Below are 54,986 nucleotides of genomic sequence, written 5' to 3'. Positions count from 1 at the left end.
TGGCCGCCTCGATACCCGGCGCGCGAGTCGTCGAGGTGCCCGACGGTGCCCACGCCTCGAACCTCGACAATCCCGCGTTCTTCACGGAGGCGGTACGGGCGTTCCTCGCCGAACGCGAGGACCGGAGGGACGCCTCGACTTCGTCCGGGGACGACAGCGACGCGACGACCGTCGGGTGAGGCGGTCGAGGGCCGCGCGGAACCCGCAGGCTCTTTGCTCCGCGCCGCCTCGCTCCGACAATCGATGAGCTCGGCAACCGAGACGGACGCGTTCGAGCGGGTCTGCGAGGCGCTCGTCGAGCGCATCCTCGCGGGCGAGGTGGACCGCGAGGACCTAGAGAGCGCGAAACTCGACGTCTGTTCGGAGTTCTCCGCGCCGAAGGTCCCCAAGAACTCCGAGTTGCTCGACTACGCGGCCGAACAGGACCCCGAACTCCGCGAGGAACTCGAACCCGTCCTCCGGCGCAAGCCCGTCCGCACCGCCTCGGGCGTCTCGCCCGTCGCCATCATGACCTCGCCGCACATGTGCCCCCACGGGAAGTGCCTCTACTGTCCCGGCGGGCCGGCGAGCGAGTTCGACTCCTCGCAGTCCTACACCGGCCACGAACCCGCCGCCGCGCGCGGCGTCCAGAACGACTACGACCCGTACGGGCAGGTGACGCTCCGCCTCGAACAGCTCAGGAAGATCGGCCATCCCGTCGACAAGGTGGAACTCATCCTGATGGGCGGGACGATGACCGCCCGGAGCCACGACTACCAGGAGGAGTTCGTCAAGCGGGCGCTGCAGGCGCTCAACGACTACGACGTGACGAAGGAACCCGAACCCGCCGAGGACGAGTCGTTCGCCCAGTCGCCCGAGGAGTACGAGTTCCGCTATCTGGAGGACGTCGTCGCGACCAACGAGACGGCCGACGTTCGCAACATCGGCACCACCTTCGAGACCAAGCCCGACTGGTGTGACCCGGAGCAGATCGACCGGATGCTCGACCTCGGGGGGACGAAGGTGGAACTCGGCGTCCAGACGACCTACGAGCGCATCAACCGCGAGATGCACCGCGGCCACGGGATTCAGGCGAGCGTGGACGCGAACCGCCGCCTGCGCGACGCCGGGTTCAAGGTGGGCTTCCACATGATGCCCGGCCAGCCGGGGATGGACCGCGAGATGTGCCTGCAAGACTTCCGCGAACTGTTCGAGAACGGCGACTGGCGGCCCGACTACCTGAAGATATACCCCACGCTCGTCGTCCGCGGGACCCGCACCTACGACATGTGGCGGCGCGACGAGTACGACCCGCTGGGAAACGAAGAGGCCGCCGAACTCGTCGCGGAGGTGAAGTCGATGATTCCGAAGTACACGCGCCTCCAGCGAGTCCAGCGCGACATCCCCGCCGACTTCATCGACGCGGGCGTCTGGAAGTCGAACCTCAGGCAACTGGCCCGCGAGCGCATGGAGGAACACGGCTGGACGTGTGACTGCATCCGCTGTCGCGAGGTGGGGATGAACGAGGAGACGCCGGACCGCGTCGAACTCGATGTGCTAGAGTACGAGGCCTGCGGGGGGACCGAGCAGTTCATCAGCTACGAGGACCCCGAGAAGGACCTCCTCGTCGGGTTCTGCCGCCTGCGATTCCCCGGCGACCCGGTGCGCCGCGAACTGGAGAACGGCGCGGTGGTGCGCGAACTCCACGTCTACGGGAACGAGGTCGGCGTCGGCCTCGCTTCCGACGACGACTTTCAGCACAGGGGCTACGGGACGAAACTGCTCCGCGAGGCCGAACGACGCGCCCGCGACGCCGGCTACGGGAAGCTCTCGGTCATCTCGGGCATCGGCGTCCGCGAGTACTACCGCGAGAAACTGGGCTACCACCAGGACGGCCCGTACGTCTCGACGTACCTCTGAGCCGGCTACTCCGTCGTCGCGGCGGTCTCCTCCTCTTCACGCGCCAGCGCCGGCGACCGGTCGCGCGCGAGGCCCATCCCCGCGTAGCCGAGCGCGAGCGCCACGCCCACGCTGGCGACGAGGACGAGGAGTTCGGCCGTCGTCGTCCCGTCGTCGGTGGCGTCCGCGACGGACCAGACGACCATCGTGACCGCCAGCAGGACGTCTGCGAGGCCGACCAGCCGGTACCACGGGACGGTGCGGTCGCCGACGACCAGCGTCTCGCCCGTCCCGGCGACGATGAACAGTCCCCCCGCGAGGGTCAACAGGAGGTAGCCGAGCACGTAGGGGGCCGTCAGGAGCGTCCCGCCGAACACCGCGACGAGGACCTGTGCGACGACCACGATGGCGAACCCGAACGGGAGGGCCCAGCGCCGGTTCACGGTGGAACCGACGCACCCGCGCGGGTAAAGTCTCGCGGCCGAGCGCCGATGTCGACCCGGAGTCCGTGGAGGACTTATCCGGGCGCTCCCCCTACACCCGACGATGGAACGACTCGGTGTGGACACCACACGCCTCGAACTGGGCTGGCGCGAACCCGTCGTCGTGAACGCGTACGTCCACGAGACGGACCGGGACGGCGCGCGCGGGACGGGCGATGTGACGCTCGTGGACACGGGCCTCCGCTTCAATCGCCGCTCGCTCCCCGCGGAACTGCGCGCGGCGGGCTACGAGACGGGTGACGTCGACCGCGTGCTCCTCACGCACTACGACCTCGACCACGTCGGCGGCGTCTGCCGGTTCGACTGCCCGGTGTACCTCGGCGCGCGCGACGTGGCACTCGTCCGCGGGTCGTGGGACCCGCCGCTCGTCCACCACAAGGGCCTGTTCCACCGGGCCGTCCGCCGACTGGTCGACCTCTCGGACGCCGACCTGCGGCCCGTCGAGGGCGGCGACCGCATCGCGGGGTTCACCGCCCACCACACGCCCGGGCACAACCCCGGCCACACCGCCTACGTCCACGACGACGGGACGGCGTTCGTCGGTGACCTCCTCTGGGAGACGGACGGCGAACTCACGACGCCCTTCTGGGGGGACTCCTACGACATGCGCGAACTGCGTCGGAGCGTCCGCCGGTTCGCCGACAGCGCGGGCGAGGTGTCGGCCATCTGTCCCGGCCACGGCGTCCCGTTCGTCCGCAACGCCGACGCCCGCCTCCGTAGCCTCGCGGACCGCCTCTAACCCCGGTCTTTTGCCGCGCCCGCCCGTGATGTGAGTATGCGCGACATCGCCATCGTCGGTGCCGGCGCGGCCGGTGCGGCGGCCGCCTACGCCCTCCGCGAGTCCGGCGACCGGGTGACCGTCTTCGAGAAGTCACGCGGCGTCACTGGCCGGGCGGCCACCCGCCGGCGGGACGACTGCCGGTACGACCACGGCGCAAACTACGTCAAGAGCGACGACGGCCGCGTGAACGACCTCCTCACGTCCGTCCTCGACACGGAGGGCCTCGTCGACGTCGAGGAACCCGTCTACGCCTTCGAGGCCGACGGGACCATCTCCGAGGGCCGGGACGCCGACGAGCACAAGTGGACCTACACGGAGGGTCTCACCCAACTGGGCAAACGGCTGTTCGCCACCGCGGACGCCACCGTCGAACACGCTACGCGCGTCTGCGACGTCACTCACGAGAGCGAGGAGGGGCGCGACCGCTGGACGCTCGCGGACGCCGACGGCGAAGGACTGGGGACGTTCGACGCCCTCTTGCTCACTCCCCCAGCCCCACAGACCGCCGAACTCCTCTCGGCGATGTCGTGGGACGACGACCGCCGGGCGAGGGTCCACGACGCCGTGGCGTCCGTCGAGTACGTCTCCATCGTCACCGCCGTCCTGCACTACCCCTTCCCCACCGAGTACCCGTGGTACGCCGCCGTCAACACCGACAAGGACCACCCGGTCGGGTGGCTCTCGCGCGAGGAGTGCAAGGACGGCCACGTCCCCGAGGGGGAGTCGCTGCTCATCGCGCAGATGGGCCAGGAGTGGTCCGCGGAGCGAATCGACGACGACTCCGACGAGGTGGTCGCGGAGGCCGTCGGACACGTAGCCGAACTGCTCGGTGAGGGCCGGTTCGCCGACCCGGACTGGACAGACTATCAGGGCTGGCGCTACGCACAGCCGAAAGCGGGCGTCGAGGGCGGCGCGCACCTCGCGTGCGAGGACGCGAGCCTCTACTTCGCGGGTGACTGGGTGGCCGGCGAGGGCCGGGTCCACGCCGCCCTGCGGAACGGACTGGAGGTGGGCGAGCGAATCGCGGACGGCGACGGCGAGTAGTCGGTCTACTCCACTATCGCCGCGTACTCGTGGAGGGTCTCGCTCGCGCCGTCGAGGACCGAGGAGCCGTGGTACACGAGTCCGACCTCGAAGTCGTACTCGCGGAAGGCGGCGAGGTTCTCCTCCGCGAGGTTGAGGTCGTCGGTGTACTTCGCGGGCGGGAGGTGGAAGTAGCCCTGCGGGAGGCCGCGCTGGTCGGCCCCGCTGACGGCGTCCGCGAGGACGGCCACCCCGCGCTCCTCGTTGACCCAGGCGTGCTGGTGGCCGCGGTGGCCGGGGACGTGGACGGCCTCGAACCCGGCGACCGTCTCGCCCGCGCCGTAGAAGGTGGGGGTGGTCTCCACGTCGGGGTCGGACCCCTCCGGAACGAGGAGGTCGGCGTCGAAGGCGTCGCAGACCGCGTCCGCGCCGCCGACGTGGTCGAAGTCCGCGTGAGTCACGGCGACCTGTTCGGGGGTGACGCCGGTCGACTCGATACCCTCGACGAGGGTGTCGGCCGTGTCCGGGAGGCCCGCGTCGAACAGGGTGGGCGAGTCGGCGTCGACGAGAAAGGCGCGGATGCGCCCCTCCGCACGCCGGACACAGGTGATGTCGTAGACGCCCGCTGCGAGTTCCGTTACGTCGGAGGTCATACCATCGCAGTCGGGAGCCCTGCGGGTAACTGTTCGGTCGATAATGGTGAGAATGCGTTAGTGCTGCCCCGAAGGGGCGAGTGACCTGGTTACAGGCGCTGGAGGTTCTTGGCGCGCGGGCCCTTGTCGGCCTGCACGATATCGAACTCCACTTCCTGCCCCTCTTCGAGGTCCGGGCCGCCGACGTCTTCCATGTGGAAGAAGACGTCCTCGTCCGCCTCGTCCGTCGTGATGAAACCGTAGCCGCCGGTGTCGTTGAAGAAGTCGACCTTACCTTTCGCCATGATTAGAGCCTCTGCAGGTTCTTGGCGCGCGGGCCCTTGTCAGCCTGCTCGATGTCGAATTCGACTTCCTGCCCCTCTTCGAGGTCCGGACCGCCGACGTCCTCCATGTGGAAGAAGACGTCCTCGTCCGCATCGTCCGTCGAGATGAAACCGTAGCCGCCGGTGTCGTTGAAGAAATCAACCTTACCTTTCGCCATTACCTTCGGTTATCCGGGCTACCCATTGATAACCCTTGCGTGATAGACCGGCTGGGGCGCGTGCACACAGGAACCACAGTCACGCGAGGAACAACGACACGCCTTTTCGTTCCCTCCGAGGAATCGGGGGTATGGACAAGAAGCGCGAGCTCACGAGCGTCGACTGTGCGGCCCTCGTCCGTGAACTCGGTGCGTACGAGGGGGCGAAAGTCGACAAGGCCTACCTCTACGGCGAGGACCTCCTGCGCCTGAAGCTCCGCGACTTCGAGCGCGGGCGTCTGGAACTCCTCGTGGAGGTGGGCGACCCGAAGCGGGCGCACCTCTCGGCCCCCGAGCGCGTCCCCGACGCGCCGGGTCGACCGCCGAACTTCGCGATGATGCTCAGGAATCGCCTCTCGGGGGCGGACTTCGCGGGCGTCGACCAGTTCGAGTTCGACCGCATCCTCACCTTCCACTTCGAACGCGAGGACGGCGACACTCACATCGTCGCGGAACTGTTCGGCGACGGGAACGTCGCGGTCTGCGACGACAACTACGAGGTGCTCGGCTGTCTGGAGACGGTTCGCCTGAAGTCTCGGACCGTCGCGCCGGGCGCGCTGTACGACTACCCCTCCTCGCGGTTCAACCCGATGAGCGTCGACCGCGAGGGGTTCGACGCGCGGATGGACGGGTCGGACACCGACATCGTGCGCACCCTCGCCACCCAGTTGAACTTCGGCGGCCTCTGGGCGGAGGAACTCTGCACCCGCGCGGGCGTCGAGAAGACGAAGGACATCACGGAGGCCGAGGAGTCGGACTACGAGGCGCTGTACCGCGAACTCGACCGTCTGCGGACGGTCCTGCGCTCGGGGGAGTTCGACCCGCGGGTGTACTACGACGACGACGAGGGCGGTGAGGGTGAGGACGCGGAGGAGGAGGGCCGGCGCGTGGACGTCACCCCCATCCCGCTGGAGGAACACGAGGCGCTCCACAGCGAGCAGTTCTCGAACTTCAACGACGCGCTGGACGACTACTTCTTCCACTTCGAGGAGGAGAGCGACACCGGCGGGTCCAGCGGCGCGGACGACGGCCGCCCCGACTTCGAGGAGGAGATCGCGAAGTACGAACGTATCATCGCCCAGCAGGAGGGTGCCATCGAGAGCTTCGAGGAGGACGCACGGGACGAACGCGAGAAGGCGGAACTGCTGTACTCGCGCTACGACCTCGTCGACGACGTCATCTCCGCGGTCCGGAACGCGCGTGCCGAGGACACCCCGTGGGACGACATCGCCGCGCGCTTCGAGGAGGGGGCCGACCGGGGCATCGAGGCCGCAGAGGCCGTCGTCGACGTCGACGGGGCGAAGGGGACCGTCACGCTCGACGTCGAGGGCACCCGCGTCACCGTCGACCCGTCGATGGGCGTCGAGAAGAACGCCGACCGCCTCTACACCGAGGCCAAGCGCATCGAGGAGAAGAAGGAGGGCGCACTGGAGGCCATCGAGGACACCCGCGAGCAACTGGCCGACGTGAAGGCGCGAAAGGAGGAGTGGTCGGCCGACGACGCGCCCGAGGAACCCGACGAGGAGGGGGAGGACGTCGACTGGCTGACCCGCGGGTCCGTGCCGGTCAGGCGCGACGAACAGTGGTACGAGCGCTTCCGCTGGTTCCACACGAGCGACGGCTTCCTCGTCATCGGGGGACGCAACGCCGACCAGAACGAGGAGATCGTCAAGAAGTACATGGAGAAGGGCGACCGCTTCTTCCACACGCAGGCCCACGGCGCGCCCGCCACCGTCCTGAAGGCGACCGGACCGAGCGAGGCGTCGAAGGAGGTCGACTTCCCCGAGTCCTCCCTCGAAGAGGCCGCCCAGTTCGCCATCTCGTACTCCTCGGTGTGGAAGGACGGCCACTTCTCGGGGGACGTCTACATGGTCGAACCGAACCAGGTGAGCAAGACGCCCGAGAGCGGCGAGTACGTCGAGAAGGGGTCGTTCGTCGTCCGGGGCGACCGCACCTACTTCCGGGACACCCCGGTCGGGTGTGCGGTGGGTATCGCCGTCGAACCGCAGTCGCAGGTCCTCGGCGGGCCGCCGAGCGCCGTCGAATCGCGGACGGTCACCTCCATCGCGGTCGAACCGGGCCAGTACGCCCAGAACGACATCGCGAAGATACTGTACCGGGAGTTCCGCTCGCGGTTCACCGATCAGACGTACGTCCGGAAGGTCGCCAGCCCCGACAAGATACAGGAGTTCCTCCCGGCGGGCGGCAGTCGGATGGTCGACGAGTAGGAAGTCGCCCCGACCGGATTCCGTTCGTCTCGACGACGAGGCTCGGTACGGTATGGGGGAGGATGACCAGTGAGACGCTGTCCGGACTGACAGACGGGGAGGAGTGCCCCCTGCTGGCGGCGGTCTCGAAGGGGGACGGTCCCACGGAGGGTCACGACGACCGACTTCGTGGCGGCCAGGGGGTGTCGGACCGGGTGGCGCTCCGGCCCCCATCGCGCTCTCGGTCGTCCGGGCGGTCCTCGAGGACGCCGATACCTAATCGTTATTGGAGGTGATTGAAGACCGCTTGATGAGTATCCCTCCGCTGACGATGTTCGATTCGCTATCGCACTGCGGCCGGGGCGCGTAGCCGTGGACCGCGACACGAACGTGACGACGGAGGAGGCGTTCCACCGACGACTCCGGAAGCTGGTGAACGACGCCCGCGCCAACGGCGTCCACGTCGAGGGCGGGTGGCCGATAGTGAGCGACGACCGGGCCGACCCGAGCTGGGACCTCGAGATCGTCGCGGTCGACCGGGACGACTGAGTCGCTCGTTGCGACTCGCCGGCTGTTTCAGTCGAACTGGTCGATGACGGGGATGCCGACCGTCTCGAAGTCAGTCATCGAGGCGAGTTTGTCCGACACGTCGTCGAGCGCGACCGTCTCGCTGACGACCGCACTCGGGTTGAGTTTGCCCGTGGCGACCATGCGGAATATCTCGTCGTAGCGCGTCGGGGGCATGCCGAGCGACCCGATGAACTCGATTTCCTGCATCACCATCGCGTCCGTCGGGAGGGGAATCATCCCCTGTTCGTCCTGCGTCGTCAGTCCGATCTGGACGTGCTGACCGCGGTTGCCGAGGCTCAACACGGAGTTCTGGCAGGTCGTCTCGATGCCGAGGGCGTCCACGCTCACGTCGGCCGCGCCGCCCGCCAGCGCCTTCACGTCCTCGGGGACGTTCTCGGCGTCGCCGGCGTTGACCACCTCGACCGCGCCGAGTTCCTTCGCCTTGTCGAGTTTGTCGTCCATGAGGTCGACGGCGACGACGTTCGCGCCGAGAGCGTCGGCGATGTGGACCGCCGAGAGGCCGACACCGCCACAGCCGTGGACCGCCACCCAGTCGCCCGCGCTCACGTCTGCGCGGTGGGCCAGCGCGTGGAACGAGGTCATGAACCGACAGCCGAGACCGGCCATGTCCACCGAGGAGACGCCGTCCGGGAGGTGAACGAGGTTGTGGTCGGCGGCGGGGACGTGGAGTTGCTCGGCGAACGCGCCGGGGACGGGTTCGACGAACCCGAGTGGCATCACGTTCTCGCAGGTGTTGGAGTGGCCGCGGCGACACTCCATGCAAGTGCCGTCGCCGAGGTTGAACGGGACGGCGACGTGGTCGCCCTCCGAGATGTGGCTCACCTGCTCGCCGACTTCTACCACTCGGCCGGCCGGTTCGTGGCCCAGAATCTGCCCCTCGGGCGTCTTGAGGTCCAGCCAGTCCCAGTCGCCCTGCCAGCCGTGCCAGTCCGACCGGCAGATACCGCAGGCCTCTACCTCCACGATGGCACCGGTGGGCGAGAGGTCCGGTTCGTCGACCTCCTCGATTTCGAGCGGTTCGCCGTGCTTCTTGAGAACTGCTGCGCGCATTACGTGTGTCCATCGCAAACCATTCCCATAAGTGTAATTACGAGGAACGGGACTGTCGAGCGATGCGTCCGTCGCGGCCCGAAGAGGCAGGCACTTACGACGCGCCGAGGAACGCCCGGTATGCGAATCGCCGACCGTCACCGCGTCGAGGGAGGACGCGAGAAGATCACGGTCGTCCCCGAGTCGGTCGACGACCTCTGGCACCTGAACTACATCCTCGAACCCGGCGACAGAGTGGGGGGAGACACCTCCCGCCGGGTGCGCCGCGACGACGAGCAACTGCGCGACTCCGGCGGCGAACGCGAGCACATGTACGTCACGCTGGCCGTCGAGGAGACGGAGTTCGCCCGCTTCGCCAACCGCCTGCGGGTGTCGGGAACCATCGAGGACTGCTCGCGCGAGGACCAACTCGGCTTCCACCACACGCTCAACGTCGAGCAACAGGAGGAGCTGGAGGTGACGAAACACTGGAAACCCGACCAGCTAGAGCGACTGGAGGAGGCCGTCGAGGCCCGCGACAGCACCGACGTCGTCATCGTCACCGTCGAGGAGGCCGCCGCGCACGTCCACGACGTGGCCCAGTACGGCGCCGAAGAGCGCGTGGCCCTGACCGGCCCGACGGGGAAAGGCGAGTACGCCCGCTCCCGGTCGGAACTGTTCGCGGAACTCACCGACGTGCTTCGTCGGCTGGAGGTGGACGCCATCATCCTCGCCGGGCCGGGGTTCACGAAGCAGGACGCCTACAAGTACATCGAGGAGGAGGCCCCCGAGGTGGCGGAACTGATAACGATGGTCGACACCAGCGCCGTCGGCGACCGGGGCGTCCACGAGGTGCTCAAGCGCGGTGCCGTCGAGGACGTGCAGGCCGAGACCAGAATCGCCCGCGAGGCGGAACTCATCGACCGCCTGATGCAGGAGATAGCGAGCGGCGAGAAGGCGGCTTACGGCGTCGAGGCGGTCGAGGAAGCCGCCGAGTTCGGGGCCGTCGAGACGCTCCTCGTCGTGGACGAGCGCCTCCGACAGGAACGCGGCGGCGACGGCGAGTGGACCGTGGACGCCAACGAGTTGCTGGAGACGGTCGACCAGAAGGGCGGCGACATCGTCGTCTTCTCCCACGAGTTCGACCCCGGCGAGCAACTGGAGCAACTGGGCGGCGTCGCCGCCATCCTGCGCTACCGCCTCCAGTAACGCTCTCAGAGAGGCGTCGGGCGGTCGCTCTCCCCGTCCCGCTCCGAGAGGACCGTCACGGGCCCCTCGAAGCGCTCGCAGACCGCAGAGAGCGTATCGCGGGTCAGCGCTCGTCCCGGGGCGGGTCGGTCCGCGAGGAAGACGTGGTCGCAGCCGTGTTCGCGGGCAGTCGCGAGAACGTGGTCGGGTTCCCGGCCCACCGCGCCGACCACCGTCACGGGCACGTCGACTCCGCCGAGCGCCCGCCTCGCGGCCCGCCGGGCGACGTGTCGGCGCTCCATCTCCGCCTCCGAGAGCGCGAACCGTCGCAGTTCGGGGACGGCCGCCCGCGCCCGCTGGCGTTCGACGAACGCGTCGTTCGGCAGGACGGCGAGGACGACGAGGTGGCCGCCCGTCACCGCGGCGTGGGCCCCCGCCGCCCGGACGACCCCCGGGTCGTGGACCGTCCCGGCGACGCTAACCAGCACCCCCGACGCCTCGATGTAGTCGTCCGCCCCGCCCGAGCGGTCGGTCCGGTCGGAGGGGTTCGTACGGTCGGCGTCGCCCGGCGTCGCCCGCGTCGGTGAGGACATACCTGTCGTCCGCCGGGGACGGGCAAGAACGCCAGCCAACACCGAAGTGGAAGTGGTCGTGGGGCGCTCCTGTCCCCCGGGGCCGTGGCCGTCGCCGCCGCTCCGGACACTTTCACTCCGCCCCGTGGCGTCGCCCCGCCGCCGGCTACAGCGAGTCGAACGCGGCCACGACGGCGTCCGCGACGACGTCCCGGTGGTCGGTCCGGACCGACCAGCCCTGCTCCAACTGGACGCCGCCGTCGCCGCCCTCGGTCAGCCAGTTGACCACGTTGTCCGGGTCGGTCCCGTCGTAGGCCGGGTCCGCGACGAGACAGACAGGGAACGCGCCGTCGGCGTGCTCACGAACGGTGTCGCGGACGTGTTCGAGTACGTCGCGCGGTGCGCCGCCCCCGACGCCGACGCCGTCGTTCGACCAGCCGTGGAACGCCACCGCGTGGCGATAGGCGTCCTCGGCGACGTCCGCGAGTGCGGGCAGCGAGTCCGGATGGAGGTCCGTGGAGGTGATGTGCCAGCGCCGGTAGGCACCGCCGCCGGGCGACCACCCCGAACAGCGCCAGAGGCCGCCGCCGAGGGCGTCGGCGACCCGTTCGGCCTGGTCGCCCGTCCCGTACTCGATGTAGCCGCCGTGCGGGGCGACGGCGAGCAGGTCGGTCCCCGACCGCGACGCCTCGACGAACCCACCCTCCTCGCGGGCGGTGGTCTCGTCCACCGCGGGGTCGACGACCTGCGTGTCGAGTTCGGCAGTGAAGTCATCCTCGGGCGCCTCCAGACGTTCCGCCCCGTCGTCGGCGACGACGGCCTCGTCGCCGTCGGTCCGGTCGACGGTGAACAGCGCGCAGGTGCCGCCGTACCAGAGGCGTACCTGCTGGCCCGTCACGAGTCCGTATCGATCGAGGACGCTCCCGGGGAGCGAACACCGCTCGTCGTCCCAGCGTCCCGCCGAAACGCGGACGACGACGTCGCCGCGAGTCGTGGTCACGTCACCGGTCCCAGCAGTGGCGACGGACGAGGCCGCCACGGCGCCACCGGCCGCCGCGAGGAACGTCCGTCTGGTCGTTCTGTCGTTCACGCCGCCACCGAAAAATCCCCACTACATGAAATACACGCCGACGTGTATAGCGTTCGGCGTCCGCGCGGCAACAGGTGTAGCCCCGTCGGGAAGGCCTACCCCCGCTCATCCCGCTTCCTCGTCGGTGCCCCCCGTGTCGACGGTCAGGCCGTCGCGGGCGAAGCGCACCTCGTCGTCGTCGTCGGCCCCGACCGACTCGAGCATGGACTCGTGTTCGCCGTCGGTGTGCGGGTAGAGGTGCGTGAGGTACACCGTCCCGATATCGTGGCCGGCGAGGACCTCGCCCAACTGGGTCGGGGTGGGGTGGTTCGAGACGTCCACGCTGTCCGGGAACGAACAGTCGTGGGCCAGCACGCTCGCGCCCTCCGCGAGGTCGGCGATGGCGTCGATGGCCTCCGAGTCCCCCGAGAAGACGAAGTCACCCCCGTCGGGGTCGGCGAAGCGGTAGGCCAGACAGTACAGCGAGTGGACCGTCTCGACGGCCTCCACGTCGTACCCGCCGACGGAGAACGCCCCGGGACCGACCTCCTCGAACGTGAGGTCCACGCGCCCCTGCAGGTAGTCGTGGACGTCCAGCAGTCCCTCCACGAGTTCGCGGGTGCCCTCGGGCCCCGCGACGGTGAGGTCCGTCGTCCCCGCCAGCCACTTGGCCTTCAGGAGCGGCAGGAGGTCCGCGACGTGGTCGAGGTGGTGGTGGGTGAGCAGGACGGTCGAGACGCCCTCGTAGCCCACGTCGGTCCGCGCGAGAGCGTGCAGGACGCCGCTCCCGCAGTCCACGAGCAGGGGATCGCGCCCGTCCGCTTCGAGGAGGAGGCCAGTCTGGAACCGTTCGCCGGTGGGCATCGCGCTGCCGGTGCCGAGGAAGGTGACGCGCATACCGAGGTGTCGTGGGCGGTGGGGAAGGGCGTTCCGTCGTCCCGGACCACTTCCGCTCCGGTAGCCAAACCCACTTCCCCCTGCCCCGCCAACCCGGCACAACTGATGGGTGGGGACGCGCAGACCGGGAGGGACCTCCTCGGGTCGCTCGACTACGACTTCGCCGAGGACGTGGAGATCGACGACGGCGAGGTCCTCGATCTCCTCGAACCCGCGGTCCGGGAGTGGTGGGTCCGCGAGTTCGGCGAGTACGTCCCCGGCAACGGCGGCTTCTTCACCCCGCCGCAGAAGGGGGCCATCCCGCGCATCCACGACCGGGAGAACGCGCTCATCTGCGCGCCGACGGGGTCGGGCAAGACGCTCGCCTCCTTCACGGCCATCATCGACGAACTGTACCGCCGGGAACGGGAGGGCCGGAAGGCGCGCGAGGGCGAGTCCGGGGACGACACGGACGCGGAGAACGACGGCGGCCTCGACAACTCCGTCTACTGCCTCTACGTCTCACCCCTCAAGTCGCTCGCAAACGACATCCACCGCAATCTGGAGGTGCCCCTCGACGGCATCTCCGAACTCGCGGACGAACCCATCGACATCCGCCACGCCATCCGTCACGGCGACACCAGCAGCGCGGACCGCCAGAAGATGCTGAAGGAGACGCCCCATATCCTCAACACCACCCCGGAGACGCTGGCCATCCTGCTCAACTCCCCGAAGTTCAAGGAGAAACTCCGCACCGTGGAGTACGTCGTCGTCGACGAGATACACTCGCTGGCGGAGAACAAACGTGGGACGCACCTCTCGGTGTCGCTCGAACGTCTCGAAGAACTCTGCGAGACCTCGCCCACCCGAATCGGCTGTTCAGCGACGGTCGAACCGCTCTCGACGATGGCGGAGTTCCTCGTCGGGCAGGCCGACACCGGGGAGCCGCGGGAGTACGAGCTAGTGGACACCCGGTTCGTCCGCGAGTTCGACGTTCAGCTCACGTGCCCGACGGACGACCTCATCAACACGCCCCGCGAGGTGGTCACCGACCGCTTCTACGCGCAGGTCCACGACCTGATACAGTCGCACACGAACACGCTCGTCTTCACGAACACACGGTCGGGTGCAGAGCGAGTCCTCCACAATCTCCGGGAGCGATACGACGACTACACCGAGGAGAACACCGGGTGTCACCACGGGTCGCTCTCGAAGGAGCGCCGCCACGCCGTCGAGGAGCAACTGAAGGCCGGGACGCTCGACGTGGTGACCACCTCCACGAGCCTCGAACTCGGCATCGACATGCCGTACATCGACCTCGTGGTACAGGTCGGCTCCCCGAAGTCCGTCGCGTCGCTCCTCCAGCGAGTCGGGCGGGCGGGCCACCAACTCGGGCAGACCGTCACCGGCCGGGTCGTCGCCCTCGACAGAGACGAACTCGTCGAGTGTGCGGTGATGCTGAAGAAGGCCGAGGAGGGGTTCGTCGACCGGGTGTTCGTCCCCGAGAACGCACAGGACGTGGCCGCCCAGCAGGTGTACGGGATGGCGATAAATCGGGTCCGCCCCGAGTCGGAGGTCCGGCGGATACTCCAGCGGGCGTACCCGTATCGCGCCTACGGCGACGACGAGTGGGAGTCGCTGATGCGCTATCTCACCGCCGACTACGAGGGGATGGAAGACCGCAACGTCTACGCGAAGGTGTGGCGCGACGAGAACGACCCGCCGGACGGCGAGTACCACTACCCCGACTTCCCGGTCGACGAACCCCTCCTCGGCAAGCGCGGGCGACTCGCCCGCGTCATCTACATGACCAACATCGGTACCATCCCCGACTCGTTCACCTGCGACGTGAAGACCCGCGGGTCCGGGGAGTGGGTCGGCCAACTCGACGAGTCGTACCTCGACACGCTGGAGAAGGGCGACGTGTTCGTCCTCGGCGGGTCGAACTACGCCTACCAGTACCGCCGCGGGTCGAAGGTGTACGTGGACCCGACGGGCGCGCGCCCCACCGTCCCGTCGTGGTTCTCCGAGCGCCTCCCGCTCTCGTACGACCTCGGGCGGGAGATTCTCGCCTTCCAGCGCGAACTCCTCGACACACTCGACGACGGTGGCACCCCCGCAGTTCGGAACTGGCTCCGGGGGTTCCCGCTGGACGAGAACAGCGTCCGGGCGCTGACACGCCTCTACGACCAGCAGGTACGCTACGCGGGGGCAGAGAGCGTCTCGACCGACGGGCGACTCGCCATCGAGGTGGAACTCGACCAGACCGAGTACCGGCGGCACTACTACGTCCACTCGAACTACGGGCGGCGGTTCAACGACGGCTTCTCCCGACTGCTCGCCTATCGCTGTGCACAGGCCGCCAACGCCAACGTGCAGGTAGCCGTCGCCGACCACGGCTTCACCCTCTCGATGCCCCTCAACCGGAAGGTGGACGTCGAGGGGCTGATTCGCGACGTCGACCCCGCCGAAGCCCGCGCGGACCTCCGGGCCAGTCTGACGGGGTCGGACCTCCTCAAGCGCTACTTCCGCATCAACGCGACCCGCTCGCTGATGATACTGAAACGGTACAAGGGCTACGAGAAGACCGCCGCCCAGCAACAGGTCTCCAGCGAGATGCTCCTGAGTTTCGCCGACGACCTGCCCGAGTTCGCGGTCGTGGAGGAGACGTACCGCGAGATACTGGAGGACAAACTGAACGTGTCGGCCATCGAGTCGGCCCTCGAATCGATTCGGGCGGGCGACCTCGCTATCGCCGTCCGGCAGGTGGACTCGCCCACCCCGCGGGCCTTCGGCCTCGCCACGCTGATGGCCTCGGACGTGGTCCTCGCGGAGGACGAGGACGCGGTCCTCAGGGAGTTCCACGAACGGGTCCTGCGCGAAATCAGCGAGGAGGAGCGCGTGCCCGCGACCGGCACGGATTGACGCCGCCCACGGGTTTTATCGCCTCCCGCGCGCCGACTGTTCACCCGTGCCGTCGTCCGAACCCGTCGACGTGGCAGACATCTCTCCCCTCGCGTGGCGACTGCTCCGCGTCGCCGCCGGTTACGAACAGCGCGGAGTCGAACGCGAACTCGACGGCCTCCTGCAGGCGCACGTCTCCATGCTGGAGAACGGGACACGTGGCCTCTCGGCGGAGCGTCGTCGGGCACTCTACGACCTCTACGTCGACGAACTCGACGACGAACAGGTCCGGACGCTCGTGGGGAATTTCTGAATCGCTCATAGAGATACAATAACGTTCCTGACGACGGTTCGAAAGGATTAATCCAGAGATACCCGACTGTGAGCGTGTATCAATGATACCGTTCCGACCGTCGGGTCCGCGCGGTAGAATCGTCGTGTTCCTCCTCGCGCTGGTCGGTGCCGGCGTCATCGCCGGCCTACCGACGCCCGAGGGGTTGAGCCTCCGCGGGCAGTACGCGCTCGCGACCATGTACTTCGCGGGCCTCCTCTGGATTACGGGGGCACTCCCGCTCGCGGTGACGGCGCTGTCGATTCCCGTCCTGCTCACCGCGTTCGGGGTGTACGCGGACTTGGACGAGGCGCTCGCCGGGTTCGCCGACCACCTCATCTTCCTGTTCATCGCCGGGTTCATGCTGGCGAACGCGCTCCAGAAGTACGACATCGACCGCCGCATCGCGCTGTGGCTCATGTCGAAGATGGGGTCCTCGCCACGGCGACTCGTCGCCGCAGTGATGCTCGCCACTGCCTTCCTCTCGATGTGGGTGTCGAACACGGCGACTGCGGCCATGATGACGCCCATCGCGCTGGGCGTCCTCGCACAGGTCGTCGGCCGCGAGGGACTGGAGGCCGCCGGCGGCGAGTCGACCTCCGACGTCCCCGGAACCGACACCGCCGCCGACGGCGGCACCGCCGAGTCGGGCACTACCGCGGGCGTCGCGGCGGACCAGTCCTTCACGAACATCCAGGTGTCGATGCTCCTCGGGACGGCCTACGCCGCCAGCGTCGGCGGGGTCGGCACTCTCATCGGCACGCCGCCGAACGCCATCCTCGCCTCCCAGTTGAACGAGATACTGGGCTACGAGATCGGCTTCGCGCAGTGGCTCGCCATCGGTATCCCCATTGTCGTCGTCACCCTCCCCATCGTCTGGTACCTGCTCACGTTCGTCCTCTACCCACCACAGATCGACGACGTGAGCGGCGCACAGGAGAAAGCCCAGCAGTACCTTCAACGGGAGGGTGAGCTCGACAAACGGGGTAAGCGCGTGGCGTACATCTTCGCCGCCACCGCCGGCCTCTGGGTACTCGGCGGGCTCGACACCTTCCTCGGTCCGTTCCTCCCGGCGGTCTGGAACACCACCCTGTTCGGCGGTGACGGCATGACCGTCTTCGGCGTCGAGGGCCACCAGGGGATGCTCTACTACGTCATGGTCGGTCTCATCTCCATCCCGGCGCTCGTCCTCGCGGACACGATGGAGTGGGACGACCTCGTCGACATCGACTGGGGCGTCATCCTGCTGTTCGGCGGAGGTATCGCGTTGGCCGGCGCGCTGGCGGACACGGGCGCGACGAAGTGGATCGCTGACTCCGTGTTCGGGTCGCTGACCGGGGCACCCATCCTCGTCGTCGTCGCCGTCGTCGTCCTACTCGTCATCTTCCTCACGGAGATGACCTCGAACACCGCGACCTCGGCCATCATCGTCCCCATCCTCATCGGTATCGGGAGCGTCTTCGCCACGACGCTCGGTCTCACGGACGTCGCGGCGGCCATCTTCCTCGCGACCAGCGGGGCCATCGCCGCCTCCTTCGCGTTCGCGCTCCCGGTCGCCACGCCGCCCAACGCCATCGTCTTCGGCAGCGGCTACCTCAAGCAGTCACAGATGATGCGGGCGGGCGTCGTCCTCAACGTCGTGATGACCCTCGTCCTGACGGGCCTCATCTGGCTGCTGTTCCAGTTCGTCTGGCCAACGATTCTCTGGTGACGCGGTCGGCTACTCGTCGCCGTCCGCACCGCCCCCCGTCTCCTCTCAGTCCCTCTCCCCTCCGTCCTCGACGTCCCACTCCCCGCCTACCCGGTCGTAGCCCATCATCTGCTCTCCCGCGTGTTCAGTGAACACCACCTTCAGGTTCGCCTCGGGGACGTCCCATCGCTCGCGGGCGGCCTCCATCGTCGCCAGCGCGAACGCCCGCTTGCGCTCGAACGATCGCCCTCGTCGAATCTCGGCGTCGAGGAAGAGGAGTCGCCCGTCCTCGGCCCGCCCGAGGTGGAGGTCCGAGGGGTCGCGTTCGCGTATCGTCACGGCGACGTGGCCCGCCGTCGTCGCCATCTCCTCGGTGTAGAGGTCCGTCACCTCGGCGGCGAACGCCTCCTTGTCCGTCGGGTCCAGCGGTCCCGTCACGTCGAACTGCAACAGTGGCATGCCCCGAGAGGAGGGCGCGAGGGGCTTATCGGCGGGGGTCCCGGCGAGGGCGTCGGGTGCCGGGGCCGGACGTCTGACTACTCCCCCGGTGCGACCAGCAGGGTGTGGAGGGCGTCCGGGACGACGAGGACGCGGCTGCCCGGTTCGACGCTCTCCTCGACGGACTCGCGGGCGGACATCAGACAGTCCTCGACCACCTCGGGGTGTTCGCTGTTCGTCACGAACACGTCGTGGTCCCGGAGCGCTCGCGCCACCACGAAGGCCCGCTGTGCGCCCGGTTCGTACCCCCTGCGCATCTCGTCGTACAGTTCGTCGGCGCTCGCCGCCTCGCTGAGACGCTCGTGGAAGCGCCGCTCGCCCGTCCCCTCCCCCGCGCCCTCCTGCAATCGGGCGGGGACCACGACGCGACCGCCCGGACGGAGCGGGTTCTTCGCGCCGAGAACCACGTAGGTCGCGGCCCGGGTCGCCTGATAGAGGTTCGCGTCCTTCGGCGCGCCGAGGCCCGCGACGACGGCGTCGTACTCGCCCTCGACGGGGACAGCGAGGGCCTCGCGGGCCGTCGCAGCGAGGTCACGGACCACCGACCGCGGGTCGCCCGCCGACACGCCGAGGATACCCGCCGGCCCGTGCGTGACGTTCAGGCAGAACGCCACCCCGGCGAGGTCACCCGCCCGGTCGACGGCGTCGCGGAAGGGGTTGTCCGCGACGTGCCCGAGGCGGACGCCGGGGTTCGAGAGCATCTCCGGGCCGTGCGTGTAGCGGATGAGCGACTCGCCGCCCGCGCCGATGGCGACGGTCTTCGCGCCGCCGGAGAAGCCCGCGTACTGGTGGGGTTCGACCATCCCCGTCGAGAACACGCGGTCGGCGGCCGCGACGGTCCGGTTGAGTTCGACCGGACAGTCGTCCACCTCGCCCGCGACGACGGTGTCGGTCGCGTCGTGGTTCTCCGCGAGGGGGGCGAACTCGCCGAGCATCTCGTCGAGTTCGCCGTCCGTCATCGGGCGGTGGAGGCCGAGACCGACGACGACGGAGACCTGTTCGCGGGCCACCCCCACCCGCTCCAGTTCGCCGACGAGGACGTCGAGGAGGGTCTCCTCGGGCACCGCGCGAGTGACGTCGGTGACGACGACGCAGACGGTGTCGTCGGGGTCGACGAGGTGCGAGAGGGCTGGACCGTGCGGGTCGGCGAGGGCGGCCTCGGCGGCCTCGCGGACGTTCACCGCCTTCCCGCCCGGCGGGTCGGCGACGGTCACTTCGCAGTCGTCGAGGGTCACGTCGACGCGGCCGGTCCCGAGCGGGAGGCGGATGGGGGTCGTCACGGTCACGCGAAGAAGTCGCGTTCGAGGGAGTAGTCGAACACCCACCCGAGCCCGTAGCCGTATATCCAGTGGGCGAGGAGGGTGAAGCCGGCGTAGAGGGCGATCTGGGTCGTCGCCGGGTTCGGTGGGAGGACGTCGACGAACGCGATGACGAACCCGGTCCACATGACCGTCCCGAACGAGACGCCGCGCTTCGGGAGCGAGGTGCCCGGCAGGAACCGCTCGATGGCGGCGAAGATGAGCGGCCACGTCGTCATCCCACCGGCGAGGAAGACGAGGTAGCCGAGGTAGGGCATGAGCGACTCGTCGAAGAGGACGTCGAGGCCGCCGAGTTCCGCGATGGAGGCGAACGTCGTGAGATCGAAGACCCCGAGCAACTGTCCGATACCGAGGACGACGGTCATCGACACCGTTCCCACGAATCCGGCCACGGCCCCGATGATACCGTCGTGGAACACCGCGACGAGGTCGTCCTCGGGGTTCGGCGGCGTAATCGCGCCCCGTTGTTCCCCTTCGATTGGCATACCTCATCGACGGGGGGACGCCTCAAAAAGCCACACGTGACTCGCCTACCGCGCCCACTCCAGCATCCGCGCGTAGAACGGGTCGCTCGACAGCGCGCGCTCGTCACCGACGAGACAGAGCGCCTTCTTCGCGCGGGTCAGCGCCACGTTCACCCGGCGGGTGTCCTCGAAGATGGGACTGGAGAGGTCGCCCGTCGCCACGAACGAGATGACGATGACCTCCTTGTCGGACCCCTGGAACCGGTCGACGGTGTCGACGGCGACGCCCTCGGGAACCCGTTTGGATATCTCCGCCACCTGCGCCCGGAACGGCGCGATGACGCCCACGTCGTCGGGCGGGACGCCCGCTACGAGGTACGACTCGACGGCCTCGCAGACCCGGTCGGCTTCCGTGGGGTTCGTGTTCCCGCGGGCGACCCCTCCGGGGTCGACGAACGACACCGAATCGCGGAGTTCCGGCGGGAGGGCGTCCGACTCGACGCCCGGCAGGTCGTCGAGTCGCTGGGCGGCCACCTCCCCGGTCGCGGGGCGCAGTCTGCCGTCGTAGAACTCCCGCGAGGCGAAGTACTGGATGCGCTGGCTCATCCGGTACTGGCGGTCGAGGAGCACCGACGCCTCGGGGTAGCGCTCGATGAGACGCTCGAACAGCGAGGTCTGCAGGTCGTTCTCCGCGCGCACGACGGGCGGCAACTGCTGGTGGTCGCCGACGAGGACGAACCGGTCGGCGAGGTTGACCGCCGCGAGCGTCGCCGGTTCGGTCAGTTGCCCCGCCTCGTCCACCACGCAGACGTCGAAGTCGCACTCGCGCATGATGCGCGAGCCACACGAGGCGGTCGTGGCCGCGACGACCGGCGTCTCTCGCAGTTCACGCACGCGCTCGGTCGGGTCGCCCCGGCGTTCGAGGCGGTAGCTCTGCATGTCCTCGCGGACGCCTGACTCGGTGCCGACCCGGAGGAAGTCCTCGAAGCCCTGGTCGCGGAGGGCGCCGAGGGCGTTGTCCACCGCGCGGTTCGTGAACGCCGAGAGGAGGACGCGCTCGCCCCGGTCGACCAGTGCGCGGACCGTCCGGGCGAGCGTGTAGGTCTTCCCGGTGCCGGGCGGTCCCTGCACCAGCGCGCAGTCCTCGGCGGAGACGGCCAGTCGGACGGCCTCGTCCTGTGCCTCGTTGTTGTCGATGAACGTCTCCCCGCAGTCGGCGAACGCGGGGTCGCGCCGCCCGAACAGCACGTCCTTCCGGCGCTCGCTCCCCTTCAGGATGCCGTCGTGGAGGGCGTTCAGCAGGCGGTCGACGGTGAACTCGGAGGGGTAGACGTCGAGGCGGCACAGGTCGACCGGTTCGTCCGTCGTCACCACCACCTCCTCGCCCAACCGCTCGACGCGGGCGAGTTCCGCCGTTCCCCGCGTCGGGTGCCCATCGCTCGCGAGGACCACGTCACCCTCGCGTATCTTCGAGACGGCGCCCGTCCCGCGCGCCCGGAGTTCCCAGCGGCCGCTCTCGCGCTGGCGTCGACCGAGGGGTTCGAGGTCTATCAGCGCGCGGTCGTCGTCCGCGCGTTCCTCGGCGCTCTGCTCCCACAGTTTGGCGTACTCGCGGTGGACCTCACGGCGTTCCTCCTCGATTGCCCGGTAGAACTGGTCGAAGTACGCGCGCTCCTTCTCGGGGACGGCCTTCCCGATCTGTCCGGCCTTCGACTCCTGGTCGAGGCGGCCGGAGACGACCATGCAGGTGTCCTGCTCGAAGCAGTACTCGCACTTCGCGTTCGCCTCGTAGCCCGTGGGGACGTCGCTGTCGTACTCCATCGCGGCGATGGCGTTTCGCTGGCGGACGACGTACTGGAGGAATCCGCGCCCGATGGAGAAGTCCTTCGCCGGCGTGAGGTCGCCCGTCTCCTCGTTGCGGTCCAGCACGCTGTTCTTCGTGTAGAGGAGGGTGCCCGTTGTGGGGAACTCCCCACGAGTGCCACCGTCCGCGACGGTCCCCCGGTTCTCGGCGTCGTACTCGCCCAGGAGGAGGGCGTAACAGGCCGCCTGCACCTTGTCCTGGAACCGGGGTTCCTTCTTCAGGTTCTTGCCCGTCTTGAGTTCCACGGGCGTCCCCCGCCGGATGGCGTCGGCCCGGCCCTTGATGCCGAAGCGCTCACCGATGAGCGTCCGCTCCGAACGCCACTCGCTCTCGGTGGGACTGAAGTCGCCGTCCCGTCCGTCGGCTCCGGTCCCGGTGAGTGCCCCCTGTGCCAGCCACCCCTCGATGGCCCGCGCGTTCTCGCGGACGTCGCCGGCCACCTCGTCGGGGTCCCGACCCAGCAGGCCCAATTCGAGGCCGGCGTCCGCCACGTGGTCCTCGATTGCCTCGTCCAAATCTCGGCCACGGAGCAGGTCGCCGAACACCTCGTGGACGAGCGTCCCCTTCACGACGGGGTAGTTGAGCGGGATGCCCGAGAGCTTGTTCAGGTAGTACATCCGCGGGCACTGTACCCACGAACGGATGTCGGTCACGTCCACGAGGAAGCCCGGTTCGACGACCACGAACGACTCCTTGCCCGTCGAGAACTGCACCTCCCCGTCCCACTCGCGTTCGTCGGGGTCGGTCACGAGCAGTTCCATCCCCGGTTCGAGGACGGCCGCCGTCTCGGTCCACTTGCCCCACAGCGTCACCGTCACGGGGTCGGCGCGTCCCGCTTCGGGACGCATCGTCACCTCCGTCAGGTCGCGTTCGCCGTAGCTCGTACTGACGGTCTTCGACTCACCCACCTCGACGACGGGGCCGCGGAGTGTCACTACCGGGATGCACGCCCGTGGAGAGATGAGGGTGTCGGTCACCCGGCTTCCCGGTCAGGGCTGGAGGTCCATCGACTCGGCCTGCTGAGCTGCCAGTTCGGCGATCTCCTCGACGGAGGACGCCGACTGGGTGGCGAGGACCCGCGTCATCATCGCGAGCTGGACGACGGCCACCTCCCGAAGCTCGGACTCGTCGACGGCGTTGCCGAAGTAGTACTCCTTCTCCCCGTCCTCGCGGACCACGCCGAGGTACATCGACCGGAGGTCGTCGCCGTCGATGGCGTCGGCCGCCCGTGCCCGGAGTTCGTCGAGGTCGGCAGTGTCGTGTTCGTTGGACATCTCGTCCGTGGACGTTCTCGCCGCATCCTCAAAACGGTGTGGCGAGGGGGGGCATGGGGCCGCTCGGGCAGCCCGAACGCCTACGGACGCCGACCCCGTCGGGCCGGGTATGGACCGACAGCGCACCGGGTCGGCGATCCGCCGAAGGACCGTCGCGGGTGGAATCGGACTGCTGGTGGCCGTCGGCGGGGCCGCGTTCTGGTGGTGGCGCGAGCACGCCCCCCTCTCACGGCGCTACCGCCGGGCGAACGGCGACGGGAACGGGGACGGCGACCGCCGGGAGTCGCATCCGGGCCCGGAGCGCGAACCCGGAACTGACCCGGTATGAGCTGATACATCGGGACGCGACGGCCCCCCAGCGAGGGAAGGCCACAGCGTTTTCGGGGGGCCGTCTGTACCCCTTGTACGCATCGGCCCGTTGGACGTCGATGCCACCCATCTAATGAACGATTCTGGCATTTCCGGGAGGGGCACGTCCGTCGTCCGCGTCACGGTCAGTCACAGCCACCACCAGAGCGACGAAGGGGGGCCGCCGGACGAGGGGAGATCGGAACGGGGACGGCGGCTCCTCGGGGCCGCCCGCGACGCCGACGGCGACGCGGCCGTCCTCGAAGTCGGGTCGACGGGCGTCCGCGCCCTCGAACCCCTCGTGCTCGTCACCGACGGGGGCCGGACCGCCTACCACCCCCGCCCGTCGTTCGAGCGCGTGCAGGCGCTCGCCGCTGGCGCCGGGTCGGGCGACGTCGGGGCCGACGAGGCCGCGTGGGTCGTCGAGCACGACCCGGACATCGACTCGCTTCCGACGCCGTCCGAGGGCCCGCTCGCCGTCGGGCACCGCCGGGTCCTCGGAGGGTGCGGGTGGGTCGACCCGGAGGGCGGTGCCCGACCGGACGCCGCGAGACTGGCCCGCGAGGACCCCGAGGACGCGCTCGACTCGCTCCGGGACATCGGCGTCCTCGGACGCGGCCGGGGGGACGCGACGCGGGACGCCCCCGTCGCCGGGACCGTCGAGACCGTCCGCGAGGCCTCGGGCGACCCGGTCGTGGTGGTGAACGCCAACGAGAGCGACCACCGGAACGAGGGCGACCGGACGCTCCTCGGCGGCGCGCCGGGGACGGTCCTCGACGGCGCGCTGGCCGTCGCCGAACTGGTCGGGGCGGGGCCGGGCGACGTCGTCGTCTACACGAACGAGGCCGACGAACTCGCGCGCCGCCGGACGCGCCGCGCGGGACGCGCGCTCGTCAACGACGCGGGGGACGGGGCGGGGAGCGGCGACGCCGACACCCCGCAGGTCGTCTCCGGTCCCGACGAGTACATTGCCGGCGAGTTCACCATGGCCCTGGAGGCGCTGGAGGGCAACGACCGCCTCGAAGCACGGCTCCGCCCGCCAGGACCGGCGCGCCACGGGCTCTACGGGCGACCGACGGTCGTCCACACGCCCCGGACGTTCGCCCAGATACGCGAGGCGCTCGCCGACCCCGGCGCGTTCGACGCCGGCGACGCCGACCCGGGGACGCGCGTGCTCACCGTCTCCGGCGACGTCGAGACGCCGGCGACGGTCGAACTCCCCACCGGGGGCTCGCTGGCCGCGGTCCGGGACGCCGTCGACACCGAGGGCGGCTTCAAGATGGCCTGCGTCGGCGGTCAGTTCGGCGGGTTCACCCCGACGCTCGACCACGGTGCGAGCGCGCTCGCCCTCTCGAACGCGGGACTCGGCACCGAGGGGACGGTCGAACTGCTGAACGACGACCGCTGTGTGGTGGCGGACGTGGGCGAGCGCGTCCGCTTCGCCAGCGAGGAGAACTGCGGTCGCTGCTTCTCCTGCCGTGAGGGGTCGAAACAGCTCCTCGACCTGCTGCGCGACGTCTACGACGGTACCTACGACGACGACATGATCCGAGAACTCACGCGGACGGTGGGCGAATCGAGCATCTGTGACTTCGGGCAGTCGGCCGCCCGCAGCGTCGGGACGGCTGTCGAGCGCTTCGAGACGGAGTTCGAGGCCCACGCGAACGGGCGCTGTCCCAGCGGTTCCTGTGAGGTGTCCCACTCATGAGCATGCACGACGGGCCCGGCCCGACCGAGCACGGCCCCGCCGACCCAACCCCCGGCGTCCCGGACATCGACGACCCGCAGTCGGAGACGCCGCTCACCGACGAGTTCGAGACGGGGACGGCGAACGACCCCGAGGTCGGCACGGCGGACGACGGGCCGACGACCGTCACCGTCGACGGCGAACCGGTCACCGTCCCGCCCGGGTCGACGCTCATCGACGCCATCGAGGCCGTCGAGACCGACGCCGACGTCCCGGCGCTCTGTTACTACGACCGCGACTCCGAGCAGGCCGAGAAGATCGGCCCGCGCGGGACCTGCCGGACGTGCATGGTCGAGACGGACGACCACGGGATGGTACCGTCCTGTAGCTTCCCGGCGGAGGACGGCCTCTCGGTCAGCACGGACGACCCCGAGGCCGAGGAGGCCCGCGACGTCAACCTCGACCTCGTCCTCTCGAACCACAACCTGCGGTGTACCACCTGCGGACAGAACGGCCGCTGTGAGCTCCAGGACACGTCCATCGAACACGGCGTGAACGAACCGCGCTACGGCGTGTTCAGCGACCGCGAGGAGTACGCTCCCCTGGACGACTCCTCGGTCATCCAGATCGACCGCAACAAGTGCATCCTCTGTAACCGCTGTGTCGAGGCCTGTAACGACGTCCAGAACGCCGGCGTCCTCCGGATGTCCGGCAAGGGCGACGACATCCACATCGACTTCCAGAAGCCCGAGGCCGACACGATGGCCGAGTCGACGTGTATCTCCTGTGGGCACTGCGTCACCGTCTGTCCGACCGGCAGCCTCGTCGAGGAGGGGCTCACGGACGCGACGACCATCCCGCTGCCCGGGTTCACCCAGAAGGTCTCCATCGGGACGGTCCACGAGAAGGTCCCCGCCGAGACGGCCGACACGGCGGAGGCGCCGAACCGCGACCTCCCGGAGGCCGGCGACGAGAGCGGAGCGGCGCGGACGGACGGAGACGAGCCGTCCGGCGTCGCGGCGTTCATGGCCGACGCGAAGCAGCAGGTGACGGACCTCTCGGAGCAGGCCACGCGGCGCGCCGCCGAGACCGTCGAACACACCGCGGAGGCCGTCGCCGAGGAGACGCTCACCATCGGACAGCTGTTCGACGCCGCCGAGGCCATCAGCGCCTACCGGAAGCGCGAGCTCACGGTCGCGGACACGACCTGTACGTACTGCGGGGTCGGCTGTCGCTTCGACCTCTACGGGAAGGGCGAGGAGGTCCTCGCCACCCGGCCGGCCGACCCGGAGCAGACCCCCGCCAACGACTTCTCGACGTGCGTGAAGGGGAAGTTCGGCTACGAGTTCGTCAACTCCGACGAGCGACTGGAGACGCCGCTGGTCAGGGAGGACGGCGAGTTCCGCGAGGCGTCGTGGGACGAGGCCCTCGACCGCATCGCCGACCGCCTGACGGACCTCCGCGACGAACACGGGTCGGACTCGCTCGCGGTGACCTCCTCCTCGAAGGCGACCAACGAGGAGAACTACCTCGCCCAGAAGTTCGCCCGGCAGGTACTGGAGACCCCGCACGTCGACAACTGCACGCGGCTCTGTCACTCCTCGACGGTCGCCGCGCTCAAACAGACGGTGGGGTACGGCGCGATGACCAACCGCATCAACGAGGACATCGGCGAGACCGACGCCTACCTCATCACGGGGTCGAACACGACCGAGAGCCACCCCGTGCTCGCGACCCGCATCACGCAGAACGTCCGTTCGGGTGCGGACCTCGTCGTCTTCGACCCGCGGGAGACGACCATCGCACAGCACGCCGACCAGTACACGCGGACCAAGCCCGGCGCGGACATCGCGTGGCTCAACGGGATGATGCGACACATCATCGAGAACGACCTCCAGGACGAGGCCTTCGTCGACGAGCGGACGAAGGGCTTCGAGGACCTGGAGGAGGCGGTCGAGCCGTACACGCCCGAGGTCGTCGAGGAGCTGACCGACGTCTCGCCGGAGGAACTGCGGAACGCCGCCGAGACCATCGCGAACGCCGAGACGTGCGTCTACGGCTGGGCGATGGGTCTCACCCAGCACTCCCACGGGACGAAGAACGCGCTCGCCATCGCCAACCTGGCGCTGCTCTGTGGACACGTCGGCAAGCCCCGCTCCGGACTGTCGCCGTTCCGTGGGCAGAACAACGTCCAGGGGGGCGGCGGCGACATGGGCCCCATCCCGAACAACCTGCCAGGCTACCAGCCAGTCGACGACGAGGACGTCCTCGACAAGTTCGAGGACGCGTGGGGCGTCCGGCCGCCGGGGACGGTCGGCCTCCGGATCACCGAGATGTTCAGCGCCATCCCTGGCGTCGAGAAGAACGACGCCGAGAAGGACGACCACGAGGAGGACTCCTACGGCGGTGCCGACGCCGCCGAGGGCGAGGAGCGCGAACGCGGGACCGGCGACCCGCACGCCGAGGAGGGGTACTCCCCCGACAACACCGACGTCCACGGGATGTACATCGTCGGCGAGAACCCCGTGGTCTCGGAGCCGGACGTCCAGCACGCCGACGAGGCGCTCGACGCCCTCGACTTCCTCGTCGTCCAGGACCTCTTCATGACCGAGACGGCGAAGTACGCCGACGTGGTGCTGCCGGCGGCCTCGGCCGCCGAGAAGTACGGCACCGTCACGAACACGGAACGGCGGGTCCAGCTCGTCCGGCCGGCCGTCGAGTCGCCCGGAATCGCCCGGACGGACATGGACATCCTGCAAGACCTCGTCGGCCGGCTGGACACCGGCGTCGAGTGGGAGTACGACTCGCCGACCGACGTGATGGACGAGATAAACGACCTCGTGCCCATCTACGGCGGCGTCACCCACGAGCGACTGGAGGCGAAGGAGGACGGCCTCCAGTGGCCCTGCCCCGACGAGGACCACCCCGGCACGCCGTATCTCTACGACGAGGAGTTCAACTTCGACGACGGACTGGCGCGGTTCGTCCCGTCGTCGATGCCCGACGAACAGGAGCCCACGCCGAACGAGGAGTACCCGTTCACGCTCTCGACGGGCCGCGTGCTCTATCACTGGCACACGGGGTCGATGACCCGCCGGGTCGAGACGTCGATGCGGCACGTCGGCGAGAGCTTCGTCACGGTCCACCCGGACGCCGCCGAGGAACTCGGCATCGCCGACGGCGAGTACGTGGAGATCGAGTCCGAACAGGGCGACATCGTCGTGAAGGCGAACGTCGAGGCGACGTCGGGCCCCGACGTGCTGTTCGTCCCGATGCACTTCGTCCACGGCGCGGTCAACAAGCTGACCGAGGAGAAGTTCGACCCCACGAGCAAGATACCCCAGTACAAGGTGACGAACGTCCGCCTGCGGCCGCTCGGCCCCGACCCCGACCGGGAGCCGACGTCGCTCGACGAACTGGCCGGCGACGACTCCCAACCGCTGGCCGGCGACGACTGACCCGGGCGCGTCCGGAACCCACCCAACACGCGACCGGGCGAACGTTCAAGTACGGAGGGGGGACCATCGCCCTCATCCGCTGACGACTGCCGCAGGGCGGACTGCGGGGTACAGGCTGTGCCCCGGACCACGCCGCGTGACACGACGCCCTGTACCCGCCCCGGAGTGTGTCGCCTGCCCGCCCTACTCGAAGTCCGGGTCGCGCTTCTCGACGAAGGCCTCCATCCCCTCGCGCTGGTCGTGAGTCCCGAACAGTCCCGACCAGAGGCGTCGCTCGTAGGCCAGTCCCGCCGACTGGGACATCTCGTGGACCTGGTTGAGCGCCTCCTTCGCCGAGCGCAGGGCGAACGCGGGCTTCTCGGCGAGTTCCTGTGCCATCGCCGCCACCTCGTCGTCCAGTTCCGCTTGCGCGTAGACGTTGCCGACGAGGCCGAGACGCTGGGCGTCCTCGGCGTCGACGCGTTCCCCGAAGAACACCATCCGACGAGCGATGGCGTCGCCGACGATGCGCGAGAGTCGCTGGGTGCCGCCCCACCCGGGGACGATGCCGAGGTCGATCTCCGTCTGGCCGAGGACGGCGTTCTGACTCGCCACCCGCAGGTCCGAGGCGAGTGCGAGTTCACAGCCGCCGCCGAAGGCGTAGCCGTTCACGGCGGCGATGACTGGCCCGGGGAACGCCTCGACGGCGTCGGTGACACGGTGACCGAGTTCGGCGTACTCCTGTGCCTCGTCGACGGAGAGTTCCGACATGTAGGCGATGTCCGCGCCGCCGACGAACGCCTTCTCGCCCGCGCCCGTGAGGACGAGGACGCGCGCGTCGCTGGCCTCCTCGATGGTCGCGAGCAACGTCTCCAGCACCTCGGTGTTGAGCGCGTTCATCGCCTCGGGCCGGTTCACGGTGATGGTGGCCACGTCGCCCTCACGGTCCAGCAGTACCGTTTCTGAGTCGGACATGGACGGAGCCACGGACAGCGGCGGGTTAACTCTGCCCCCGTCGTGACCCCGAGAGGGCGACCCGATTCCGCCGACCGGTCGGTCGTCGATACGTTCATGCGAACCCGTACCGAACGACCGGTATGCGCGTCCGGGACTGGCAGGACATCCTCGGCGAGGTGGTGGAGTCGGGTGCGGACCCACAGGACTGGCGGGCGGTCGCCGGCGACAGACGCAACGGCGTCGGGGAGGACCTCTACCTCGGTCACCCCTCAGTGGGCGTCTTTCAGGTCAAGACCTACGCGAAGAACCCCTTCGAGGTGCGCGGCGTCGGTGCCGAGGTGGCCCGCCGCGTCGACGACGACATCGACCCCCTCCTCCCGCGTGAGGCGGGCGGGCGCTTCGGCGTCCAGCGAGCCATCGAGGACGAGGACGACGCCAAGCGGGCGGCGACCCGCCTCACGTCCGTCGTCGAGACACACCGCGATGCCCCCACCACGCCCGACGCCTTCTTCGAGGACGTGATGAGTGCCCTCGACAGCCCCGCGTACGGGCCGATGGAGTACGACGCCTACGACCGACCCGACTCGCTCGACGACCTCGCGGACACCTTCGAGGAGGCGGAACGACTGCTCGACGCCGATCTCGACGACCTCATCGACGAGGACGAGGTCGGTCGCGGGTTCGCCTGAGTCACCCACCCCGGCGAGGACTCCAGCACCGGTAAGTCCCGTCAGGTGTTCGTTCCCCCATGGACATCGAGGACACCGTCCGGGCGTACTACGACACGCTACGTCGGGGTGGGTCGCTCCCCCCGTTCTTCCTCGAATCGCCTGACGTGGTGAAGTACGGCCTCTCCGAGCGACTGGCCGGCTACGACGCCGTCGTCGAGGGACTCCGCGAACAGACACGGACCACCGAGGGGTGGACCGTCGAGAGTCGGAACCTCGTGGTCGGTGAGCGTGACGACCACGGATGGTTCTCCGACCAGGTGTCCCTGGCGTGGACCGACCTTGACCGGAACGTCCGCTTCGAGTTCGACACCCGCTGGAGCGGGACGCTCGTGCGCGTCGTGGCGACCGACGAGACGGACGGCCCGTCCCCGTGGCGCTTCGCGGGGATGCACGTCAGCACCGCACAGGAGGGCCTCTGAATGGTCGGGCCGATGTCGAGCGAGGAGCGCGACTCGCTCACCATCCGTCTCAAGGTGGGGTTCGTCCTCCTCATCGGGTTCTCGGCGGGCCTGATCACGCTGGTGGGCGACCCGACGCTCCTCGAAATCGCGCTGGTCACGCTCGTCGGGTTCGGCGTGGGGGCGGTGCTGGTCTGGTTCGTCTTCCCCGGTACGGGCGAGGTGAAACGCGACCGGGGCCGGCGGTAGGCCGGTTCTGGTCTCGCGGGTCGTCTCGGGTGGCGCGGGCCGCCCCTCGGTACGTCTTTGTGTGTCGACCTCCGAGTGCCACGTGATGACACGAGCAAGCGTCGTGGGCGCGAGCATGACCACGTTCGGCGTCCACGAGACCACCCTCACCGAGTTGTTCGCGGAAGCGGCACTCGGCGCGTTTGACGACGCCGGCGTCGGACCCGACGACGTCGACGCCCTCTACTTCGGAAACGCGATGGGCGGTCAGACGGAGAACGACACGCACCTCGCGCCGAAGGCCGCCTCGCAGGTCGGCCTCGCGGGCGTCCCCTGCCAGCGCTACGAGGACGCCTGTGCCACCTCCTCGAACGCCTTCAAGAACGCTGTCGAGGCCGTCGAGGCGGGCGTCCACGACACCGTCCTCGTGGGCGGCGTCGAGCGCTGTACCCCCGAGACCGGCCTCGGGACGGGGGAGATGACCCGCATCTTCGCCTCCGCCTCCGACCGCTACTACGAACAGCCGACGGGTCTCACCTTCCCCGGCGTCTTCGCCCTCCTTACGAAGCGCCATATGCACGAACACGGGACGACGGCCGAGCAACTCGCCCACGTCGCCGTGAAGAACCACGCCAACGGGCAGTTGAACCCCAACGCCCACTTCGGCAAGGAGACCACCGTCGCGGACGTCCTGGAGTCGCCGGTCATCGCCGACCCGTTCCACCTCATGGACTGCTGTCCGTTCTCTGACGGCGCGAGCGCCGTCCTCGTCACCAGCGACGACCGGGCGGACTCCTTCGACGACCCCGTCGACGTACAGGGGGTGGGACACGCCACCGACATCGTCCCGCTCTCGGCCAAGGCGGTCCCGCACGCCACGCAGGCCGCCCGCGACGCCGCGTCGCAGGCCTACGAGCAGGCCGGGGCGAGCGCCGACGAGATGGACTTCGCGGAGGTCCACGACTGCTTCACCGGCGCGGAGGTCATGGCCAGCGAGGCCATCGGTTTCTTCGAGGACGGCGAGGGCGGCCCGGCCGCCGAGGAGGGGCGGACGAGAATCGACGGCGACCGACCCATCAACCCCTCCGGTGGCCTGAAGGCGAAGGGTCACCCAATCGGCGCGACCGGGACCGGGCAGATCGTCGAACTCACCGAACAGTTGCGCGGGAACGTCGGCGAGCGACAGGTCGAGGGTGCGGAACGCGCCGTCGCCCACAACCTCGGCGGCGACGCCGCCACCACCGTCGTCTCGGTCATGGGGGTGCGCCGATGAGCCTCACCCACGAGGCGTGGGCTGACGCCCTGCGCGACGGCGACCTGCTCGGCGTCGCCTGTGCGGACTGCGGGGCGACGTACGGCACGCCCTTCGCGGTCTGTAACGACTGCGGCGGTCGTGACGTGGAGACCACCGACCTCCCCACCGAGGGCGAGGTGTACACCGAGACGACGATACAGGTCCCGCCCGTCGACTTCGAGGGGCCGTATCAGGTCGGGATGGTGCAGGTGGGGAGTGCCCGCGTGACGGCCCGACTGGAGGGCGACGGCGAGGCCGTGGAAATCGGCGACCGCGTCGTCCTCGACGGCGTCGTGGAGTCGGGCGGCGAGCCGGCGCCCGTCTTCCGGACCGCGACGGACGGCGAGTAGCGAACGCCGGCGGTCCGATTCTGTCCCCGTCTGCTCAGAACAGGAGCGCCAGCAGTTCGTCGGCCTTCGCCAGCGCGGGCCCGGTCGTCTTCGAGAGGATGTTCAGCGCGATGACGAACAGCAGTGCGGTGACGAGGTAGTCGAACCGCTCGCCGTCGATGCCCAGCCTGCGGAGGTACGTCCCCGCCAGCAAGCCGACGATGGTGACGACGGCGATGGCACACCCGAGCCAGAGTCGGTAGGGCGTCAGCAGGCCGACCCACGCCATCTGGACGATGCGGACGGTGAAGATGGCCCCGAGGACCATCGAGAGGCCGCCGACGTACCGCTCGCGGTCGCGTTCGAACGTGTGGAGGTACGCCGGGAGGAGCGGGCCGAGATTCGTCGCCGCCAGCAGGAACCCCTCCAGCAGGCCGACGCTCCCCAGTGCGACGGGGTTGTGCGCCTCCTCGACGACGACGAACCGCCGAGCCACCTGAAAGAGGACGTAGCCGAGGAGGAGCAACGCGATGAGGAAGGGGACGAGCGGCCCTTTCTGGAACTCGGCGAGGAAGAACACGCCGACGACCGCACCGACGACGGAGAGGGCGATGAGCGCCCACTCCCGGCGGACGTACTCCAGTCCCGTGTTCGTCTCGCCCACCTGGAAGACGTTTATCATCCACGGCGGAATCGCGAGGACGACGACGGCGACGGTACCGTTCGGGATGAGCGAGGCGAACACTGGCGTGGCCACGAGGGCGTAGCCGAACCCGGCGGCACCCTTGACGACGCCGGCGGCGATGGCGACGACGAGGAACAGGGCGATGGTCGTCGTCCCGACGTCCGCCGACAGGCCCGCCGTGATGTTCTCGGTGCCCGGAAAGAGGAGGACGGCCCCCGCGACGACGGCCAGTGTCGCCGTCGCCATCAACACCTCCCGATACTGGAGCGAGAGCAGGTTTCGAAGGAACCCCCGCAGGTCGACCGTCGCGTCGCGTGTAGCCATCGTGTCCCCGAGCGTACGGTACAACGCCTGAAAGGGCCGTCACCACCGGTAACCATCGCCCGGTACTGTGACGGCCCTCACACTCCCGAGACGCTCGAACCCGGGGACGTGAGGGCGACGGACCCGGACGTGCGCCGCTGGCCCCGTCGCCGACCTCGGCAATAATTGCCGAATCAGGCGACTCGGCGGAGCCACATCGTCGGGTTGTCGAGTTCGTCGTCGGTCGGGAGGTTCTCCGGACGCTCCCAGACCAGCGCGGCGGTCTTCAGGTCGCGCGCGGCGGCGACGCCCTCGAAGAAGGTCTTGCCGCGCTCGTACTGGCGGCGCTTGCGCCCGAGGCCGAGCAGGCGGCGGAACAGCATCGAGATGGGGCCGGCGTTCTGCCGTCGCTGGTCGAGTTTCCGCCGGAGGTCGGCGTACTCGTCGTCGAAGGTGCGGTCCATCAGCAGCTCCGCGTACCCCTCGACGGCGGTCATAGTCGTGTCTATCTCCTGGAAGTCCGCGCGGTTGAAGCGGGCCGACGAGAGGTCCGCGAGCGTCCGTTCGATGAGCGACTCGAGGTGGTCGGAGAGCCACGGCGCGGCCCCGAACTCGGCGGCGTGGGTCACCTCGTGGAAGGCGATCCAGCGCCGGAAGCGGTCGCGGTCCACGTCGAGCTGGTCGGCGACGCGCTCGATGTTCGGGTGGACGAAGTAGAGGCGGTGGTCGTCGGACTGCGAGAGCAGGAGGGGGTCGTACTGCCCGAGGACGTTGTTCGCGAGGAAGGCGATGGAGAAGGCCATCGACCCGGTGTTGAGCGACCGGGCGATACCCGGGATGACGGACTGGCCGGTGTCGAGCTGGTCGAGGACGCGCCGGAACGTGCCGATGTTGGCGTCGATCCAGTGGTGGCGATGCTGGACCTCGACGGTGTCCGGGAGATCGAAGTCGACGCCGCCGACCGACCGCACCCGGTCGCGGGCGGCCTTCACGTCGTCGGCGTAGCCTGTCCGCTCGGCGTCGGTGAGGTCGAGGTCGCCGCGGGCGGTGACGGCCTTGGCGGCCTCGGCGACGGCCAGCCAGTCGACCGGTCCGTCGCCCGAGGCGTCGGTGACCGCACGCGCCGCGCGATAGAAGCTCATACGAGTGTCAGGCGTGAGCCGTCCAAAGGCCTTCCGGCTACCGTTCCCGTTCCGCCGTCGCGCCCGTGTCGGCCGCCTCTACCTCGATGTCCGTGGCGTCCTTGGACTCGGACCCGCGGCGCTTGACGATGGCCGTCACGAGGATGAGAAAGAGGAGGCCGACGACGGCGGCGACGGCGCCCTTCCGCGAGGAATCGTCGGTCGACTCGCGGTCGAACTCGTACTCCTCGTCCCCGTCCTCGTTCTCGGCGTCGATGTCGAACTCCTCGTCGAACCCGAAGCGGCCCTCGGCCTCGAACTCCCCGGCCTCGCGGTCCTCGTCCTTGTCGTCGCCTCCGCCGAGCTTTCGCTTGAGGACGAACGCGACCCCGCCGAGGGCGGCGAGGCCGACGACGACGAGGCCGCCGAGGAGCTTCCAGTTCCTGCCGCCCTCGTCGTCGTCTTCGTGGTAGGCCTCGCCCTCGTGGTAGTGGCCGAAGGGGGCGACGAACTTCGTCCCCGAGAGGTCGACTTCGAACAGGGTGATGTCTGGCATGGACGACCAATCGCTCGGCGTGCATTTAGCGGTTTGGCTGCGGTCGGTGGACGGCGACGCGACAGCGCCTTGCCCCCGCCGGCCTTCCTCGCGCCGTGGAGCGACTCCTCCTCGTGCGCCACGGCGAGTCGCCGTGGAACCGGACCGGGCGCGTCAGCGGGTGGGCACCCATCGGGCTGACCGACCGGGGGCGCGAGCAGGCGACCCGGGTGGGCCGGCACATCGCGGCGCGCTACGACGTCGACCGTCTCTACGCCTCCGACCTCCGGCGGGCGACGCTCACCGCGCGGGCCATCGCCGACTGTCTCGGCACCGCCCACGACGACATCCGCCCGGAACCGGGGTGGCGCGAACGCGACTTCGGGGTGTACCAGGGCCTCACGGACGAGGAGGTGGCCGAGGCCGACCCGGACCTCGCCGCGCGCTACCGGCGCGGTGAGGTTCCGGAGTCCGAACGGCCGCCGTCGGGCGAGAGCACCGCCGAGTTCCGCGACCGGGTCCTGCAGGGGTGGCGAGCGCTGACCGACGACCCCGCCGGAACCGTCGTCCTCGTGACCCGCACCGCGCCAATCGTCGTCCTCCTCTCGACGGTCCGGGGCATCGGCCCGCAGGACGGGTTCGACGACCACGCCCCGGCGAACTGCTCGCTCACGGAGGTGACGTGGGACGGGACGGCCCGAGAGGCGACGGTGGTCCGCGAGAACGAGACGGGCGTCCTGTAGACCGACGGCCGTCCCGCCTGCGGTACGCTGGCCGGACGCCGGATCACCCGTTGAGCGGGCGAGCCGTGGTTCCGAGCGGTGTCCCGGTGGTATTAAGACGACGGGAAGAGGCGACAACGTATGGCCGGCCGACCGCTCGACGTTCTGGAGGAATCGCTCGGTAAGGAGGTCACGGTGAACCTCAAGGGTGGCGAGGTGTTCTCGGGGTCGCTCTCCGGGTACGACCAGCACATGAACCTCGTCATCGAGGAAGGGGAAGACGTAACGATTATCCGCGGCGATAACGTCGTCTCGATAACCCCATGACTGGCGCAGGAACCCCATCTCAAGGCAAGAAGAACAAGACGACCCACGTGAAGTGCCGCCGCTGTGGCGAGAAATCCTACCACATCAAGAAGAAGGCGTGTGCGTCCTGTGGCTTCGGCAAGACGGCCAAGCGTCGCGAGTACGCCTGGCAGTCGAAGACCGGCGACCACTGAATCGTCCCTCGCGCTCTCTCTCCGTTCTCCACACTCCGTAGCGGTGCGTCCGCGTCGGGTCGCCGTTCTGCCGACAGTCGCCGGCGTCGTCCACACTCTCCGAGATATACACGAACGTGAATACTTCGGGACGGGCGTGGGAGACTATCGACAGGATGGTGGAGTTTTTACGCTAGGCACTCCCAGCCTCTCGCATGACTGACGGGCGGTTCGACGGCCCGACGGAGAAGTGCGGAGTCGTGGGCGTGTCCCTCGCGGACCGGGACGCCTCGCGGCCCCTCTACTACGCCCTGTACGCCCTCCAGCACCGGGGCCAGGAGTCCGCCGGCATCGTCACGCACGACGGGTTCCAGCAGTACGACCACGTCGGGATGGGTCTGGTCGGCGACGCCTTCGACGAGGCCGACCTCGACGGTCTCCGGGGGAGCGTCGGCATCGGGCACGTCCGCTACCCGACGGCGGGGAGCGTCGACGCCTCCTGCGCTCAGCCGTTCTCCGTCTCGTTCAAGAGCGGATCGCTCGGCCTCTCGCACAACGGGAACCTCGTCAACGCAGACGAGGTGCGCGACTCGCTGGAAGAACGGGGCCACGCGTTCACGAGTGACGGCGACACGGAGGTCATCGCCCACGACCTCGCACGAAACCTCCTCGACGGCGACCTCATTCGGGCGGTCCGCCGGACGATGGACCGCATCCACGGGTCGTACGCCCTGACCATCACCCACGACGACACCGTCGTCGGCGTGCGCGACCCGGAGGGCAACCGCCCGCTGTGTATCGGGGAACTGGAGGATGGCTACGTCCTCGCCAGCGAGAGCGCCGCCATCGACACGCTGGACGGCGAACTCGTCCGGGACGTGCGACCGGGCGAACTCGTCGTCCTCGAACCCGACGGCTCCGGGTTCGAGTCCTACCAACTGGTCGACCGCGAGAACACCGCCCACTGCTTCTTCGAACACGTCTACTTCGCCCGCCCGGACTCCATCATCGACGGGGAACTGGTCTACGAGGTGCGCCGCGAACTCGGTCGCCTGCTCTGGGAGGAGTCGGGCGTCGACTCCGACGTCGTGATGCCCGTCCCCGACTCGGGACGCGCGTTCGCCTCGGGGTACGCCGAAGCCGCACAGGAAGAAGACGCGAGCGTCGAGTTCGCCGAGGGCCTGATGAAGAACCGCTACGTCGGCCGGACGTTCATCATGCCGACGCAGGACGCCCGCGAACGGGCCGTCCGCCTGAAGCTCAACCCCATCCGGTCGACCGTCGAGGGGAAGTCGGTGACCATCATCGACGACTCCATCGTGCGCGGGACCACCTCGAACCAACTCGTCGCCCTCCTCCGCGAGGCGGGAGCCGAGGAGGTCCACATGCGCATCGGCGCGCCGCCCATCGTCGCCCCCTGCTACATGGGCATCGACATGGCCTCGCGCGAGGAACTCATCGCGGCGAACCAGTCGGTCGAGGACATCCGCGAGACCATCGGCGCGGACTCGCTGTCGTATCTCTCCATCGACGCCGTCGCACAGGCCCTCGACTCCGCGCGCACGGACCTCTGTCTGGGCTGTGTCACCGGCGAGTACCCCTACGACATCGACGGGGAACCGACAGACCGCGACGTGGAACGACCCGTCATCGGGCCGTCCGCCAGCGCGGGCGACTGACACCGCGTCCGGTGGGGCTTTGCCGTCGGGCGCGTCACTCGGTGTGTGAACCAGACGACGCGCCGGACCTGTTACGCCTGCGGCGCGACCCACGACACCACCGCAGCCCGCTGTGACTGCGGCGAACCGCTCTGGATAGCGACGCCGACCGACGGGTTCTGGGACGACTGGCCCGCGGGCGGCCCCGACTCGATGTGGCGCTACCGGGACCTGCTGGCCGTCGACCCGCCGACGGGACTCGCGGGCGCGGCGGGCGGCACCCCGCTGGTCCGGACCCCCCCACTCGACCACGGCGGAGTGCGCGTCCACGTCAAGTACGAGGGCGCGAACCCGACGGGGAGTTTCAAGGACCGAGGGAGCGCCGTCGGCGTCGCGGCCGCCCTCGACGACGGCGCACCCGCCGTCGGCACCGTCTCGCACGGGAACATGGCGCGGAGCGTCGCCGCCCACGCCGCCAGTACCAGCACCCCCGCCGTCGTCCTCGTCCCCGCCGACATCCCCGAATCGCGCCTCGCGCCCATCGCGCGCTACGGACCGACGGTCCTGCGAGTCGACGGCGACTACGGCCGCCTCTACGACCGGTCGCTCGAACTCGGGGCGGACCTCGGCGTCCCGTTCCTCAACTCCGACGTGCCTCTGCGCGTCGAAGGCCAGAAGACGCTCGCCTACGAAGTGTGCGAGACGTTCGCGCCCGAGGTCCCCGACGCCGTAATCCTCCCGGTCAGCAGCGGCGGGAACGCCAGCGCGGTCTGGAAGGGCCTCCGGGACCTCGAAGGGGCGGGACGAATCGACCGCCTCCCGCGCCTCTATTTCGTCCAGACGGCCGCCTGCGCCCCCATCGCCGAGGCATTCGACCGCGGCGACGATGCGGTCGAACGGGTCGAACGGGTGGGGGAGACCATCGCGTACTCCATCGCGAACGCCGACCCACCGAGCGGGACCCGTGCGCTCGCGGCCGCCCGCGACACCGGCGGGGCCGTCCTCGCCGTGGACGACGACGCCATCCGGACGGCACAGCGCCGACTCGCCCGCGAGGCCGGCCTCGCCGTCGAACCCGCCGGGGCGACGCCGCTGGCGGCCCTCTCCCAACTGCGTGAGACGGGGAACGTCGAGGAGGGCGAGGACGTGGTCCTCGTCGGGACGGGAACGGAGGTGGCCGGCGGCGAGGTGGCCCCGGAGGACGTCGCGATCGTCGGGATGGACGGCCTCCGTGAGCGAGTCGAGGACCTGTTGGCGTCGGAGTGAACAGTACCCTCCCGCTCAGTCTCCCTCGCCCGACCCGCCGTTCGACGACGCGAACCTGACGACGGTCTCGCCGTCGTCGTCTTCACAGGTCGTCTCGTAGAACCCCGAGTCGAGACAGTCGGCGGCGAGAACGGCCACCTGTCTCCCACCGACGGAGAAGACGACGGACTCGCCTCGCTCGCTTGGCGTCCCCGGTTCGTCGGGCCCCGGTTCCGGTTTCGACCCGCCGCCCGCCTCCCAGAGGGTGTCCCGGTAGTCGGCGAGGCCCGCGCCGTCCTTCGGCTGGTCGGGGATGTTCCGCGCGCCGGCCTCGAACGCCCGCATCACCTGCTCGGGCGGGAGGCCCCCGCGGGCGTCGAGGAGTTTGGCGACCATCCCTGCCACCTCGGGGGCAGCGAACGAGGTGCCCGACGCCTTCACCCAGGGTCCGTCGAGGTCCGTCCCCATCGACGTCCCCTCCGCCCCCGCGAGGCGGTTGTCCTTCCCGATGGCGGCAACGTCCGGGTTGTCCCGGTCCGGGTTGTACGAGGAGAACTCGGCCATCTTCCCCTCGGCGGTACAGGCGCCGACGCTGAAGGCGCGTTCTGCGGTGCCGGGACTCCCCGCTTTCTCGCCGGTGTTGCCCGCCGCCGTCACGTCCCTGACACCCTTCTCGACGAGGCGGTTGTGCACGCGGTCCAGTTGCTTGGTGACCTCCTGGGCGCCCCAGGACATGTTCACCACCTCGTAGCGGTCGGTGTTGTTGTGCAGCCACTCGTAGGCCCGCAGGATGACGTTCGTCTTCGTGCTCCCCTCGCCGCCGAAGATGCGGAGCGCGATGAGGTCAGCGCCGGGCGCGAGGCGCGTTATCTGACCCATCACGGCCGTCCCGTGGCCCACGTCGTCGCCCTTGCCGTCGCCGGTCACGTCGACCTCCTCGACGCGCACGTCGGAGAAGACCGGATGCGAGGAGTCCACGCCGGAGTCCATCGCGACGACGGTGACGCCCTCGCCAGTCGCCCCCCTCCGGGGCACGTCGTGCAGGCGGCGGACGTCCTCGATGGTCGCCACGCCCTCGCCCACGTCGCCGGGTTCGTACAGCGGTTCCACAGTGGTGAGGTCCTCCACGCCGAGGACGCCCGGTGCGTCGAGGGTTCGGGTGTCGCCGTCGAACTCGACGTACGCCGCCGTCAGGTCGTCGTCGAAGCAGTAAGTCTCGAGAACTGTGCACTCCGCCTCGAACAGGACCTCCGGCCGCCGCGAGAGGTAGACGATTTTGTGGGTCATAGTAGCAGACGACGGTGGAGCCGCCGTGCATCACCACACTACCCGCCCCGACGTTAAATCACTACTTACAATTCCGGAAAGGAACCATTTCGGCGCTCGCGGGTTCGATATAGCAGGCTCAACACACATCCCCGCAGGACCGTTGTATCCGTCCATGCCCGAATGCGAGAACTGCGACGCCGTCGTGACCGAGGAGTACGTGAAGGTGTTCGCCCCGCGCGGGATGGACACCGTCCGCGTCTGCCCGCACTGTGAGGACAAACTCCGCGACGGTGCCGACGTCCGGAAGGCGCGCTCGCCGAGACAGTAGCGACCGACCTCCTCTCCTCGCTCGCCGACACCCGATAGGGACGGGTTCGTGACTGACGGGAGAACAGGGCAAGGATTCGAACCCGGTCACTCCGTTCACTCCGTTCGCTCCGCTTCCTGTTCGAATCGTCAGCGTTCACGATTCGCTGCTCACGTATCCGCGAACAGATGCCTCGCATTCGCTCGGCACTGTTCGCCGTGGTTCGCAGCAGAATGCGGTGAGGCTGGGATTCGAACCCAGGAGGCACGAAGGCCACCGGTTTTCAAGACCGGCGCGTTAGGCCAGGCTCCGCCACCTCACCACACCCCCGACTTCCGGCGGGGGCCTCTTTTCGCTGTCGGTCAGCGCGCGATCGACAGGTCGTCGCCCTCGCCCACGACGGTCACCCCGATATCGTCCAGTGCGGCGGCGGTCATCTGGGGGACGATGCGCCCCGCCCGCTGGCGCGCCCGGATGAGGGCGAGTGCGTCCGCGAGGTCGTCGCCCGTCTCAACGACGGGGAGCATCGGCAGGTAGTCCACGTCGTGGCCGGCGTCGAGACCGCGGTCGGTCAGCGTCTCCACCTCGGGGGCGGTGTACGCGGCGTCGAAGTCCACCGTCTCGCGGAAGCCGGCGTAGTACACCCGTCCCCGTGTGGAGGGACCGAGGACGACGGCGCTGGACCGGAGTTTCATCGCCGCGTTGTCGACGTGCGACCGGGCGAGGAACGCGGCGGTGGGTTCGACGACGGCGACGGAGGTGACGCCCTCGCCGTCGAGGAGGTGGGTGGCGGTGTTGCCCGCGCGGCCGGCGAACGTCTCGCCGACCTGCACCTCGAAGCGCGCCTCGTCGGGGTCCGAGAGGGCGTTCCGGACGACCGAACGCACCTCGGCCTCGGCGCTCCCCTCGCCGTCGACGGGGAGGGCGTCGTCGTCGCGGTAGTTGACGAGCAACTCCCCGCCGCTGGTCTCGACGGCCCGACAGACGTCGCCCAGCATGGCGGCGTAGAGGTCTGCGGCCTCCTCGGACGACAGCGGCGAGGAATCGACGAGGTCTGGGAGGACGAGGCCGGGTCGCGGCGGGTCACAGAGGACGGCGACGGTGGTCATACCGACACTCGCGTCCCCGGCGGCTTTATGCTCCCGGCTTCGGAATCACCGGATATGGCACTCTCCCGCACGACGGGCGCGCTCGCGGTGCTCGCCGTCGTCGTCGTTGCCCTCGGCGCACTCGTCTCGGTGCTCGACCTGCTGGGCAGTTCGTACGTCACCCCGTCGGCCGTCGTTCTCGGACTGGTCGCCGCCGTCGCCCTCCTCGGGGCCGCCCTCGGGTCGCGGGCGGCACAGCGACTGGAGAGCGCGTACTGGTGACTCCTCACTCGTCGCCCGTGGGCGGGGGCGACCGACCCGACTGACTCATCTACGCGCGGCCCCTCGTCCCGACGATGACCAGAGCGGCCACCGAGTCGGGCCTGTTCGACGCCGTCGACGCCATCGTCGAGGCCACCTACGACGAGTTCGACGCCGTCCGCGCCGTCCGCCGCGGGAGCACCAACGCCGCGGGCCGGGCGGTCGACGCTCTCCTCAAGCAGAACCGCCTCCTCGACGAGTACGTCGTCCGCCCCGAAATCGAGGGGTTCCGCGAGGACGCCCGGAGACAGGTGAGCGCCATGCTCGACGCCGTGGCGGCGGGCGACCCCGTCGAGACGCGCCGGGAGACCATCCTCGCCGCCGACGCCTACTACGGAAACCTCGGCCCGGAAACGCCCGCCGAAACCCGTGCGGCCGTCGCCGACGCCGTCGTCGGGCGGTTCGAGCGCGCTGGCGAGACGGTCGAACCCGTCGTCGCGTCGCCCGAGGAGTCGTTCTGGGACGCGGTGCGGGCGTCGCTCACGGCCGAGGAGGCGCGCACGCTCGTCGCCGCCAACTTCGAGTTCGCCCCCGAGATGCGCCCGTACCGCGAGTGGCTCGACTTCCGGACGGACCTGACCCCGAGTGAACTGCTCGGCGGCCCCCTCGCCGCCCGGTTGCCGACGCTCTCGGTGGACTACACGGACGAGTCGATGCGCGCGATGCGCCGCGCCGAGACGCGGGTCCGCCACGAGTACGACCGCGAGATTGCCCGTCGCTACGGCGACTGATTCGCGGGGCCGCCGTCCCCGTCCGAACCGCCGTCGGTCTCCCACTCGCGGAGGACGCGGCGCTGTATCTTCCCCGTCGTCGTCGTCGGCAGTTCCTCGACGAACTGGATGCGCCGGGGGTACTCGTGTTTGGCCAGTCGCTCGCGCACGAGGTCCTGGAGTTCCTCGCGGAGGGCGGCGTCGCCGCGCACGCCCGCGACGGGTTGGACGAACGCCTTGATGACCTCGCCGCGCGTCTCGTCGGGGACGCCGACGACGCCCACCTGCTCCACGTCCGGGTGTTCGAGGAGGACGCTCTCCACCTCGCCGGGACCGACGCGGTAGCCCGCCGTGATGATGACGTCGTCGTCGCGCGACTTGAACCAGACGTAGCCGTCCTCGTCGCGGTAGCCGAGGTCACCGGTCCGGTGCCACCCGCTCACCGTCGCGTCGGCCGTCTTCTCGGGCTGGTTCCAGTACTCCCGGAAGACGACCGGGTCGCCCTCGCGCCGGACGGCTATCTCGCCCTCCTCGCCCACCGGAACCGCCTCGCCCGTCTCGGGGTCGATGACGCCCACCTCGTGGCCGGGGACGGGTTTCCCCATGCTCCCGGCCCGCGCGGGGAACCACTGCCGACAGTTCGTCACCAGCAGGTTGGCCTCGGTCTGTCCGTACAGTTCGTTGACGGCGGTGCCCGCGAGTTCCTCGTCGGCCCAGTCGAGAATCTCGGGCGTGAGCGGTTCGCCCCCCGAGCAGATGGCCCGGAGCGAGAGGTCGTAGGCGTCGGCGGGGTCCTCGACGTTCATCATCATGCGGATGGCCGTCGGCGGGACGAACGCGTTGGTCACGTCGAACTCGCCCATGAGCCTGAACGCCCGCTGGGGGTCGAACTTCTTCGACGGCGCGCCGAGGACGGGTTGCCCGTAGTGCCACGCCGGGAAGACGAGGTCGCCCAGCGCGCCGATCCACGCCCAGTCGGCGGGTGTCCAGTGGACGCCCGTCACGTCGTGTTCAAAGTACATCGAGAACGCCGGGCAGTGGCCCACCCAGACGCCGTGACCGTGCAGGACGCCCTTCGGCGGTCCGGTCGACCCGCTGGTGTAGATGATGATGGCGGGCGTCTCCGGGTCCGTCTCGACGATGTCGAACGTGTCGTCGTCCGCGAGGACGTCTGCGAAGGCGACGGCCCCGTCCGGGACCTCGCCCGCGTCGTCCACGTCGCCCCCCTCGGTCGCCTCCACGACGTGTTCCAGCGCCTCGCACTCCGGCGCGACGTCGAGGACCGTCGCCGTCCTATCGGGTGCGGTGACGACCACCTCGGCTCCGCCGTCGTCCAGTCGGTAGCGCAGGCCCTCCTCCCCGAAGAGGACCGAGAGGGGAATCGAAATCGCCCCGAGCTTCCAGCACGCGAGGTGCGTGAGGGCGTTCTCGGGTCGCTGGGAGAGGACGACGGCCACCCGGTCGCCCCGCCCGACGCCGCGTTCGGCGAGGCCGTTCGCGAGGCGGTTCGACAGGCGGTCGAGGGCGGCGAAGGAGAAGTGCTCGCGGTTTCCGTCCGGGTACGCCATGTGGAGCGCGGGCTTTCTCGTGTCCTCGTGTTTTCGCAGGAAGTCGTGCGCGAGGTTGTAGTCGGGCGGGAGGTCCCACGAGAACGACTCGCGGGCCGCCTCGTAGGAGGACTCGTCGAGGGTGAGGTGCCACGGCATCGGTCGCGGGTTTTCGCCGTGGTACCAAATAACGTTCCCCGGCAGGGGTCACTCCTCACGCGCCCGCGATTCGCTCCCGCGCCGCCCCTTCGTCTGTCGGTAGTCCCGCCCCAGTTCCCCGCGGACGTGGGCGACGAACGCCGCGCGCTCCGCCTCGTCCGGGTCGGCGACGGTCGGGAGGAGGTCGAACCCCCGCCCTCGTACCGTGGTGGCGTGACACGCCTCGACGTCGAGGGTCGTCGGGTCACGGGTCGTGTGGTCCGCGGCGAGAGCGCGCAGGGCGCGTCCGCCCACGGGGACGAGGAGTTCGGGACTCACCATCCGCACGTCTGCGCTCAGGAAGGCGTCGCAGTTCCGTTCCTCCGAGTCGGTCGGTCCCCGGTCGGGGTGGCGACAGCGCGTGAGGTGGGTGAGGTAGGCGTCGTGGGGTTCGTCCGACGCCTCGTCCCACAGGCCCAGTTCCGCGAGCATCCCGGGGACCTGCGTCCCCTCGAACGGTCCCCCGGAGTCGTCGGCCTCCGAACTCGGCATCTCGCCGACGACCACCACGTCGGCGTCGACGGGGCCGTAGCCGTGGACGACCCGGGAGCGCGTCTCACAGAGGTCGGGGCAGGCGGCGCAGTCCTCGTCCATCCCGAGGGGATTGGCGAGGCGGTCCTGACGGGCGTCCATGTTCGTGGTCGTGCCGGACTACTCCTCGTCCCGTGCGACGTTCTCCGGACTGCGCGGGTGGTAGTCGGTGTCGTACTGGCCGACGTCAGCGTCCAGTCGATCGGGGTTGATGCGCCCGCCGAGCAACATGAAGTCGAGGACGGTGAGGTAGCACATCGCCTCCACGACGGGGACGCCGCGTGGCGGCAGGACGGGGTCGTGACGGCCCACGACCTGAATCTCCTTCTCCTCGCGCGTCTCCCAGTCCACGGTCCGCTGTTTCTTCGGGATGGACGTGGGCGCGTGGAGCGTCACTTCGCCGTAGATGGGTTCGCCCGTCGTGATGCCGCCCTGCAGGCCGCCGTGGTCGTTGGCGACGGGCCGGGGGTCGCCGTCCTCGTCGAACTCCCAGTCCTCGTTTCGCTCGGACCCAGTCACGGAGCGCGCGTCCCGGCCGAGACCGAACTCGAAGGCCGTCGTCGCGGGGACGGCCATGAGCGCCTGTCCCAGGCGCGCCGGGAAGGAGTCGAAACGGGGTGCGCCGAGTCCGCGGGGGACGCCGCGCGCCTCGAAGTAGATGGCCCCGCCGATGGAGTCGCCCTCCTGCTGGTACTGGTCGATACGCTCGCGCATCGCCTCGGCCGTCTCGGGGTGGGCACAGCGCACCTCGTTCTCCTCGGTGTGTTCGAGCATCTCCTCGAAGGTGACCTCGGGGGCCTCGATGTCGCCGATCTGGTTGACGTGGGCTTTCACCTGCACGTCGTACTCGCTCTGCTCGAGGACCTGTCTGGCCACCGCACCCGCCGCGACCCAGTTGACCGTCTCGCGGGCCGAAGAGCGCCCGCCGCCGCCCCAGTTGCGCGTGCCGAACTTCGCGGAGTAGGTGAAGTCGCCGTGACTCGGGCGCGGCGCGGTGACGTACGGTTCGTACTTGCCCGAGCGGGCGTCCTTGTTCTGGACGACCATCCCGATGGGCGTCCCCGTCGTGTAACCGTCCTGAACCCCCGACTGAATCTCGACGTGGTCGGGTTCGCCCCGACTCGTCGTTATCATCGACTGGCCGGGCTTGCGCCGGTCGAGTTCGCGCTGGACCGCCTCGGTGTCGAGTTCGACGCCCGCGGGACAGCCCGAAATCGTGGCCCCCATCGCCTCGCCGTGGCTCTCGCCGTAGGTGGTGACGCGGAAGAGCCGCCCGAACTGATTGCCGTTCATTACCCTCGCTGGGTGGTGCGGGCATTTCAACCTTGCAGAACGCGCAACGCGCCGCCCGACAGCCTCAAGCCGACGGGCACCGCCAACTCCGCCATGAGTGACACGAACGGCGTCAGCGTCGAGCGCCGGCCGCCCGAGGCGATGTTCGCCCTGCTGGGCAACGAGACGCGCCTCGGCATCCTCCGCGCCCTCGTCGAGTCCGACGGTCCCGTCTCGTTCTCCGGCCTGCGCGAACGGGTCGGGGTGCGCGACTCCGGGCAGTTCAACTACCACCTCGGCAAACTCGTCGGGACGTTCGTCAAACAGGACGACGAGGGCTACGAACTCACGCTGGCGGGTCTCCAGCTCGTGGGCGCACTCGTCGCGGGGACCTACACCGCCGTCGCCTCGATGGACCCCATCGAACTCGACGACCCCTGTCCGTCTTGCGGCGGGAACACCCTCCGAGTCACCTACGACGACGAACAGGTCCACGTCCACTGTACCGCCTGCGAGGTATTCCGGAACCAGTTTTCCTTCCCGCCGGGGACCCTCGACCAGTACGACCGCGAGGAACTGCCCGGCGCGTTCGATCGGTGGCTCTGGACGCTCTTCCAGCGCATCACCGCCGGGTTCTGTGCCAACTGCGCCGGACGACTGGCCGGTTCCCTCGACATCGACGAGGACCCGCCGCGCGTCGAGTGGCGCTGCGAGCGCTGTGGTGACCTCGCCAGCACCTCCGCCAGCACGCCCGTCCGCTACCACCCCGCCGCTCAGGGGTTCTTCCACGACCACGGTATTGACCTCGGGATGACCCCGTCGTGGCGGCTCTCATCGCACCTCACCACCGACGAAACTATCGACGGCGAGGCTGTCATCATCGAGGTGACACTCGACGGCGACACGCTGACCGCGCGCGTCGGCTCCGACGGGACCGTCACCGACGTATCGCGTTCCGATCGGTAGTCAGGTCACCACGCGCCTTCGAGGACCGCCAGCAGTTCCTCCTCGGTGGCGTCCAGTCCCGCCGGCGCGTTCGCCATGAAGCCGTCCTCGGCGACCACGCGGGCGATTCGGGGAAGGGCGTCCTCCTCCACCTCCTCCAGGTCGCGGAGGCGCGACGGCAGCCCCATCCCGTCGCGGACGTCCGCGACGGCGCTCACGACGCCCTCTGCGGGGTCCTCGTCGTCGCCCACGCCGAGCGATTCGGCGAGCAAATCGCGGCGGCCGTCGACCTGTTCGAAGAGGTAGTCGAGGGCCGGTGGGGCCATCACCGCGTGCGCGACGCCCTGCTGGACGCCCTCCTCGCGCAGGCCGTGGCCGAAGGCGTGAATCAGCGACAGGAGCCCCGGGTCCCGGGTGGCCCGTCCGTACTGGACGGCGACGATTCCCGCGACGGCGTTGTCCATCACCCCCGGAGGCCGGTCGTCGTCGGCGACGTGGGGCAACGAGGGCCGCAGGAGCGCGAGGCCGCGAAGCGACGTCGCGTCGGTCAGCGGGTTCGCGCCGCGGGCGTACAGCGCCTCGATGCCCTTGTCGAAGCCGTTCATCGCCGACCCGACGAGCGCACCCACGGGGGTGGTCTCGAAGAGGTCCGGGTCGTAGAACAGCGCCTCGAGCATCAGGTCGGGGTCGATGTAGCCCGCGCCGAGGGTCGCCTCGCCCTCGCGGAAGGTCACCGACCCGACCGTCGAGAGGTCGGCGCCCGCGAGCGTCGTCGGCACGGCGACGAGGGGGACGAAGTCGGCGTCGGGGATGGGGAGACGCCCCTGTTCCTCGGCCGCCTCCCTGACCTCGTCGTAGCTCCGCCCGTCGGCGTGAAGCGCCCGCATCGCGCGAGCCACGTCGATGCTGCTCCCGCCGCCGACCGCGACGAGTGCGTCCGCGCCGTGGTCGGCCATCGCCTCGCGCCCCTCGAAGGCGCAGCGGGCGTTCTTGTCGGGGGCCGTGCCGTCGAAGATGCCGACGAGTCGGTCGCCGAGGCCCTCTCTGATGGGGTCCATCGTCCCCCTGTTCGCGCCGACGTTCGACCCGCAGACGACCAGCGCGCGGTCCGCGCCGAGATTCGCGAGGGCCTCCGAGAGGTCCGCGACGCACCCCCGGCCGAAGGCGATGCGCCCGGCCACGTTGTCGTACTCGAAACCGCCGATTGGGTCCATGGTGATTCGAGGACGCCCGGTCGCGGGTTAACAGTTGGCGTGCCGGGCGACGCGGCTACGCCGAAGGACGACCTAGAGGGAACATGGCATCCGACACGCGGACCCGCACGCGCCGGGACCGCCTCGCCGACACCTTCTGGGAGCGCCACTCGAACCCGTGGAGCGGGTGGACGCGCTTGGCGACCGGTCCCGTCCTCCTGTACGCCCTCTACCGCCGGGACTGGCGACTGCTGGCGGCGGCCATCGGTTACACCGCCGTCAATCCCGTCCTCTTTCCGAGGCCCGACAGCCCCGACGCGTGGATGAGTCGCGGGGTCCTCGCCGAACGCGAGTGGCTCCGGGCGGGAAACGGAACGGTGAGTTTCTCCTACCCGAACGTCCTCAACCTGCTGAACCTGCCCGTTTCGGGGTACGCGCTCTGGGCCGCGATTCGGAAGCGCCCCCTCGGGACGGTTCTGGGGACGTTCGGCCTGATGGGCCTGAAGCTGTGGTGGATTGCGGAAATCGTTCGGCGGACGGAGGCGGAGGCCGAGTAGCCTACTCCTCCCAGTGGACCTCGGCCCCGACGTCCGCGAGGACCTCGAAGAACCCGGGGAACGAGACGTCGACGTGTTCGGCCCCCTCGACGGTGGTGGTCCCCTCGGCGACGAGGCCCGCGACGGCCAGCGACATGACGATGCGGTGGTCGTCGTACCCTTCCACTTCGGCTCCCCGAAGCTCCGAGTCGCCGCCGTGGACGGTCAGCGAGTCCTGTTCCTCCGTGACGCGCGCGCCCATCTTCTCCAGTTCGGTCGCCATCGCGCTCACGCGGTCGGTCTCCTTGTAGCGGACGTGTTCGGCGTTGACGATGCGCGTCTCGCCGTCGGCGGCCGCCCCGAGGGTGGCGATGGTCGGCAGGAGGTCCGGCGTGTCGCCCACGTCCACTTCGACGCCCGTGAGGCCGGAGCGCTCGACGGTGATGACGCCGTCCTCCCGGTCCCACTCGATGGCCGCGCCCATCCGTTCGAGGACGTCGACGATGGCCGAGTCGCCCTGCGCGCTCGGGTAGACTCCTCGGACCTCGAAGGGGCCGTCGGCGGCGAGGACGCCCATCGCGAGCAGGTACGACGACGAGGAGAAGTCGCCGGGGACGGTGTACTCGCCGCCCTCGGGGTCGTAGGACTGCCCGCCGGGGACGGTGAACCCCGCGTCGGTGTGCTCGGTCTCCACGCCGAAGTCGGCGAGGACCTCGCGGGTTATCTCGACGTACGGCGCGCTCTTGAGTTCGGTCTCCAGTTCGACGTCGATGCCCTCCGGGGTCACCGCGCCGGCCATCAACAGGGCGGTGATGTACTGCGAGGAGACGTCGCCCGGAATCGACACCCGGCCGCCGTCGATTGCGCCGCCGACGACGAGGGGGGCCTGCCCGTTCCCCCGCGTGCTCTCGGCGCGCCCACCCAGTTGCTCGATCGCGTCGAGGAGGGGTCCCTGCGGTCGGGAGCGAAGCGACCCGTCGCCCGTGAGGACGGTGAGGCCGTCGCCGAGGGCGGCCGTCCCGGTGACGAGGCGCATCGTGGTTCCACTGTTGGCGCAGTCGATGACGTCGTCGGGGACGTCGGGCCTGCCGTCGAAGCCCTCGACGGTGAGGCGGCTGTCGTCGGCCGACCGCTCGACACCGCCGCCGTAGGCCTCCACCGCCCGCATCGTCGCCTTCGTGTCGGCGCTGACGAGCGGTCGGTGCACCGTCGCCCCCTCGGCGTACCCGGCCGCGAGGATGGCCCGGTGGGTGTAGCTCTTCGACGGGGGGACGCGTGCGCTCCCCGAGACAGACGACTGCGAGACGTGGACGTCCATGCGACGGCCTCCGGAGGGGCCGGCAATCAGGGTTCCGGACGGCGCAGCGTTGGCCTGCTACGAGGGACCCGTCGGCGGTCAGACCGCCTGCCGGACGAGGTAGGTGTCGGTGTACTGCTCGAAGCGGGCGAGCTTCCCGTCTCTCATCGTCAGGACGTGGGCGAAGGGCGCCTCGAAGCGCCTGTCCGTCGTCGCGTGGGTCCCCCTGTACGTCCCCGTGACGACGACGACGTCGCCGCCGTCGACGAACCGCTCGGTGACGACGTGGAACTCGGTCCAGTCCTCGGCGAGCGGCGTGAAGACGTGGTCGACGACGGACTCCGGTCCGATGTACGTCCCGCCGTAGGGCGCCCCCTCCGCCTCGATCCAGGTGACGTCCTCGGTCATCCCCTCGGTGACCGACTCGAAGTTCCCCCTCGCGAACGCGCGGTAGAGCGCCTCCGCGCGTTCGACGTTCGACTGTGTGGCGACTCCGGACATGGCTGTTCACCTGACGGGAGGGCGTTTCCGGGATTAACGGTTTCTGCAGCGCTCCGAGAACGTCACGCGGTCGGGTCCGGACGGTAAGCTTTCGCCCCGTGCACCCGTTCCGACCACATGCGCGTCCACTTCGAGGGGAGGGCCTTCGACTACCAGACGCTCCGGGCGCTCTCGGCGACCACCTTCGGCGGGGCCGAACCCGGCGAGGTGCTCGTCACCGCCGAGCGAATCCCGGAGGGTGACACCGAGGCGTGGCACCGCGAGTGGGGGCAGACTGCCCGACGGGTCGAGGAGGCCGCCGCGACCGCCCGTGAGGGGAATCACGGCCGGACCGCCCGGAGCGCTCTCCTGCGCGCGCACACCTACTACCGGACGGCGGAGTTCTTCCTCGCGCCGGACGATCCGCGACGCCTGCCGACCTACGAACGCTCCCGCGAGGCGTTCCGCGCCGCACTCGACCTGTCCGACGTGGCGGTCCGAACCCTGCAGGTCCCGTACGAGGACACCACCCTTCCGGGCTACCTGCTCACCCCGCCGGGACGCGACGGTCCCCGACCCACTGTCGTCTGCCTCGGCGGGTTCGACTCGCTGGGCGAGGAGCTGTACTTCCTCTGTGGCGTGCCCGAGGCGCTCGCTCGGGGGTACGCCGTCTGCCTGTTCGAGGGGCCGGGACAGGGCGCGCCGCTCCGGTACGAGGGGCTGACCGCCCGCCCCGACTGGGAGTACGTCGTGGGACCGGTCCTCGACGTCCTCGACGTCGAGGACGGTGTCGATTCGGAGCGTCTCGCCCTCCTCGGCGTCAGCTTCGGCGGCTACTACGCCCCCCGCGCCGCGGCGTTCGACGACCGAATCGCCGCTTGCGTCGCCTTCGACCACATGCACGACCTCTGGGGTGCCTCGGCGTTCGAGACGCCGTGGCTCGCCCGCGCGCTCCTGTCCGTCCCCGACGCGGTGGTGAACGCGTTCGCGGGGCTCGCCACGCGCTCCAGCGTCGAGGCGCGCTGGCTCATGACGAACTCGCGGTGGGTGTTCGGCGTCGACTCGGCGGCAGAACTCCAGCGGGTCTTGCGCGAGTATTCGCTGGTCGACGTGGCGGGAGCGGTGACCTGCCCCACGCTGGTGCTCGCGGGCGAGGACGACCACTTCGTCCCGGTGGGGATGGCCCGCGAGTTCGCGGACCTGCTGGGTGGGCCGACGACTGTGCGGGTGTTCGAGACGGAAGAGGGCGCGGGCGAACACTGTCAGGTGGGAAACCTGCGACTCGCGGTCGATACGATCTACGACTGGCTCGACGGGATGTTGTGAGTGTGGGTTCGTGGCCGTGTGAACCCTGGGGACCGGACTGAGAGACGGAGAGCGTGAGTCTATCAGACAGAAGAACAACCACTTGCTGTTCTGTCAGTTTCAGCGTGCTGCATACAGAGTGCGAATGCAGCACTGTTCTCGACGAGACTATGGAAAAAGCAGATCGATTGCTGTAGGCGATATAGGAACCGATCGGTACGGGGATTTTCTCTGGCGGTTCATACAACTACAACACCGATCGACTCTGACACCCGGGATTATCCTTCGTCTGTCTCGTGCGTGGCTTCACTGAATACCGTGTTCGTCAGCCACTCCTCCGCTCTGCGGAGCCGGTACCGAAGTGTCGATTTCGGAAGGTCGAGTGCAGCAGCCACGTCACCCAGCGATGCTTCTCGCGGAGTTCCGTAGTACCCGCACTCGACAGCTGCCTCGATGGCCCGCCGCTGGTCGGACGGGAGGTTCTTCTGTGAGAGATCTGCGCTCGGCCAGGCCGACGGGGACCCAACTTGGCTCAGCGAGATATCGACGCCCTTCGGGAGCCCGTCCTGTAGCTGGTCGAAAATCTCACCGCCCTTCGTTTCACCTGGGAGTAGGACCCGCCACTCGTACACGTTCTCGCGCCGTCGTGCATCGAACAGCGCCCCATTCCCGACGGTCTGGGTTGTGAAGAAGGGGATCGAGTGGCAGTACCTCCCGCCGGACGTATACGCGTAGACGAGCCGACTTTCGTCTCCCTCCGCGACCACCTCGTACTCCCCCTCGATAGTGCAACCGGGATGCTCCCCGAGACACTCGTTGCACACCGAGTGATCCGTCATCACACGCTCTACTTCGTTGAGTGCGTCTTCTGGCCCGACTAACCGGTCGACGCGCCAGAGTCCTGCACTCGATCCGGCAATCCGGAGTGCACGGCCGACGAGATCTGGATACGAGATGAACACGTCCATGAGGGAATCAGCTCCTCGTTCGTATCGGGCTGCGAAAACAAATTCGCGCATATACAACATATACCTCGCCTCTCCAAATCACTTCGGGAGGTTTGAGGGGGTTCCTGCCTGGTTGTTACGTATACGCGAACAAAGAATCACGGGGTTCTCTGCCGAACAGCGTGGCGTGAACGACCCGGATACCCGCAACCTCGAAGTAGAACTCCCCATCGATGTAGCCGAGCGACTGGAAGATGGCGATGACCCGGTCGCGGAAACGCTCGCGGCTCTCGCGAGGAGTCATGTACAGATGCAAGACTCCATCAGGGCCTATACGGACCGGCACGATGAGGGGGCAGGCCCCGACTCGAACCCGTTAGAGACGAATCCACCGATTGCAGAGTTACTCGGATTTCAATTGGAGTCGGCCGGAGACGGCGAAGCCGTCGTGACGCTCGATCCTGGGCCAGAACACGCTAATCCGATGGGAACGCTTCACGGTGGTGTTCTCTGTGACATTGGTGACTTGGCGATGGGGGCCGCCTACGCGAGTCGACTCGACGACGACGAATCGTTCACGACACTCGAATTGGACGTCAAGTTCCGGCGGCCCGTCTGGGAGCAGCCGCTCACTGCGACGGGACAGGTCATGGATGCAGGACGAACCGTGGGGCTGGTCACGTGTGATGTCACCGGACCGGACGGGGAACTCGTCGCCCACCTCCAGAGCGTCTGTCTGACGTTACGAGGCGAAGCCGCTGCAGGCCGATGAGCGAGGACTCAGCGTCTGTCCAGTCGGGGGTGCAATCGACCCTCTCTGCGATGTGGACGGACCCATACTACCGTCGGTGGGTGGGGTGGGCCGCCCTGTCTCTCGCGTTTCTCTTCGTTGGGCTTCATCGTACCTCGATGGGCGTACTCGCGGAAGCCCTCGTACGGTCGTTCGCGACGACCGGTACTGAGTTAGGACTCCTCCACTCGTCGTTTTTCTATCTCTATGCGGCGCTCCAACTTCCCGCGGGGATTATCACCGATTACGCCGGGTCACGAAAGACGGCAGTCTATGGCACGCTCGTCATGAGTGTCGGAGCACTGGTGTTCGCTGTCAGTCCCACGTTTCCGGTTGCATTCGCTGCGAGGGCACTCATCGGACTCGGTGCAAGCGTGCTGTATCTGGCGGTACTCCGATTCTGTGCGAACTGGTTTCGAGCGAACGCATTTGCGACGTTGTCCGGGCTGACGCTCACCGTCGGTGCGCTGGGTGGAATACTCGCAACGACTCCGTTGGCGATGGCCGTGAGTCGAATCGGATGGCGCGAATCAATATTTGGAATCGGAGTTGCCGGGGGGCTCACCGCGATGTTCGTGTATACTGCGGTTCGTAACACTCCGAGGGATGCCGGACTGTCCCAAATCGATGGCGTCCCGCCTGCCCCCACCCAGAGCAGTGCCGACATCAAATCGAATCTCTCTCACGTCCTCCGGACGCCCGTGACGTGGCTCCTCGGACTGTTCCTATTCTGTGGAATCGGTGTGGATTTCACTATCTTCGGTCTCTGGGGAATCCCGTACCTCGTGCAGTCGTATGGTCTGACTGTCACCGTCGCCTCATCCTATATTCTCGTCGCTGGAATTGGCTGGATGCTCGG

57 protein-coding genes and 1 tRNA gene (2 of these 58 only partly in view) are annotated in these 54,986 nt (G+C 69.0%); 31 read left to right on the top strand and 27 right to left on the bottom strand.

Translation table 11 applies throughout. The annotated features are described in order from the left end of the window. Window positions 1-179, top strand: partial view of an alpha/beta fold hydrolase gene (locus tag NKG96_RS11030; protein WP_254534986.1) — the end only. It extends 694 nt beyond the left edge of the window; the window shows 179 of its 873 coding nt (coding positions 695-873); its start codon lies off the left edge, out of view; it ends in the stop codon at window positions 177-179. 64 nt (window positions 180-243) lie between these two features. Beyond that, window positions 244-1,899 carry a tRNA uridine(34) 5-carboxymethylaminomethyl modification radical SAM/GNAT enzyme Elp3 gene (locus NKG96_RS11025; protein ID WP_254534985.1) on the top strand — a complete coding sequence of 552 codons (1,656 nt, stop codon included), beginning with the start codon at window positions 244-246 and terminating at the stop codon, window positions 1,897-1,899. Between the two features lie 5 nt (window positions 1,900-1,904). Here the strand turns inward: NKG96_RS11025 and NKG96_RS11020 are convergent, their stop codons facing one another. Beyond that, window positions 1,905-2,321 carry a DUF7994 family protein gene (locus NKG96_RS11020; protein ID WP_254534984.1) on the bottom strand — a complete coding sequence of 139 codons (417 nt, stop codon included), beginning with the start codon at window positions 2,319-2,321 and terminating at the stop codon, window positions 1,905-1,907. Window positions 2,322-2,424: 103 nt separating this feature from the next. On the opposite strand from NKG96_RS11020, the gene NKG96_RS11015 reads away from it, so the two are divergent. Together NKG96_RS11015 and NKG96_RS11010 are read left to right on the top strand one after the other, a co-directional pair. Continuing rightward, window positions 2,425-3,120, top strand: a complete 696-nt coding sequence (locus NKG96_RS11015) for an MBL fold metallo-hydrolase (protein ID WP_254534983.1) — start codon at window positions 2,425-2,427, stop codon at window positions 3,118-3,120. A gap of 36 nt (window positions 3,121-3,156) precedes the next feature. Next, complete coding sequence (locus tag NKG96_RS11010) at window positions 3,157-4,206, top strand: NAD(P)/FAD-dependent oxidoreductase (protein WP_254534982.1); 1,050 nt, start codon at window positions 3,157-3,159, stop codon at window positions 4,204-4,206. A gap of 5 nt (window positions 4,207-4,211) precedes the next feature. On the opposite strand, the gene NKG96_RS11005 is transcribed toward NKG96_RS11010, so the two are convergent. From NKG96_RS11005 to NKG96_RS10995, 3 genes are all read right to left on the bottom strand, one after another. Further along, a complete protein-coding gene (locus NKG96_RS11005; RefSeq protein WP_254534981.1) occupies window positions 4,212-4,838 on the bottom strand; it encodes an MBL fold metallo-hydrolase in 627 nt (208 codons plus the stop codon). Window positions 4,839-4,927: 89 nt separating this feature from the next. After that, window positions 4,928-5,122 (bottom strand): cold-shock protein, encoded by a 195-nt coding sequence (locus tag NKG96_RS11000; protein ID WP_254534980.1) that lies wholly within the window; start codon window positions 5,120-5,122, stop codon window positions 4,928-4,930. A gap of 2 nt (window positions 5,123-5,124) precedes the next feature. Beyond that, on the bottom strand, window positions 5,125-5,319 hold the full coding sequence (locus tag NKG96_RS10995; RefSeq protein WP_254534979.1) for a cold-shock protein: 195 nt from the start codon (window positions 5,317-5,319) through the stop codon (window positions 5,125-5,127). A 131-nt stretch (window positions 5,320-5,450) separates the two neighbouring features. Between NKG96_RS10995 and rqcH the strand changes: the two genes are divergently transcribed. Beyond that, on the top strand, window positions 5,451-7,586 hold the full coding sequence (rqcH, locus tag NKG96_RS10990) for a ribosome rescue protein RqcH (RefSeq protein WP_254534978.1): 2,136 nt from the start codon (window positions 5,451-5,453) through the stop codon (window positions 7,584-7,586). Window positions 7,587-7,937: 351 nt separating this feature from the next. Next, the gene (locus tag NKG96_RS10985; protein ID WP_254534977.1) at window positions 7,938-8,114 is read left to right on the top strand and encodes a hypothetical protein; all 177 of its coding nucleotides are present in this window, start codon (window positions 7,938-7,940) and stop codon (window positions 8,112-8,114) included. Between the two features lie 27 nt (window positions 8,115-8,141). Here the strand turns inward: NKG96_RS10985 and NKG96_RS10980 are convergent, their stop codons facing one another. Next, on the bottom strand, window positions 8,142-9,206 hold the full coding sequence (locus tag NKG96_RS10980) for a zinc-dependent alcohol dehydrogenase family protein (RefSeq protein ID WP_254534976.1): 1,065 nt from the start codon (window positions 9,204-9,206) through the stop codon (window positions 8,142-8,144). A gap of 120 nt (window positions 9,207-9,326) precedes the next feature. On the opposite strand from NKG96_RS10980, the gene NKG96_RS10975 reads away from it, so the two are divergent. Continuing rightward, a complete protein-coding gene (locus NKG96_RS10975; protein ID WP_254534975.1) occupies window positions 9,327-10,394 on the top strand; it encodes an mRNA surveillance protein pelota in 1,068 nt (355 codons plus the stop codon). A gap of 5 nt (window positions 10,395-10,399) precedes the next feature. On the opposite strand, the gene NKG96_RS10970 is transcribed toward NKG96_RS10975, so the two are convergent. From NKG96_RS10970 to NKG96_RS10960, 3 genes are all read right to left on the bottom strand, one after another. Further along, complete coding sequence (locus NKG96_RS10970) at window positions 10,400-10,966, bottom strand: universal stress protein (protein ID WP_254534974.1); 567 nt, start codon at window positions 10,964-10,966, stop codon at window positions 10,400-10,402. A 145-nt stretch (window positions 10,967-11,111) separates the two neighbouring features. Continuing rightward, a complete protein-coding gene (locus NKG96_RS10965) occupies window positions 11,112-12,035 on the bottom strand; it encodes a poly-gamma-glutamate hydrolase family protein (RefSeq protein WP_254534973.1) in 924 nt (307 codons plus the stop codon). A gap of 105 nt (window positions 12,036-12,140) precedes the next feature. Next, entirely contained in the window at window positions 12,141-12,911 is a 771-nt protein-coding gene (locus tag NKG96_RS10960; RefSeq protein ID WP_254534972.1) for an MBL fold metallo-hydrolase, read from the bottom strand. Between the two features lie 105 nt (window positions 12,912-13,016). Here NKG96_RS10960 and NKG96_RS10955 point away from each other — a divergent pair, with 105 nt between their 5' ends. From NKG96_RS10955 to NKG96_RS10945, 3 genes are all read left to right on the top strand, one after another. Further along, window positions 13,017-15,815 (top strand): ATP-dependent helicase, encoded by a 2,799-nt coding sequence (locus tag NKG96_RS10955; protein ID WP_254534971.1) that lies wholly within the window; start codon window positions 13,017-13,019, stop codon window positions 15,813-15,815. 46 nt (window positions 15,816-15,861) lie between these two features. Next, on the top strand, window positions 15,862-16,107 hold the full coding sequence (locus NKG96_RS10950) for a DUF8599 family protein (RefSeq protein WP_254534970.1): 246 nt from the start codon (window positions 15,862-15,864) through the stop codon (window positions 16,105-16,107). 82 nt (window positions 16,108-16,189) lie between these two features. Further along, the gene (locus tag NKG96_RS10945; protein WP_254534969.1) at window positions 16,190-17,836 is read left to right on the top strand and encodes an SLC13 family permease; all 1,647 of its coding nucleotides are present in this window, start codon (window positions 16,190-16,192) and stop codon (window positions 17,834-17,836) included. Between the two features lie 45 nt (window positions 17,837-17,881). On the opposite strand, the gene NKG96_RS10940 is transcribed toward NKG96_RS10945, so the two are convergent. The 5 genes from NKG96_RS10940 to NKG96_RS10920 form a co-directional block, all read right to left on the bottom strand. Next, entirely contained in the window at window positions 17,882-18,274 is a 393-nt protein-coding gene (locus NKG96_RS10940) for a tautomerase family protein (RefSeq protein ID WP_254534968.1), read from the bottom strand. 77 nt (window positions 18,275-18,351) lie between these two features. Beyond that, complete coding sequence (locus tag NKG96_RS10935; protein WP_368409307.1) at window positions 18,352-19,581, bottom strand: lactate racemase domain-containing protein; 1,230 nt, start codon at window positions 19,579-19,581, stop codon at window positions 18,352-18,354. 14 nt (window positions 19,582-19,595) lie between these two features. Beyond that, window positions 19,596-20,117, bottom strand: a complete 522-nt coding sequence (locus NKG96_RS10930; RefSeq protein WP_254534966.1) for a DUF6789 family protein — start codon at window positions 20,115-20,117, stop codon at window positions 19,596-19,598. 45 nt (window positions 20,118-20,162) lie between these two features. Beyond that, a complete protein-coding gene (locus NKG96_RS10925) occupies window positions 20,163-22,895 on the bottom strand; it encodes an AAA domain-containing protein (RefSeq protein WP_368409247.1) in 2,733 nt (910 codons plus the stop codon). A 54-nt stretch (window positions 22,896-22,949) separates the two neighbouring features. Further along, window positions 22,950-23,234 carry a DUF8113 family protein gene (locus NKG96_RS10920; RefSeq protein ID WP_254534965.1) on the bottom strand — a complete coding sequence of 95 codons (285 nt, stop codon included), beginning with the start codon at window positions 23,232-23,234 and terminating at the stop codon, window positions 22,950-22,952. Between the two features lie 109 nt (window positions 23,235-23,343). On the opposite strand from NKG96_RS10920, the gene NKG96_RS10915 reads away from it, so the two are divergent. The 3 genes from NKG96_RS10915 (at window position 23,344) to NKG96_RS10905 (ending at window position 28,727) form a co-directional block, all read left to right on the top strand. After that, on the top strand, window positions 23,344-23,562 hold the full coding sequence (locus tag NKG96_RS10915) for a hypothetical protein (RefSeq protein ID WP_254534964.1): 219 nt from the start codon (window positions 23,344-23,346) through the stop codon (window positions 23,560-23,562). 114 nt (window positions 23,563-23,676) lie between these two features. Further along, window positions 23,677-25,290, top strand: a complete 1,614-nt coding sequence (locus tag NKG96_RS10910) for an NADH-ubiquinone oxidoreductase-F iron-sulfur binding region domain-containing protein (RefSeq protein ID WP_254534963.1) — start codon at window positions 23,677-23,679, stop codon at window positions 25,288-25,290. Further along, complete coding sequence (locus tag NKG96_RS10905) at window positions 25,287-28,727, top strand: molybdopterin-dependent oxidoreductase (RefSeq protein WP_254534962.1); 3,441 nt, start codon at window positions 25,287-25,289, stop codon at window positions 28,725-28,727. Before NKG96_RS10910 ends, NKG96_RS10905 begins: the two co-directional genes overlap by 4 nt. 183 nt (window positions 28,728-28,910) lie before the next feature. Here NKG96_RS10905 and NKG96_RS10900 read toward each other — a convergent pair whose 3' ends face one another. After that, window positions 28,911-29,681, bottom strand: coding sequence for an enoyl-CoA hydratase/isomerase family protein (locus tag NKG96_RS10900; RefSeq protein WP_254534961.1), 771 nt, complete (start codon window positions 29,679-29,681; stop codon window positions 28,911-28,913). 122 nt (window positions 29,682-29,803) lie between these two features. Here NKG96_RS10900 and NKG96_RS10895 point away from each other — a divergent pair, with 122 nt between their 5' ends. The 5 genes from NKG96_RS10895 (at window position 29,804) to NKG96_RS10875 (ending at window position 32,664) form a co-directional block, all read left to right on the top strand. Further along, on the top strand, window positions 29,804-30,352 hold the full coding sequence (locus NKG96_RS10895; RefSeq protein ID WP_254534960.1) for a hypothetical protein: 549 nt from the start codon (window positions 29,804-29,806) through the stop codon (window positions 30,350-30,352). A gap of 59 nt (window positions 30,353-30,411) precedes the next feature. Then, window positions 30,412-30,813, top strand: coding sequence for a nuclear transport factor 2 family protein (locus NKG96_RS10890; RefSeq protein ID WP_254534959.1), 402 nt, complete (start codon window positions 30,412-30,414; stop codon window positions 30,811-30,813). Then, window positions 30,814-31,041, top strand: coding sequence for a DUF8527 family protein (locus NKG96_RS10885; RefSeq protein ID WP_254534958.1), 228 nt, complete (start codon window positions 30,814-30,816; stop codon window positions 31,039-31,041). An 85-nt stretch (window positions 31,042-31,126) separates the two neighbouring features. Next, window positions 31,127-32,293, top strand: coding sequence for a thiolase C-terminal domain-containing protein (locus NKG96_RS10880; RefSeq protein WP_254534957.1), 1,167 nt, complete (start codon window positions 31,127-31,129; stop codon window positions 32,291-32,293). Beyond that, window positions 32,290-32,664, top strand: coding sequence for a Zn-ribbon domain-containing OB-fold protein (locus NKG96_RS10875; RefSeq protein ID WP_254534956.1), 375 nt, complete (start codon window positions 32,290-32,292; stop codon window positions 32,662-32,664). Before NKG96_RS10880 ends, NKG96_RS10875 begins: the two co-directional genes overlap by 4 nt. 34 nt (window positions 32,665-32,698) lie before the next feature. Here the strand turns inward: NKG96_RS10875 and NKG96_RS10870 are convergent, their stop codons facing one another. The 3 genes from NKG96_RS10870 to NKG96_RS10860 all read right to left on the bottom strand — a co-directional run bounded on the left by NKG96_RS10870 (window position 32,699) and on the right by NKG96_RS10860 (window position 35,308). Continuing rightward, on the bottom strand, window positions 32,699-33,652 hold the full coding sequence (locus NKG96_RS10870) for a TSUP family transporter (RefSeq protein WP_254534955.1): 954 nt from the start codon (window positions 33,650-33,652) through the stop codon (window positions 32,699-32,701). Window positions 33,653-33,825: 173 nt separating this feature from the next. Continuing rightward, window positions 33,826-34,773, bottom strand: a complete 948-nt coding sequence (locus tag NKG96_RS10865; protein WP_254534954.1) for a zinc-dependent metalloprotease — start codon at window positions 34,771-34,773, stop codon at window positions 33,826-33,828. 37 nt (window positions 34,774-34,810) lie between these two features. Continuing rightward, window positions 34,811-35,308, bottom strand: coding sequence for a hypothetical protein (locus NKG96_RS10860; protein ID WP_254534953.1), 498 nt, complete (start codon window positions 35,306-35,308; stop codon window positions 34,811-34,813). 95 nt (window positions 35,309-35,403) lie between these two features. Here NKG96_RS10860 and NKG96_RS10855 point away from each other — a divergent pair, with 95 nt between their 5' ends. The 5 genes from NKG96_RS10855 (at window position 35,404) to thrC (ending at window position 39,412) form a co-directional block, all read left to right on the top strand. Beyond that, the gene (locus tag NKG96_RS10855) at window positions 35,404-36,030 is read left to right on the top strand and encodes a histidine phosphatase family protein (RefSeq protein WP_254534952.1); all 627 of its coding nucleotides are present in this window, start codon (window positions 35,404-35,406) and stop codon (window positions 36,028-36,030) included. A gap of 120 nt (window positions 36,031-36,150) precedes the next feature. Next, complete coding sequence (locus tag NKG96_RS10850; RefSeq protein ID WP_254534951.1) at window positions 36,151-36,336, top strand: LSM domain-containing protein; 186 nt, start codon at window positions 36,151-36,153, stop codon at window positions 36,334-36,336. After that, window positions 36,333-36,509 carry a 50S ribosomal protein L37e gene (locus tag NKG96_RS10845; protein ID WP_254534950.1) on the top strand — a complete coding sequence of 59 codons (177 nt, stop codon included), beginning with the start codon at window positions 36,333-36,335 and terminating at the stop codon, window positions 36,507-36,509. The genes NKG96_RS10850 and NKG96_RS10845 overlap by 4 nt, the downstream gene beginning before the upstream one ends. A 194-nt stretch (window positions 36,510-36,703) precedes the next feature. After that, window positions 36,704-38,167, top strand: coding sequence for an amidophosphoribosyltransferase (gene purF, locus NKG96_RS10840; RefSeq protein ID WP_254534949.1), 1,464 nt, complete (start codon window positions 36,704-36,706; stop codon window positions 38,165-38,167). A 45-nt stretch (window positions 38,168-38,212) separates the two neighbouring features. After that, window positions 38,213-39,412, top strand: a complete 1,200-nt coding sequence (gene thrC, locus NKG96_RS10835) for a threonine synthase (protein WP_254534948.1) — start codon at window positions 38,213-38,215, stop codon at window positions 39,410-39,412. A gap of 15 nt (window positions 39,413-39,427) precedes the next feature. Here the strand turns inward: thrC and NKG96_RS10830 are convergent, their stop codons facing one another. Continuing rightward, a complete protein-coding gene (locus tag NKG96_RS10830) occupies window positions 39,428-40,678 on the bottom strand; it encodes a S8 family peptidase (protein ID WP_254534947.1) in 1,251 nt (416 codons plus the stop codon). Window positions 40,679-40,832: 154 nt separating this feature from the next. Between NKG96_RS10830 and NKG96_RS10825 the strand changes: the two genes are divergently transcribed. Next, entirely contained in the window at window positions 40,833-40,988 is a 156-nt protein-coding gene (locus tag NKG96_RS10825) for a DUF7563 family protein (RefSeq protein WP_254534946.1), read from the top strand. A 215-nt stretch (window positions 40,989-41,203) separates the two neighbouring features. Here NKG96_RS10825 and NKG96_RS10820 read toward each other — a convergent pair. Next, window positions 41,204-41,289, bottom strand: a tRNA-Ser gene (locus NKG96_RS10820). 40 nt (window positions 41,290-41,329) lie between these two features. Continuing rightward, window positions 41,330-42,076, bottom strand: coding sequence for a hypothetical protein (locus tag NKG96_RS10815; RefSeq protein ID WP_254534945.1), 747 nt, complete (start codon window positions 42,074-42,076; stop codon window positions 41,330-41,332). A gap of 54 nt (window positions 42,077-42,130) precedes the next feature. Between NKG96_RS10815 and NKG96_RS10810 the strand changes: the two genes are divergently transcribed. Together NKG96_RS10810 and NKG96_RS10805 are read left to right on the top strand one after the other, a co-directional pair. Continuing rightward, a complete protein-coding gene (locus tag NKG96_RS10810; RefSeq protein WP_254534944.1) occupies window positions 42,131-42,337 on the top strand; it encodes a hypothetical protein in 207 nt (68 codons plus the stop codon). A gap of 74 nt (window positions 42,338-42,411) precedes the next feature. After that, window positions 42,412-43,107 carry a hypothetical protein gene (locus NKG96_RS10805; RefSeq protein WP_254534943.1) on the top strand — a complete coding sequence of 232 codons (696 nt, stop codon included), beginning with the start codon at window positions 42,412-42,414 and terminating at the stop codon, window positions 43,105-43,107. Here NKG96_RS10805 and NKG96_RS10800 read toward each other — a convergent pair. Genes NKG96_RS10800 through aroC form a run of 3 tightly spaced genes read right to left on the bottom strand, consistent with a single transcriptional unit; the run spans window position 43,095 to window position 46,655 of the window. Then, window positions 43,095-44,792, bottom strand: coding sequence for an acetate--CoA ligase (locus NKG96_RS10800; RefSeq protein ID WP_254534942.1), 1,698 nt, complete (start codon window positions 44,790-44,792; stop codon window positions 43,095-43,097). The two genes, NKG96_RS10805 and NKG96_RS10800, sit on opposite strands and share 13 nt — an antisense overlap. A 48-nt stretch (window positions 44,793-44,840) precedes the next feature. After that, window positions 44,841-45,464 (bottom strand): uracil-DNA glycosylase, encoded by a 624-nt coding sequence (locus NKG96_RS10795; RefSeq protein ID WP_254534941.1) that lies wholly within the window; start codon window positions 45,462-45,464, stop codon window positions 44,841-44,843. An 18-nt stretch (window positions 45,465-45,482) separates the two neighbouring features. After that, window positions 45,483-46,655, bottom strand: a complete 1,173-nt coding sequence (gene aroC, locus NKG96_RS10790) for a chorismate synthase (protein ID WP_254534940.1) — start codon at window positions 46,653-46,655, stop codon at window positions 45,483-45,485. 93 nt (window positions 46,656-46,748) lie between these two features. Between aroC and NKG96_RS10785 the strand changes: the two genes are divergently transcribed. Continuing rightward, window positions 46,749-47,600: a winged helix-turn-helix domain-containing protein gene (locus tag NKG96_RS10785; RefSeq protein ID WP_254534939.1), complete on the top strand. Its 852-nt coding sequence runs from the start codon at window positions 46,749-46,751 to the stop codon at window positions 47,598-47,600. 5 nt (window positions 47,601-47,605) lie between these two features. Here NKG96_RS10785 and NKG96_RS10780 read toward each other — a convergent pair whose 3' ends face one another. Continuing rightward, window positions 47,606-48,793 (bottom strand): iron-containing alcohol dehydrogenase family protein, encoded by a 1,188-nt coding sequence (locus tag NKG96_RS10780; RefSeq protein WP_254534938.1) that lies wholly within the window; start codon window positions 48,791-48,793, stop codon window positions 47,606-47,608. An 83-nt stretch (window positions 48,794-48,876) separates the two neighbouring features. Here NKG96_RS10780 and NKG96_RS10775 point away from each other — a divergent pair, with 83 nt between their 5' ends. After that, window positions 48,877-49,329: a DUF6653 family protein gene (locus tag NKG96_RS10775; RefSeq protein ID WP_254534937.1), complete on the top strand. Its 453-nt coding sequence runs from the start codon at window positions 48,877-48,879 to the stop codon at window positions 49,327-49,329. Between the two features lies 1 nt (window position 49,330). On the opposite strand, the gene aroA is transcribed toward NKG96_RS10775, so the two are convergent. Together aroA and NKG96_RS10765 are read right to left on the bottom strand one after the other, a co-directional pair. Further along, window positions 49,331-50,626 carry a 3-phosphoshikimate 1-carboxyvinyltransferase gene (aroA, locus tag NKG96_RS10770; protein WP_254534936.1) on the bottom strand — a complete coding sequence of 432 codons (1,296 nt, stop codon included), beginning with the start codon at window positions 50,624-50,626 and terminating at the stop codon, window positions 49,331-49,333. A 78-nt stretch (window positions 50,627-50,704) separates the two neighbouring features. After that, on the bottom strand, window positions 50,705-51,106 hold the full coding sequence (locus NKG96_RS10765; protein WP_254534935.1) for a nuclear transport factor 2 family protein: 402 nt from the start codon (window positions 51,104-51,106) through the stop codon (window positions 50,705-50,707). A 117-nt stretch (window positions 51,107-51,223) separates the two neighbouring features. Between NKG96_RS10765 and NKG96_RS10760 the strand changes: the two genes are divergently transcribed. Beyond that, a complete protein-coding gene (locus tag NKG96_RS10760; RefSeq protein ID WP_254534934.1) occupies window positions 51,224-52,411 on the top strand; it encodes an alpha/beta hydrolase family protein in 1,188 nt (395 codons plus the stop codon). A 257-nt stretch (window positions 52,412-52,668) separates the two neighbouring features. On the opposite strand, the gene NKG96_RS10755 is transcribed toward NKG96_RS10760, so the two are convergent. After that, window positions 52,669-53,409, bottom strand: coding sequence for a helix-turn-helix domain-containing protein (locus tag NKG96_RS10755; protein ID WP_438267350.1), 741 nt, complete (start codon window positions 53,407-53,409; stop codon window positions 52,669-52,671). A 115-nt stretch (window positions 53,410-53,524) separates the two neighbouring features. Here NKG96_RS10755 and NKG96_RS10750 point away from each other — a divergent pair, with 115 nt between their 5' ends. Both NKG96_RS10750 and NKG96_RS10745 read left to right on the top strand, forming a co-directional pair. Beyond that, complete coding sequence (locus NKG96_RS10750) at window positions 53,525-54,109, top strand: PaaI family thioesterase (RefSeq protein ID WP_254534932.1); 585 nt, start codon at window positions 53,525-53,527, stop codon at window positions 54,107-54,109. Continuing rightward, window positions 54,106-54,986 carry the 5' portion of an MFS transporter gene (locus NKG96_RS10745; RefSeq protein WP_438267349.1) on the top strand. The gene runs 442 nt beyond the window's last position, so 881 of the gene's 1,323 nt are visible here — the first part of the coding sequence; it begins with the start codon at window positions 54,106-54,108; the stop codon falls past the right edge of the window. The genes NKG96_RS10750 and NKG96_RS10745 overlap by 4 nt, the downstream gene beginning before the upstream one ends.

Origin of the sequence: Halomarina litorea (genome assembly GCF_024227715.1) — an archaeon.
GTDB classification, from domain to species: domain Archaea; phylum Halobacteriota; class Halobacteria; order Halobacteriales; family Haloarculaceae; genus Halomarina; species Halomarina litorea.
Note: the sequence above shows the minus strand (reverse complement) of the source record. Positions and strands in the feature narration are given on the sequence as shown.

Excerpts from the sequence above, each read along its gene's own strand:
- NKG96_RS10995 (WP_254534979.1), bottom strand. The coding sequence starts at position 5,319 with ATGGCGAAAGGTAAGGTTGATTTCTTCAACGACACCGGCGGCTACGGT.
- NKG96_RS10895 (WP_254534960.1), top strand. The coding sequence starts at position 29,804 with ATGCGCGTCCGGGACTGGCAGGACATCCTCGGCGAGGTGGTGGAGTCG.
- NKG96_RS11000 (WP_254534980.1), bottom strand. The coding sequence starts at position 5,122 with ATGGCGAAAGGTAAGGTCGACTTCTTCAACGACACCGGCGGCTACGGT.
- NKG96_RS10755 (WP_438267350.1), bottom strand. The coding sequence starts at position 53,409 with ATGCGCGAATTTGTTTTCGCAGCCCGATACGAACGAGGAGCTGATTCC.
- NKG96_RS10780 (WP_254534938.1), bottom strand. The coding sequence starts at position 48,793 with ATGGACCCAATCGGCGGTTTCGAGTACGACAACGTGGCCGGGCGCATC.
- NKG96_RS10810 (WP_254534944.1), top strand. The coding sequence starts at position 42,131 with ATGGCACTCTCCCGCACGACGGGCGCGCTCGCGGTGCTCGCCGTCGTC.
- NKG96_RS10775 (WP_254534937.1), top strand. The coding sequence starts at position 48,877 with ATGGCATCCGACACGCGGACCCGCACGCGCCGGGACCGCCTCGCCGAC.
- NKG96_RS11010 (WP_254534982.1), top strand. The coding sequence starts at position 3,157 with ATGCGCGACATCGCCATCGTCGGTGCCGGCGCGGCCGGTGCGGCGGCC.
- aroC (WP_254534940.1), bottom strand. The coding sequence starts at position 46,655 with ATGAACGGCAATCAGTTCGGGCGGCTCTTCCGCGTCACCACCTACGGC.
- NKG96_RS10795 (WP_254534941.1), bottom strand. The coding sequence starts at position 45,464 with ATGGACGCCCGTCAGGACCGCCTCGCCAATCCCCTCGGGATGGACGAG.
- NKG96_RS10900 (WP_254534961.1), bottom strand. The coding sequence starts at position 29,681 with ATGTCCGACTCAGAAACGGTACTGCTGGACCGTGAGGGCGACGTGGCC.
- NKG96_RS10860 (WP_254534953.1), bottom strand. The coding sequence starts at position 35,308 with ATGCCAGACATCACCCTGTTCGAAGTCGACCTCTCGGGGACGAAGTTC.
- NKG96_RS10970 (WP_254534974.1), bottom strand. The coding sequence starts at position 10,966 with ATGTCCTCACCGACGCGGGCGACGCCGGGCGACGCCGACCGTACGAAC.
- NKG96_RS10915 (WP_254534964.1), top strand. The coding sequence starts at position 23,344 with ATGGACCGACAGCGCACCGGGTCGGCGATCCGCCGAAGGACCGTCGCG.
- aroA (WP_254534936.1), bottom strand. The coding sequence starts at position 50,626 with ATGGACGTCCACGTCTCGCAGTCGTCTGTCTCGGGGAGCGCACGCGTC.
- NKG96_RS10800 (WP_254534942.1), bottom strand. The coding sequence starts at position 44,792 with ATGCCGTGGCACCTCACCCTCGACGAGTCCTCCTACGAGGCGGCCCGC.
- NKG96_RS10975 (WP_254534975.1), top strand. The coding sequence starts at position 9,327 with ATGCGAATCGCCGACCGTCACCGCGTCGAGGGAGGACGCGAGAAGATC.
- NKG96_RS10760 (WP_254534934.1), top strand. The coding sequence starts at position 51,224 with ATGCGCGTCCACTTCGAGGGGAGGGCCTTCGACTACCAGACGCTCCGG.
- NKG96_RS10875 (WP_254534956.1), top strand. The coding sequence starts at position 32,290 with ATGAGCCTCACCCACGAGGCGTGGGCTGACGCCCTGCGCGACGGCGAC.
- NKG96_RS10815 (WP_254534945.1), bottom strand. The coding sequence starts at position 42,076 with ATGACCACCGTCGCCGTCCTCTGTGACCCGCCGCGACCCGGCCTCGTC.
- NKG96_RS11025 (WP_254534985.1), top strand. The coding sequence starts at position 244 with ATGAGCTCGGCAACCGAGACGGACGCGTTCGAGCGGGTCTGCGAGGCG.
- NKG96_RS10905 (WP_254534962.1), top strand. The coding sequence starts at position 25,287 with ATGAGCATGCACGACGGGCCCGGCCCGACCGAGCACGGCCCCGCCGAC.
- NKG96_RS10955 (WP_254534971.1), top strand. The coding sequence starts at position 13,017 with ATGGGTGGGGACGCGCAGACCGGGAGGGACCTCCTCGGGTCGCTCGAC.
- NKG96_RS10945 (WP_254534969.1), top strand. The coding sequence starts at position 16,190 with ATGATACCGTTCCGACCGTCGGGTCCGCGCGGTAGAATCGTCGTGTTC.
- NKG96_RS10930 (WP_254534966.1), bottom strand. The coding sequence starts at position 20,117 with ATGCCAATCGAAGGGGAACAACGGGGCGCGATTACGCCGCCGAACCCC.
- NKG96_RS10910 (WP_254534963.1), top strand. The coding sequence starts at position 23,677 with ATGAACGATTCTGGCATTTCCGGGAGGGGCACGTCCGTCGTCCGCGTC.
- NKG96_RS10850 (WP_254534951.1), top strand. The coding sequence starts at position 36,151 with ATGGCCGGCCGACCGCTCGACGTTCTGGAGGAATCGCTCGGTAAGGAG.
- NKG96_RS10825 (WP_254534946.1), top strand. The coding sequence starts at position 40,833 with ATGCCCGAATGCGAGAACTGCGACGCCGTCGTGACCGAGGAGTACGTG.
- NKG96_RS10890 (WP_254534959.1), top strand. The coding sequence starts at position 30,412 with ATGGACATCGAGGACACCGTCCGGGCGTACTACGACACGCTACGTCGG.
- purF (WP_254534949.1), top strand. The coding sequence starts at position 36,704 with ATGACTGACGGGCGGTTCGACGGCCCGACGGAGAAGTGCGGAGTCGTG.
- NKG96_RS10940 (WP_254534968.1), bottom strand. The coding sequence starts at position 18,274 with ATGCCACTGTTGCAGTTCGACGTGACGGGACCGCTGGACCCGACGGAC.
- NKG96_RS10885 (WP_254534958.1), top strand. The coding sequence starts at position 30,814 with ATGGTCGGGCCGATGTCGAGCGAGGAGCGCGACTCGCTCACCATCCGT.
- NKG96_RS10865 (WP_254534954.1), bottom strand. The coding sequence starts at position 34,773 with ATGAGCTTCTATCGCGCGGCGCGTGCGGTCACCGACGCCTCGGGCGAC.
- NKG96_RS10920 (WP_254534965.1), bottom strand. The coding sequence starts at position 23,234 with ATGTCCAACGAACACGACACTGCCGACCTCGACGAACTCCGGGCACGG.
- NKG96_RS10830 (WP_254534947.1), bottom strand. The coding sequence starts at position 40,678 with ATGACCCACAAAATCGTCTACCTCTCGCGGCGGCCGGAGGTCCTGTTC.
- NKG96_RS10980 (WP_254534976.1), bottom strand. The coding sequence starts at position 9,206 with ATGCGCGCAGCAGTTCTCAAGAAGCACGGCGAACCGCTCGAAATCGAG.
- NKG96_RS10785 (WP_254534939.1), top strand. The coding sequence starts at position 46,749 with ATGAGTGACACGAACGGCGTCAGCGTCGAGCGCCGGCCGCCCGAGGCG.
- NKG96_RS11015 (WP_254534983.1), top strand. The coding sequence starts at position 2,425 with ATGGAACGACTCGGTGTGGACACCACACGCCTCGAACTGGGCTGGCGC.
- rqcH (WP_254534978.1), top strand. The coding sequence starts at position 5,451 with ATGGACAAGAAGCGCGAGCTCACGAGCGTCGACTGTGCGGCCCTCGTC.
- NKG96_RS10765 (WP_254534935.1), bottom strand. The coding sequence starts at position 51,106 with ATGTCCGGAGTCGCCACACAGTCGAACGTCGAACGCGCGGAGGCGCTC.
- NKG96_RS10960 (WP_254534972.1), bottom strand. The coding sequence starts at position 12,911 with ATGCGCGTCACCTTCCTCGGCACCGGCAGCGCGATGCCCACCGGCGAA.
- NKG96_RS10880 (WP_254534957.1), top strand. The coding sequence starts at position 31,127 with ATGACACGAGCAAGCGTCGTGGGCGCGAGCATGACCACGTTCGGCGTC.
- NKG96_RS10805 (WP_254534943.1), top strand. The coding sequence starts at position 42,412 with ATGACCAGAGCGGCCACCGAGTCGGGCCTGTTCGACGCCGTCGACGCC.
- NKG96_RS10845 (WP_254534950.1), top strand. The coding sequence starts at position 36,333 with ATGACTGGCGCAGGAACCCCATCTCAAGGCAAGAAGAACAAGACGACC.
- NKG96_RS10870 (WP_254534955.1), bottom strand. The coding sequence starts at position 33,652 with ATGGCTACACGCGACGCGACGGTCGACCTGCGGGGGTTCCTTCGAAAC.
- NKG96_RS11005 (WP_254534981.1), bottom strand. The coding sequence starts at position 4,838 with ATGACCTCCGACGTAACGGAACTCGCAGCGGGCGTCTACGACATCACC.